At 66.4% G+C, this 45,080-nt stretch carries 43 protein-coding genes and 1 pseudogene; 22 read left to right on the forward strand and 22 right to left on the reverse strand.

Annotation, left to right across the window (positions count from 1 at the left end):
• Window positions 1–263: hypothetical protein (locus G579_RS17005; protein WP_038019407.1), on the reverse strand; the 263-nt coding region annotated here is incomplete at its 3' end.
• Window positions 264–496: 233 nt separating this feature from the next.
• On the opposite strand from G579_RS17005, the gene G579_RS0110190 reads away from it, so the two are divergent.
• Window positions 497–769 carry a hypothetical protein gene (locus G579_RS0110190; protein WP_028990097.1) on the forward strand — a complete coding sequence of 91 codons (273 nt, stop codon included), beginning with the start codon at window positions 497–499 and terminating at the stop codon, window positions 767–769.
• Window positions 770–957: 188 nt separating this feature from the next.
• On the opposite strand, the gene G579_RS0110195 is transcribed toward G579_RS0110190, so the two are convergent.
• The 6 genes from G579_RS0110195 to dnaA form a co-directional block, all read right to left on the reverse strand.
• Entirely contained in the window at window positions 958–1,344 is a 387-nt protein-coding gene (locus G579_RS0110195) for a HepT-like ribonuclease domain-containing protein (RefSeq protein WP_028990098.1), read from the reverse strand.
• Window positions 1,341–1,631 carry a nucleotidyltransferase family protein gene (locus G579_RS0110200; RefSeq protein ID WP_028990099.1) on the reverse strand — a complete coding sequence of 97 codons (291 nt, stop codon included), beginning with the start codon at window positions 1,629–1,631 and terminating at the stop codon, window positions 1,341–1,343. Before G579_RS0110200 ends, G579_RS0110195 begins: the two co-directional genes overlap by 4 nt.
• Before the next feature lie 206 nt (window positions 1,632–1,837).
• A complete protein-coding gene (gene gyrB / locus G579_RS0110205; RefSeq protein WP_028990100.1) occupies window positions 1,838–4,258 on the reverse strand; it encodes a DNA topoisomerase (ATP-hydrolyzing) subunit B in 2,421 nt (806 codons plus the stop codon).
• Window positions 4,255–5,340 carry a DNA replication/repair protein RecF gene (gene recF / locus G579_RS0110210; protein WP_028990101.1) on the reverse strand — a complete coding sequence of 362 codons (1,086 nt, stop codon included), beginning with the start codon at window positions 5,338–5,340 and terminating at the stop codon, window positions 4,255–4,257. The genes gyrB and recF overlap by 4 nt, the downstream gene beginning before the upstream one ends.
• A 9-nt stretch (window positions 5,341–5,349) precedes the next feature.
• Window positions 5,350–6,450, reverse strand: a complete 1,101-nt coding sequence (gene dnaN, locus G579_RS0110215) for a DNA polymerase III subunit beta (protein WP_028990102.1) — start codon at window positions 6,448–6,450, stop codon at window positions 5,350–5,352.
• Between the two features lie 257 nt (window positions 6,451–6,707).
• Window positions 6,708–8,111, reverse strand: a complete 1,404-nt coding sequence (gene dnaA / locus G579_RS0110220) for a chromosomal replication initiator protein DnaA (RefSeq protein ID WP_081662723.1) — start codon at window positions 8,109–8,111, stop codon at window positions 6,708–6,710.
• A 183-nt stretch (window positions 8,112–8,294) separates the two neighbouring features.
• On the opposite strand from dnaA, the gene rpmH reads away from it, so the two are divergent.
• From rpmH to mnmE, 5 genes are all read left to right on the forward strand, one after another.
• Complete coding sequence (gene rpmH, locus G579_RS0110225) at window positions 8,295–8,429, forward strand: 50S ribosomal protein L34 (protein ID WP_028990104.1); 135 nt, start codon at window positions 8,295–8,297, stop codon at window positions 8,427–8,429.
• 96 nt (window positions 8,430–8,525) lie between these two features.
• Entirely contained in the window at window positions 8,526–8,900 is a 375-nt protein-coding gene (rnpA, locus tag G579_RS0110230; protein WP_028990105.1) for a ribonuclease P protein component, read from the forward strand.
• A 90-nt stretch (window positions 8,901–8,990) separates the two neighbouring features.
• Window positions 8,991–9,200: a membrane protein insertion efficiency factor YidD gene (yidD, locus tag G579_RS0110235; protein WP_028990106.1), complete on the forward strand. Its 210-nt coding sequence runs from the start codon at window positions 8,991–8,993 to the stop codon at window positions 9,198–9,200.
• 26 nt (window positions 9,201–9,226) lie between these two features.
• Complete coding sequence (gene yidC / locus G579_RS0110240) at window positions 9,227–10,837, forward strand: membrane protein insertase YidC (protein WP_028990107.1); 1,611 nt, start codon at window positions 9,227–9,229, stop codon at window positions 10,835–10,837.
• A gap of 488 nt (window positions 10,838–11,325) precedes the next feature.
• A complete protein-coding gene (gene mnmE / locus G579_RS0110245) occupies window positions 11,326–12,714 on the forward strand; it encodes a tRNA uridine-5-carboxymethylaminomethyl(34) synthesis GTPase MnmE (RefSeq protein ID WP_230973834.1) in 1,389 nt (462 codons plus the stop codon).
• A gap of 13 nt (window positions 12,715–12,727) precedes the next feature.
• Here mnmE and G579_RS18335 read toward each other — a convergent pair whose 3' ends face one another.
• Window positions 12,728–14,575, reverse strand: coding sequence for a sensor domain-containing diguanylate cyclase (locus G579_RS18335; RefSeq protein ID WP_211218714.1), 1,848 nt, complete (start codon window positions 14,573–14,575; stop codon window positions 12,728–12,730).
• Between the two features lie 179 nt (window positions 14,576–14,754).
• A complete protein-coding gene (locus tag G579_RS17015) occupies window positions 14,755–15,792 on the reverse strand; it encodes a molybdate ABC transporter substrate-binding protein (RefSeq protein WP_051181388.1) in 1,038 nt (345 codons plus the stop codon).
• A 288-nt stretch (window positions 15,793–16,080) separates the two neighbouring features.
• Here G579_RS17015 and mnmG point away from each other — a divergent pair, with 288 nt between their 5' ends.
• The gene (gene mnmG, locus G579_RS0110260) at window positions 16,081–17,946 is read left to right on the forward strand and encodes a tRNA uridine-5-carboxymethylaminomethyl(34) synthesis enzyme MnmG (RefSeq protein ID WP_028990110.1); all 1,866 of its coding nucleotides are present in this window, start codon (window positions 16,081–16,083) and stop codon (window positions 17,944–17,946) included.
• Window positions 17,947–18,007: 61 nt separating this feature from the next.
• Here mnmG and G579_RS17020 read toward each other — a convergent pair whose 3' ends face one another.
• Window positions 18,008–18,283: a glycine zipper domain-containing protein gene (locus tag G579_RS17020; protein WP_051181390.1), complete on the reverse strand. Its 276-nt coding sequence runs from the start codon at window positions 18,281–18,283 to the stop codon at window positions 18,008–18,010.
• A 250-nt stretch (window positions 18,284–18,533) separates the two neighbouring features.
• Here G579_RS17020 and rsmG point away from each other — a divergent pair, with 250 nt between their 5' ends.
• The 14 genes from rsmG to glmS all read left to right on the forward strand — a co-directional run bounded on the left by rsmG (window position 18,534) and on the right by glmS (window position 31,481).
• The gene (gene rsmG / locus G579_RS17025) at window positions 18,534–19,184 is read left to right on the forward strand and encodes a 16S rRNA (guanine(527)-N(7))-methyltransferase RsmG (protein WP_038019410.1); all 651 of its coding nucleotides are present in this window, start codon (window positions 18,534–18,536) and stop codon (window positions 19,182–19,184) included.
• A gap of 91 nt (window positions 19,185–19,275) precedes the next feature.
• The gene (locus tag G579_RS0110275) at window positions 19,276–20,115 is read left to right on the forward strand and encodes a ParA family protein (RefSeq protein ID WP_408033221.1); all 840 of its coding nucleotides are present in this window, start codon (window positions 19,276–19,278) and stop codon (window positions 20,113–20,115) included.
• Window positions 20,112–20,957 carry a ParB/RepB/Spo0J family partition protein gene (locus tag G579_RS0110280; protein ID WP_038019413.1) on the forward strand — a complete coding sequence of 282 codons (846 nt, stop codon included), beginning with the start codon at window positions 20,112–20,114 and terminating at the stop codon, window positions 20,955–20,957. Before G579_RS0110275 ends, G579_RS0110280 begins: the two co-directional genes overlap by 4 nt.
• Before the next feature lie 96 nt (window positions 20,958–21,053).
• On the forward strand, window positions 21,054–21,437 hold the full coding sequence (locus G579_RS0110285) for an ATP synthase subunit I (protein WP_162142994.1): 384 nt from the start codon (window positions 21,054–21,056) through the stop codon (window positions 21,435–21,437).
• Window positions 21,437–22,228 carry a F0F1 ATP synthase subunit A gene (gene atpB / locus G579_RS0110290; RefSeq protein ID WP_028990114.1) on the forward strand — a complete coding sequence of 264 codons (792 nt, stop codon included), beginning with the start codon at window positions 21,437–21,439 and terminating at the stop codon, window positions 22,226–22,228. The genes G579_RS0110285 and atpB overlap by 1 nt, the downstream gene beginning before the upstream one ends.
• Window positions 22,229–22,273: 45 nt before the next feature.
• Entirely contained in the window at window positions 22,274–22,540 is a 267-nt protein-coding gene (gene atpE / locus G579_RS0110295) for a F0F1 ATP synthase subunit C (RefSeq protein WP_028990115.1), read from the forward strand.
• Window positions 22,541–22,614: 74 nt separating this feature from the next.
• Complete coding sequence (locus G579_RS0110300) at window positions 22,615–23,085, forward strand: F0F1 ATP synthase subunit B (RefSeq protein WP_028990116.1); 471 nt, start codon at window positions 22,615–22,617, stop codon at window positions 23,083–23,085.
• Window positions 23,086–23,097: 12 nt separating this feature from the next.
• Window positions 23,098–23,634, forward strand: a complete 537-nt coding sequence (locus G579_RS0110305; RefSeq protein ID WP_028990117.1) for a F0F1 ATP synthase subunit delta — start codon at window positions 23,098–23,100, stop codon at window positions 23,632–23,634.
• 14 nt (window positions 23,635–23,648) lie between these two features.
• Entirely contained in the window at window positions 23,649–25,193 is a 1,545-nt protein-coding gene (atpA, locus tag G579_RS0110310) for a F0F1 ATP synthase subunit alpha (protein ID WP_028990118.1), read from the forward strand.
• An 11-nt stretch (window positions 25,194–25,204) separates the two neighbouring features.
• Entirely contained in the window at window positions 25,205–26,065 is an 861-nt protein-coding gene (gene atpG / locus G579_RS0110315; RefSeq protein WP_028990119.1) for a F0F1 ATP synthase subunit gamma, read from the forward strand.
• Between the two features lie 35 nt (window positions 26,066–26,100).
• A complete protein-coding gene (atpD, locus tag G579_RS0110320; protein ID WP_028990120.1) occupies window positions 26,101–27,513 on the forward strand; it encodes a F0F1 ATP synthase subunit beta in 1,413 nt (470 codons plus the stop codon).
• 9 nt (window positions 27,514–27,522) lie between these two features.
• Window positions 27,523–27,948: a F0F1 ATP synthase subunit epsilon gene (locus G579_RS0110325; protein WP_028990121.1), complete on the forward strand. Its 426-nt coding sequence runs from the start codon at window positions 27,523–27,525 to the stop codon at window positions 27,946–27,948.
• 70 nt (window positions 27,949–28,018) lie between these two features.
• A complete protein-coding gene (gene glmU, locus G579_RS0110330; RefSeq protein ID WP_028990122.1) occupies window positions 28,019–29,407 on the forward strand; it encodes a bifunctional UDP-N-acetylglucosamine diphosphorylase/glucosamine-1-phosphate N-acetyltransferase GlmU in 1,389 nt (462 codons plus the stop codon).
• A 265-nt stretch (window positions 29,408–29,672) separates the two neighbouring features.
• A complete protein-coding gene (gene glmS, locus G579_RS0110335) occupies window positions 29,673–31,481 on the forward strand; it encodes a glutamine--fructose-6-phosphate transaminase (isomerizing) (protein ID WP_028990123.1) in 1,809 nt (602 codons plus the stop codon).
• A gap of 194 nt (window positions 31,482–31,675) precedes the next feature.
• On the opposite strand, the gene G579_RS0110340 is transcribed toward glmS, so the two are convergent.
• From G579_RS0110340 to G579_RS0110395, 12 genes are all read right to left on the reverse strand, one after another.
• The gene (locus G579_RS0110340) at window positions 31,676–32,038 is read right to left on the reverse strand and encodes a sirohydrochlorin chelatase (RefSeq protein WP_028990124.1); all 363 of its coding nucleotides are present in this window, start codon (window positions 32,036–32,038) and stop codon (window positions 31,676–31,678) included.
• The gene (locus G579_RS0110345; RefSeq protein WP_028990125.1) at window positions 32,035–32,763 is read right to left on the reverse strand and encodes a type 1 glutamine amidotransferase; all 729 of its coding nucleotides are present in this window, start codon (window positions 32,761–32,763) and stop codon (window positions 32,035–32,037) included. The genes G579_RS0110340 and G579_RS0110345 overlap by 4 nt, the downstream gene beginning before the upstream one ends.
• A complete protein-coding gene (locus tag G579_RS19355; protein WP_028990126.1) occupies window positions 32,756–33,022 on the reverse strand; it encodes an HAD hydrolase-like protein in 267 nt (88 codons plus the stop codon). Before G579_RS19355 ends, G579_RS0110345 begins: the two co-directional genes overlap by 8 nt.
• The gene (locus G579_RS17030; protein WP_211218715.1) at window positions 32,944–33,516 is read right to left on the reverse strand and encodes an HAD family hydrolase; all 573 of its coding nucleotides are present in this window, start codon (window positions 33,514–33,516) and stop codon (window positions 32,944–32,946) included. The genes G579_RS19355 and G579_RS17030 overlap by 79 nt, the downstream gene beginning before the upstream one ends.
• 44 nt (window positions 33,517–33,560) lie before the next feature.
• Complete coding sequence (cobA, locus tag G579_RS0110360) at window positions 33,561–34,337, reverse strand: uroporphyrinogen-III C-methyltransferase (protein WP_028990127.1); 777 nt, start codon at window positions 34,335–34,337, stop codon at window positions 33,561–33,563.
• Complete coding sequence (ybiB, locus tag G579_RS0110365) at window positions 34,337–35,365, reverse strand: DNA-binding protein YbiB (RefSeq protein ID WP_028990128.1); 1,029 nt, start codon at window positions 35,363–35,365, stop codon at window positions 34,337–34,339. Before ybiB ends, cobA begins: the two co-directional genes overlap by 1 nt.
• A complete protein-coding gene (locus tag G579_RS0110370; RefSeq protein ID WP_028990129.1) occupies window positions 35,362–38,157 on the reverse strand; it encodes a nitrate reductase in 2,796 nt (931 codons plus the stop codon). Before G579_RS0110370 ends, ybiB begins: the two co-directional genes overlap by 4 nt.
• A 23-nt stretch (window positions 38,158–38,180) precedes the next feature.
• Complete coding sequence (gene nirD, locus G579_RS0110375; RefSeq protein WP_230973835.1) at window positions 38,181–38,522, reverse strand: nitrite reductase small subunit NirD; 342 nt, start codon at window positions 38,520–38,522, stop codon at window positions 38,181–38,183.
• 20 nt (window positions 38,523–38,542) lie between these two features.
• The gene (nirB, locus tag G579_RS0110380) at window positions 38,543–40,975 is read right to left on the reverse strand and encodes a nitrite reductase large subunit NirB (RefSeq protein ID WP_028990131.1); all 2,433 of its coding nucleotides are present in this window, start codon (window positions 40,973–40,975) and stop codon (window positions 38,543–38,545) included.
• A gap of 220 nt (window positions 40,976–41,195) precedes the next feature.
• Window positions 41,196–42,149: a PDC sensor domain-containing protein gene (locus G579_RS0110385; protein ID WP_028990132.1), complete on the reverse strand. Its 954-nt coding sequence runs from the start codon at window positions 42,147–42,149 to the stop codon at window positions 41,196–41,198.
• A gap of 234 nt (window positions 42,150–42,383) precedes the next feature.
• Complete coding sequence (locus G579_RS0110390; protein WP_028990133.1) at window positions 42,384–43,589, reverse strand: nitrate/nitrite transporter; 1,206 nt, start codon at window positions 43,587–43,589, stop codon at window positions 42,384–42,386.
• A gap of 123 nt (window positions 43,590–43,712) precedes the next feature.
• Window positions 43,713–44,288 (reverse strand): ANTAR domain-containing response regulator, encoded by a 576-nt coding sequence (locus G579_RS0110395; RefSeq protein ID WP_028990134.1) that lies wholly within the window; start codon window positions 44,286–44,288, stop codon window positions 43,713–43,715.
• Between the two features lie 493 nt (window positions 44,289–44,781).
• Here G579_RS0110395 and G579_RS0110400 point away from each other — a divergent pair.
• A pseudogene (locus G579_RS0110400) lies at window positions 44,782–45,080 on the forward strand (ISL3 family transposase); the annotation flags it as partial.

Genomic DNA, 45,080 nt, shown 5'->3' on the forward strand with positions numbered 1-45,080 from the left:
GTCTCCAGTTGGCTGCGCAGCAGCTTCACGTAGGCGTCGTCCGGCAGCACGTGGGAGGACTTGTCGGTGGGCTTGGTGATGTCCAGGTACACCCGCCCCAGGGTGAAGGCGCGGCCCTGCAGCTCGTTCTGCACCGTGGCCTGGTCGGGCAGCACGGCACCGCGCCCGCCGTCCACCAGCGCGGTGGTGGCGCAGCCGCCGAGGGACAGCAGGGCGGCGAGGCTGCCGGCCAGCACGAGGGTCTTGTGGATCTGCTTCATCATGGGATCTCCCTTCTTTGGACTTGGTTCTGCCCAGACCGTTATCTGAGCCTGAAGCTACTGTACCGCAGAAGCTAGCTGCCGCAAGAAAATTTTCAACCCCTACGAACCACCCCCAAAGAATCCGCAAAATCCGCTTCAAACCCCACCCTTCTATATAGGGAGGGGCGAATACCGTCCCGCCCGCGGGCCGGAGAGCCGGCCCCTTGGACAAGCGAAACCATAAAGGAGAAACCATGGATAGCATCAAGACACTGCGTGCCCGAGCCGTGCTGCTGGCCCAGGAAGCGGCCGATCTGGCCAACTGCAAGGAGGTGGTCTGGGCGCGGATCGCCTTCACCTTCCTGTTCTCTCTCACCCTCTTGGTAGGCGCGATCGAGCCGGCCTGGGCGGCGGGCGACGCCGGCGCCACGCTGGCGCAGGGCTTTCGGAACCTGTTCTACGGGGTTTGGGGGTTTGGGGTTTTGTCATCGGCATTATTTTGGTTGTCGCCGCTTGTGGCTTCATGAAAATGGCAGCCGGCATTACGCTGTTAATCCGCGTGAAATGCAGAATGAAAGTAATTTTGCGGCCTTAACTGGATCTAAATGCTACAAATGGGCGAATTTTGGTGTTTGAGGTGTCCGCAACCCGTGAGGGGTTGCGGTGAGAGAGTTCCGCTTTCGATCAGCCACGCCAGAGTCGATAGGTCACCCATTCAGGAGGAAGGCAACGCATTGCCGTGGCCGAGTGCTTGCATCACGTTGCCAACCTGAGCTCCGAGCAGCGGCAGATCACGCGCCACGGTTCGCCAGACGACGTCCAGATCCACCTTGAAGTAGCCGTGCGCCAGCGCATTGCGCGTGCCGTAAGCGGCTTTGAGCGGGAAGTCCGGATAGCGCGTAGCGAAATCCGGGAAGTGGCGCTGGATGTTGCCGGCCGCCTCGCCGATGATCTCCAGGTTGCGGATCACCGCGTCCTGCTTCTCTTCGTTGGCCAGGAATGCGGCGCGGTCGATACCGGCCAAATATCGCTGAATACGGCCGATGGCCTGCTGGATATGCTCCAGGTAGTCTCGCAGGGCCAGTTCGTCCCGCCGGCTCACACCGCCCGCGCCTCATTCAGCACGTCCATTTTCCACCTGTCCGGCAGCGCTCCGGGTGTCAGCACGTCGACCTCCACCCCCAGGAGTTCCGTCAGTTCGACCCGGATGGCGCCAATGTCGAAAAGCGAGGTTTCCTCAGTAGTGTCGACGAGGATGTCCAGATCACTGCCATCGGTGTCCTGCCCGTGGAGCACGGAGCCGAAGACGCGAGGGTTCCTGGCGTGATGACGCTCGACGATCTGCCGAATGGCCTCGCGGTGCCGTTGAAGAGCAACAGACGGTTTCATGCGCGGAACCTCATTCTTGCTCGAATACCCCGACTGTAGGCACAACGCCGGTGCCCGTCAATCGGGTAGCGCAGTCAGGTATTCGCCGAACATGTCGATACGCGCAACCACACAATGCGGGTGTCCGATCTTCGTTTCCGTTCATGAAAAATCCCCTCATTGCAGCGCAGTGAGGGGATCATCGAGTTCAAAATGAACCACCAGCCTCACACATCCAATCGCGACACCTGCAGCGCATTCTGCTCGATGAACGCCCGCCGCGGCTCCACGGCATCGCCCATGAGGGTGCTGAAGATCTCGTCGGCGGAGATGGCGTCTTCGATGGTGACCTTGAGCAGGCGGCGGTTGGCGGCGTCCATGGTGGTCTCCCAGAGCTGCTCGGGATTCATCTCGCCGAGGCCCTTGTAGCGCTGGATGGTCTGGCCGCGCTTGGCTTCCTCGATCAGCCAGGTGATGGCTTCGCGGAAGCTCTGCACCTCGCGGCTGCGCTCGCCGCGCTGCACGTAGGCGCCGCTGCCCAGGAGACCCTCCACCTGGGCACCGAACTGGTGCAGCTTGCGGTATTCGCCGCTTTGCAGGAACTCGGTGTCGAAGATGGCCCGCTGCTGGGCGCCGTGGATGCGGCGGGTGACGAAGATGCGGCCCTCGCCGTCGGCCTCGTCCTGCCGCCACTCGCCGCTGAACTGCTCGTCGGCGGTGCGCCGGGCGTTCAGGCGCGCCACCAGTTCCTCGACGAAGGGCTTGGCCTGCGCGGCATCCTGCAGGGCGGCCGGGGTGAACTCGGGCAGATAGGCCATCTGCCACAGCACCGCCGGCGGATAGCGCCGCGCCAGGCGGTTGACCAGCGCTTCGACGATCTGGTACTGGCGGGCCATGTTCTCCAGGGTCTTGCCCTTGAGCGGCGCCTGGCCTTCGGCCGGGATGAACTGGGCGTTGTCCAGGGCGCTTTCCAGCAGGTAGGCGCCGAGCTCGCCGTCGTCCTTGATGTAGCGCTCGCTCTTGCCGCGCTTGATCTTGTAGAGCGGCGGCTGGGCGATGTAGACGTAGCCGTTCTCGATCAGCGCCGGCATCTGCCGGTAGAAGAAGGTCAGCAGCAGGGTGCGGATGTGGCTGCCGTCCACGTCGGCATCGGTCATGATGATGATGCGGTGGTAGCGCAGCTTGGCCGGATCGAAGTCGTCCTTGCCGATGCCGGTGCCGAGCGCGGTGATCAGCGTGCCGATCTCCTCCGAGGAGAGCATGCGATCGAAGCGCGCGCGCTCCACGTTCAGGATCTTGCCCTTCAGGGGCAGGATGGCCTGAAAGCGGCGGTCGCGGCCCTGCTTGGCCGAGCCGCCGGCGGAGTCGCCCTCCACCAGGTAGATCTCGGACTGGGCCGGGTCGCGCTCCTGGCAGTCGGCCAGCTTGCCGGGCAGGTTGGCCACGTCCAGCGCGCCCTTGCGCCGGGTCAGCTCGCGCGCCTTGCGCGCCGCCTCGCGGGCGCGGGCCGCCTCGATGATCTTGTCGACGATGGCGCGGGCGTCGCGCGGGTTCTCGTCCAGGAAGGTGGCGAAGGCGTCGCTCACCAGCGATTCCACCACCGGCCGCACTTCGCTGGAAACCAGCTTTTCCTTGGTCTGCGAGGAGAACTTGGGATCCGGCACCTTGACCGACAGCACCGCGGTCAGGCCCTCGCGGGCGTCGTCGCCGGTGGGGCTCACCTTGCTCTTGGCCAGGATGCCCTCGCGTTCCATGTAGGCGTTCAAGGTGCGGGTCAGCGCGCCGCGGAAGCCGGCTAGGTGGGTGCCGCCGTCGGACTGCGGGATGTTGTTGGTGTAGCAGTAGACGGCCTCCTGGTAGGAGTCGTTCCACTGCATCGCCACTTCCACCTGCACGCCGTCCTTCTGGCTGTTGACCGAGATGACGTGGTGGTGGATGGGCGTCTTGTTGCGGTTCAGGTGCTCCACGAAGGCCTTGATGCCGCCTTCGTAGGCGAAGGTTTCCTGCTTGCCGCTGCGCTCGTCCTTGAGCTCGATCTTCACGCCCGAGTTCAGGAAGGCCAGCTCGCGCAGGCGCTTGGCCAGGATCTCGTAGTGGAAGACCGTGTCGGAGAAGGTCTCGGACGACGGCTTGAACTGCACCGTGGTGCCGGTGTGCTTGCTGGTGCCGGTCACCGCCAGCGGGGCGACCGGGTCGCCGTGGCGGTATTCCTGGGTGTAGAGATTGCCGTTGCGGCGGATGGAGAGCTGCAGCCACTCGGACAGGGCGTTGACCACCGACACGCCGACGCCGTGCAGGCCGCCGGAAACCTTGTAGGCGTTGTCGTCGAATTTGCCGCCGGCATGCAGCACGGTCATGATCACCTCGGCGGCGGAACGGCCTTCCTCCGGGTGGATGTCCACCGGGATGCCGCGGCCGTTGTCGCTCACGCTCACCGAATCGTCGGCGTGGATGGTGACGGTCACCAGGTTGGCGTAGCCGGCCAGCGCCTCGTCGATGGCGTTGTCCACCACCTCGAAGACCATGTGGTGCAGGCCGGTGCCGTCATCGGTGTCGCCGATGTACATGCCGGGGCGCTTGCGCACCGCGTCCAGGCCGCGCAGAACCTTGATGCTGGAGGAATCGTAAGCTTGTGCTTGCTGCTTCATGCCGCTTTTCCTTCAATCAATTGAATTTCGCCCGCTTCCAGCCGGAAGTACGCCGCCTCGGGCGGGCTGCCGGCCGGAATCTGGGTTTTGTGGGTCACCGTCGCGAACACTTGCAAATCCAGGTCCAGGAGCACCTGCAGGAGTTGCTCCCGGGCGCGGGGATCCAGTTCCGCGCCGAAATCGTCGAGCAGCACCACCGCCTGCAGGCCGCGTTGCGCGTGCAGGTAACGCAGCTGCGCCAGGCGGAAGGCGTGGGACCAGAGCTTGATCTGGCCGCGCGACAGGATGGTGCTGGCCGGCAGGTCCTTCCAGGCGAAGCGCAGGTCCGCCCGGTGCGGGCCGCTGTGGGTGAAGCCGGCGGCCAGATCGCGCCCGTGGTCCTGCTGCAGCGCCTCCGCCAGGCTGCGCTGCCGCGCCCAGCCGGACGCCAGCCCGAGGCTCGCCTCGTCCATGGGCTGGCCGGTCAGGGTGTCCAGCATGGCGACGAAATCGGGCAGCAGCGCCTCCACATAGTGGCTGCGCAGGGCCTGGATCTCGGTGGCGTAGTCCAGGAAGGGCCGGTCCCAGGGATTGGGACCGCGCTCCTGGGCTTTGAGCCAGGCGTTGCGCTGCTTCAGGGCGCGCCGGAAGCCGCGCAGCAGTTCGCCGTAGCGCGGTTCCACGTGAAACAGGCCCCAGTCCAGCAGGCGCCGGCGCATCTGCGGCGAGTCGGCCAGCAACTGGCTGTTTTCCGCCGTGATCGCCAGCATGGGCAGGATCTCCAGCAAGGGCCAGGCGCTGTCGGCATAGTCGCCATCGATCTTGATGACGCGCTGCTGCTTGTCGCGCATGACGCCGATGCGATGCTGCTCGTGGGCGTTGCTCACTTCGCCGAAGACCAGCAGCTGGGTTTCGCCCAGGCGGATGAGGTTTTCGCCGCGGTCACGGAAGCTGTTGCCGGTGGCGAGGATGAAGAGGCCTTCCAGGAGGCTGGTCTTGCCCTGGCCGTTGTCGCCGATCAACCAGTTCAACCGGCGATTGGGCTGGAAGCGTATGTCTTTCAGACATCGCAGGTTCTGGATGTGGACGAGCTCCAAGTGCATTAACGGGCTTTACAGCCGCATGGGCATGACGACGTACAAGGGCTGCTCTTTGTCCAGCGCCCGGACCAGCCCGCTGCTGCTCGGGTCCTTAAGCAGTATTTGGACCATAGTATCCGATAAAGAGTTCACTGCATCAATCAAATAGTGGATGTTGAAGCCGATTTCCATCTCCGCGCCCTGATACTGGGCGGCGAGGTACTCCTCGGCTTCCTCCTGCTCCACGTTGTGGGCGCTGACGCAGAGCTGGTCCGGCAAGAGGTGCAGGCGGGCGGCGCGGAACTTCTCGCTGGACAGGATGGCCACGCGCTGCAGGGCGCCGCGCAGGGCTTCGCGCTCGACCACCAGCTGCTGGTCGTGGGTGCGCGGGATGACGCGCTCGTAGTCGGGGAAGCGGCCGTCCACCAGCTTGGAGGTGAAGACGAGATCGCTGCGGCTGACGCGCAGGAAGTTGTCGCCGATGGCGAACTGCACCTCCTCGTCGTTGTTCTCCAGCAGGCGCTGCAGTTCCAGCACGCCCTTGCGCGGCACGATGACCTGCAGGGGCTGCGCGGCGTTGCTCGCGGCGTCGGCTTCGGCCAGGGCCAGGCGGTGGCCGTCGGTGGCCACGCAGCGGATGCGTTCGGGATGGCATTCCAGCAGCAGGCCGTTCAGGTAGTAGCGCACATCCTGCTGGGCCATGGCCATGGCGGTGCGGTCCAGGGCGAATTTGAGGGCCTGCTGCTCGATGCGGCCGCTGAGTTTTTCGCCCTTGCGGTCCATGGCCGGGAAGTCGGCCGCCGGCAGGCTCTGCAGGGTGAAGCGCGAGCGGCCGGAGCGCACCACGCCCTTGTCGCCGTCGATGCTGACCTGGATCTCGGCGTCCTCGGGCAGGCTGCGGCAGATGTCGAAGAACTTGCGCGCCGGAATGGTGCTGGTGCCCGGCTTGTTGACCGTCACGGTCAGGGTGCTCTGCATTTCCAGCTCCAGGTCCGTGCCCGTGAGCTGCAGGGTGTCGCTTTGGGCGGACAGCAGGAGGTTGCCGAGAATGGGCAGGGTCTGGCGTTTCTCCACGACGCCGACCACGGCCTGGAGGGGTTTGAGCAAGGCGCTGCGCTTGGTCTGGAACTCCATGTTTGCCCTCAATAGGTTTAATGGTTTTGTTTTTTTGTTTTTCTGTGTCTTAAAGCTGTTAGTCGGCGCCCGTCCTGTGGACAAGTTGCCTTTTCATCGTTTATTCAATCCGTTGTCCATCCGTTTACTTTGTGAGCAAGTACGCCCGGCCCATCTGGAGCGATTGTGCGTGGAATGTGGATAAGTGTAGCCCGTCGGCGGGCGGCCGGCTTATCCACAATTCCTGCCCAGGGTTGCGGCGGCCTTGTCGACAGCTTTCATGAGCTCAGCGTCCGCAGGAGGTTCTGGTAGTCCTCGTTGATGCGCGGGTCCTGCTTGCGCAGGCTGCCCACCTGCCGGCAGGCGTGCAGCACCGTGGTGTGGTCGCGGCCGCCGAAGGCCTCGCCGATCTCCGGCAGGCTGTGGTTGGTGAGCTCCTTGGCCAGGGCCATGGCGATCTGCCGCGGTCGCGCCACCTGGCGGTTGCGCCGCTTGGACTGCATGTCGGAGGCGCGGATCTTGAAGTACTCGGCCACCGTCTTCTGGATGTTGTCGATGCTGATCAGGCGGTTCTGGATGTCGATGAGGTCGCGCAGGGCATCCTTGGCCAGGTTCAGATCGATGGGCCGGTTGGTGAAGCGGGCATGGGCCAGCACCCGGCGCAGGGCGCCTTCCAGCTCGCGCACGTTGGAGCGGATCTTCTGGGCAATGAAGAAGCCCACCTCCTCGGGCAGATCGATGCCGTCCAGCTCGGCCTTGCGCAGCAGGATGGCCATGCGCGTCTCCAGCTCGTGCGGTTCGATGGCGACGGTCAGGCCCCAGCCGAAGCGGGACTGCAGGCGCTCCTCCAGGCCGTCGATCTCCTTCGGGTAGCGGTCGCAGGTGATGACGATCTGGCGCTGGCCCTCGAACAGGGCGTTGAAGGTATGGAAAAATTCCTCCTGGGTGCGGTCCTTGCCGGCGAAGAACTGGATGTCGTCGATGAGCAGGGCGTCCAGGTTGCGGTAGCGCTTCTTGAAGTCGTTGATGCTGTTGTGCTGGAGGGCGCGCACCATGTCGCTGACGAAGCGCTCGGAATGCAGGTAGAGGATCTGCGCGTTGGGGTTGTTGGCCAGCATCTGGTTGCCCACCGCGTGCATCAGGTGGGTCTTGCCCAGGCCGACGCCGCCGTAGATGTAGAGCGGATTGTAGGACAGCGCCGGATTGGCGCCGACCTGCTTGGCGGCGGCGATGGCGAGCTGGTTGGACTTGCCTTCCACGTAGGTGTCGAAGGTGAAGGCCGGATTCAGGTTGGGCTGGAAGCCGCCGGCGGCCGGCGCGGCCTTGGGGCTGTCCTCGGCGGCGGGTGCGGGAGTGGCGGCGCTGCGTCGTGCCGCGGCGGGCGCGCGCGGGGCCGGCGCGGCCTTGATGACCGGACCGCCGTTGACGCCCTCGTCGATGATCAACTCCACGCCGACGCTGCCCTGGCTGAGGCCGTCGACGATGGCGCGGATGCGCTCCAGGAAGCGGTCGCGCACCCAGTTGCGCACGAAGGCATTGGGGGCGACCAGCAGAAGCCGTCCGGGCTCCGCCTGGCCCTGCAGCGGCCGGATCCAGGTGTTGTACTGCTGGACGGACAGTTCCGTCTGCAGCTGATTCAGACACTGAACCCAAAGATCAGTATCGGACAGGATGGTAGACATCGTTTCTCGGTCGTTCGAGCGCTGGAAGCGGATCACTAAGTCTATCCCAGGCGGGCCCCGCTCGCCAGTCTCGTCCCGGCCCGCGCGGGTTGACTTTATGTCGGTGGCTGCGTAACTTATCCGCCCTTTCGGAGCAATCGTCCGCTTTCCGAAGGCCCACTGGATCAACTAGGATAATTCGACATGAAACGCACTTTTCAGCCCAGCGTCCTGCACCGCAAGCGTACCCACGGTTTCCGCGCCCGCATGGCGACCCGCGCCGGTCGTCTGGTGCTCAAGCGTCGCCGCGCCAAGGGCCGCGCCCGGCTGGCCGTCTAAGGTTCGCGCAGTGGTGTCGCTGCCCGTGCATGCGGGTCGCAGCGCTTGACGGCCTGCACGGCGGCGCTGCGCCCGCCCGGTGCGGCAGGCGGCGACATGGCAGACGCTCCGGCCCAGGCTCGCGCGGGACAGGGATTCCCGAAATCCCGGCGCCTGCTCAAGAGCGCCGACTTCCAGCGGGTCTTCGCCCAGGGGCGCAAAACCTACAGTCCCGAATTCGTCATCTACGTCCTGCCCAACGCCGAGGCTGGGCCGCGCCTGGGCATGGCCGTCAGCCGCAAGGTCGGCAAGGCGGTGCTGCGCGGCCGCATCAAGCGCCTGCTGCGCGAGGCCTTCCGCCTGGAGCAGGCGCGCTGGCCGGCGGTGGACGTGGTGGTGGTGGCGCGGGCCGGGGCGCGGGCGTTGACCCTCGACTTGGCCCGGCAGCGCCTGGAAGAGGCCCTGCTGCCGCAGCCCCCGAAGCCACGTTGAGCCGGCCGACCGCCACGGCCCGCGGGAAAGTTTCTAAAAAAACGCAAAGCGTGGCAGAATTCCCGCTGGTCGCTTGAGCAGGCTCCGTGTATGCGGCATCTTTTGATTCTCCTGATCCGTTTTTACCAGATCGTGGTGAGCCCGTACCTGGCGCCCCGCTGCCGCTTCCATCCGACCTGTTCCCACTATGCCCTGACGGCCTTGCAGCGTCATGGCGCACTCAAGGGCGGCTGGCTGGCGCTGCGGCGCATCGGCCGTTGCCATCCCTGGCATCCGGGTGGCGTTGATCCCGTACCTTAATTTCATGTTCGCTCGATAGGCTATCCATGGATCCGCAAAAAACCCTGCTTGCCGTCGCCCTGTCCATCATCGTCCTGCTGCTGTTCCAGTCCTGGAACGCACAGCGGCAGCCGGCACCCGTGGCGCAGACCAGCGCACCCGCCGCGAGCGCGCCGGCGAGCCCGGTGCCGGCACCGGCAGCGCCGCAGGTCGGGTTGCCGCCCGCGGGCACGGCACCGCAGCTGACGGCCTCGGGCGGCCGCATCCAGGTGGAAACGGATCTGTACCGCATCGAGATCGACAAGCTTGGCGGCGACATCCGCCGGCTGGCCCTGAAAGCCTATCCCGAGCGGGTGGGCTCCGAGCAGCCGGTGCAGCTCCTGGCGGCCAAATCCAACCGGCTGTGGCTGCAGCAAAGCGGCCTGCTGAGCCCGGGCGCCGCGGCCGCGCCGGTCATGTTCAGCAGTGACGCCGCCAGCTACCGCCTGCAGCCCGGCCAGAACGCCGTCGAAGTGCGCCTGCGCGGCCGCGCAGGCGATCTGCAGGTGGACAAGGTGCTGACCTTCCGGCGCGGCAGCTATCTCATCGATCAGCGCTACGAGCTGGTCAACCAGGGCAGCCAGCCCTGGCAGGGGCAGGTCTACAACCAGTTCATGCGCGACGGCAGCACCCAGGGTTCCATGTTCCTGCCCGTCTTCACCGGCGCCGTGCTCTACCGCGACGGCGACTTCATCAAGGAAAAGTTCGAAGCGCTGAACGAAAAGCCCGCCCAGATGCAGATCCGCAACGGCTGGGCCGGCCTCATGGACCACTATTTCCTGTCCGCGGTGCTGCCGCCCCAGAACCAGCCGAGCCAGATCTACGCGCGCGCCACCGGCGACGGCTACTACGTCAGCGGCGCGATGCAGCCCCTGCCGCTGCTCGGCCCGGGCCAGCAGGTGAGCGTGGCCCAGCAGCTCTTCATCGGGCCCAAGGAGCAGGACGTCCTCGGCGCCCTGGATCGCGGCCTCAACCGCTCGGTGGACTACGGCTGGCTGACGGTGATCGGCCAACCCCTGTTCCAGCTGCTGTCCTGGTTCCACAAGATCTTCGGCAACTGGGGCATCGCCATCATCCTGCTGACCGTGGTGGTCAAGCTGCTGTTCTTCCCCCTGTCCGGCGCCAGCTACAAGTCCATGGCCAACATGCGCAAGCTGCAGCCCAAGATGACCAAGCTGCGCGAGCGCTACAAGGACGACCGGCAGAAGTTGGGCGAGGCCATGATGGAGCTCTACAAGACGGAGAAGATCAACCCGCTGGCCGGCTGCCTGCCCATCGTGGTGCAGATCCCCGTTTTCATCGCCCTGTACTGGGTGCTGCTGGAGAGCGTGGAGCTGCGCCAGGCGCCCTTCATGCTGTGGATCCAGGACTTGTCGGCCAAGGACCCCTTCTTCGTGCTGCCCATTCTCATGGGCATCAGCATGATCCTGCAGCAGCGCCTCAATCCGGCGCCCATGGACCCCATCCAGCAGAAAGTCATGTACCTGCTGCCGGTGATCTTCACCGTGTTCTTCGCCTTCTTCCCGGCTGGTCTGGTGCTGTATTGGCTGGTCAACAACCTCATCTCCATCGGCCAGCAGTGGTACATCACGCACAAGGTGGTGGAACAGGCGGCGTAGTCGGCGCCGCCGACAATGTAGGAGCGAGCCGGCTCTCGATCCGCCGGGTCGGTTAGCGAGCCATGTGGGCCAGTCCGCTCCTGCGAGCCAAGCTGCCGGCCCGGATACCGCTCCCTTTGAGGACGTGCGGGGTGAGGGGCTAGCGTGGGCGATGCCCGTCGGTTCGCGCGGCCGTGACGCTGCCCCTGCTGGTAGGAGCGGGCTTGCCCGCGATCGGGTTGGTCGAGCGGCACCGTTATCGCGGGCAAGCCCGCTCCTACCCTGCTGTGCACGCGCCACACACCCTTTCCCTCCGAGAGAGGGCGAGGGCCCGCCCTGCGCGATCCCGCGCTTTCCTCCTGGATCCCTTGCATGAATCAACCGTAAGCGCCGCCTGGCTGGCGGCATGCCGTCCCGCTTGTCGGGTTGCGGAGCGGCGCGTCCACACCCACACCCACACCCACACCCACACCCACACCCTTGACACCGCCCGACACGCACCCCACCCTATGGGACCCATCACTCGTCATTCTCCACCCATCATGTACCGCGCCGCCGACACCATCGCCGCCATTGCCACCCCGCCCGGTCGCGGCGGGGTGGGGGTGATCCGCGTTTCCGGGCCGGCGGCCCTGGCCATCGCCCGTGCCTTGAGCGGGCGCAAGCGCATCGAGCCGCGCCGCGCCTATTTCGCCACTTTCCGGGACGAGGCCGGCCAGATCCTCGACAGCGGCATCCTGCTCTATTTCCAGGGACCCCGGAGCTTCACCGGCGAGGATGTGATCGAGGTGCAGGGCCACGGCGGGCCGGTGGTCATGGAGCTGCTGCTGGCCCGCATCCTGGCGCTGGGGGCGCGCGCCGCCCGCGCCGGCGAGTTCAGCGAGCGCGCCTTTTTGAACGGCAAGCTGGACCTGGCCCAGGCCGAGGCGGTGGCCGATCTCATCGATGCCCAGAGCGCGGTCCAGGCCCGCGCCGCCAGCCGCAGCCTGGAGGGGCAGTTTTCCCGGGCGGTCGAGCGTCTCCACGGCGCGCTGCTGGAACTGCGCGCCTATGTGGAGGCGGCCATCGATTTTCCCGACGAGGAATTGGATCTGCTGGGCGCCGGGCAGGTGGCCGAACGCTTGCGGGGCCTTGCGGAGCAGATTCAGGCGCTGCAGGCGGCGGCGGGGCAGGGCGCCTTGCTGCGCGAGGGGGCGCGCGTGGTGCTGGCGGGCCGGCCCAATGCCGGCAAGTCGAGCCTGCTCAACGCCCTGGCCGGCCTGGAAGCGGCCATCGTCACCGACATCCCCGGCACCACCCGCGACCTCTTGCGCGAGCACATCCAGATCGACGGCCTGCCGCTGCACATCATCGACACCGCCGGCATCCGCGCGGACGCCGACCGGGTGGAGCAGTTGGGCATCGAGCGCGCCTGGCGGGCGGCGCGGGAAGCGGATCTCTGCTTGCTGGTGGTCGACGCCGGCCAGGGCTTCGGCCCCGAGGACGCCGCCATCCGCGACGCCCTGGCGCAGCCCGATGGCGCCGCGCCGCCGGTGCTGATGCTTTTCAACAAGATCGACCTGCTCGCCGCGCCGCCGGCGTTGCCGACGGATGCGCTGGCCGTCTCCGCCCGCACCGGCGCCGGCCTCGATGCGTTGCGCGCCCGCATCAAGGCGCTGCTGGGCTACGGCGGCGAAAGCGACGGCCTCTTCAGCGCCCGCGCCCGTCATCAGGACGCCCTGCGCCGCTGCCAGGCCGCCCTGCATAGCGCCACCGTCAATCTCGGTGCCCGCAGCGGCCTGGAACTGGTGGCCGAGGATTTGCGCGAGGGCGGCGAGGCCCTGGGGGAGATCACCGGACAGGTCAGCGCCGATGAACTGCTCGGCGAGATCTTCAGCCGGTTCTGCATCGGCAAGTAACGGACCGGCCGCGCTAGACGGTTTCCGCGTAATCGCCCGGCAATGGCACCGCGGCCGTGGTGAAGAACTGGAATTTGTTGCGGCCCTGCCGCTTGGCGCGGTACATGGCGCTGTCGGCGTGCTTGAGCAGGGCCGGCGCGTTCTCGCCATCGCGCGGGTAGAGGGTGATGCCGATGCTGCTGGTGACCTGGACCTCGCGGCCCATCAGAGTGATCGGCTCGGCCAAAGCCGCCAGCAGGCGCTGCGCGATCTCGGCGGCTTCGGCCTCGTGCATGACCTCTTCCAGGAGGATCACGAATTCATCGCCGCCCAGGCGCGCCACCGTATCGTCCTCCCGCGCCGCTTCCCGCAAGCGCTCGGCGATCTGCCTGAGCAACTCGTCGCCCGCCGCGTGGCCCAGTACATCGTTCACCTGCTTGAAACCGTCCAGGTCCAGGAAGAGCACGGCGGCTTGGCGGCCGTGGCGCTTGGCGTGGGCCAGCGCGTGCTCCAGACGGTCCTGGAGCAGGGCCCGGTTGGGCAAGCCGGTCAGGGTGTCGCAATGGGCCAGGTGGGCCAGGCGCCGCTCGGTTTCCTTGCGGTCGGTGACGTCTTCCGCCGTGCCCACGATGTGAATGACGCGCCCATCTTCGTAGAGCGGCGAGGCGCTCACGGAGATGAGCCGCTGGGTGCCGTCCTTGCGGGTGAGCATCACCTCATGATCGGTGACGGTCACGGCCTGCTGAATGATTTGCTCGAAGAGGGCGCTCAAGGGGGCTGCTGTCGCGGGCGAGAAGAGCGCGGCGAAGGGCCGGCCGAGCAGTTCCTCGACGGCGTAGCCGGCGATGGCGGCTCCGGCCCGGTTGAGCAGCACGAAGCGGCCCTCGAGATCGAGCGCGAAAATGGAGTGTCTGGCGCTTTCCATCACCTGCTCACGGAAGGCGTAGGCACGGCGCAGGGCCCGCTCGCTGTCGCGCAGGGCGTTCTCCGCCTCGCGGGCCTGGCGGTACAGGAGGGCGTTGTCGACCGCCAGCGCCGCCCGCCGGGCCAACTCCTCGGCCAGAATGACGTCGCGCTGGCCGAAGCGGCGCTGCGCCGTGGACAGGCCGAAGGCGATGGAGCCGAGGATCCGGCCGCGCGCCAGCATCGGCACGGTCAGGTAGGAGTGATTTTGCATGCGCTTGAACAGCGCGAACTGCTCGGGGTCCGGCGCCAGGATCGCCAGGTGCTCGTCGGTGAAGTGCTCGATCAGGATCGGCTTGCCCGTGGCGATGGCCTTGCCGCTGCCGTAGCGCCCTTGCGCATCGATGCGGAAAGTCTGTTCCAGGCGCTGCGTCCAGGCTTCATGTCCGGGCTCCTTGCCGGCGATGGCCAGGACCGGCTGGCTGCGGTCCGGCTCCACCACGGTCACCAGGCACCAGTCGGAAAAGTGGGTGACTGCCAGGCGGGCGAGTTGCCGCAGGGCGGTTTCGAAGTCCAGGGAGGCCACCAGCACGGCCCCGGCCTCGGCCAGGAAGCTTTCCGCCGACCGCTGCGCCTGCTTCTCCTGGAGTGTCCAACGCAGGCGATGCATCAGGACAATGCAAAAGACGCTGAGCAGGACATAGGTACCCAGGCGCAGCAGAAGGGCGGTGTTCCAGTCCGCGGGATCCCGCGGCAGGCTGGTCTGCATCAGCAGCGGCAGGCTCAGCGCCAGCGCCAGCGCGCCGGGGCCGCGGCCGCCCAGCAAGGCGCTCAACAGGGTGCCGGACAGGAAGAGGAGGAGGGGGGCGCTGGGCAGCCAAAGCCACACAGCCAGCGCAGCCGCGGCAGTCAGGAGCACGGCGCAGGCATAAGGCCAGCCGCAGGTATGGAGCACTTGTCGGGGGAGGAATCCAAGCATGTCTGTGCGCAACACGAGAGCGGCGCTTGGTCGCTCTAGGCGTGCGAGCCGCCGAATTATTATTGGGATTGAGGTGCAAAATAGATGCTGATCGGGAAAAAGCAAGCTGAGCAGCACCGCGCCGGGCATCAGGGCCCGGCGCGGTGGCATGGGAAAATCTCGCAGCTGGCGCGGTGCCGTCAGCCGGAAATCGGCTTGAGCTTCAGCTCCTCGGGTGAAGCGTTGACGAAGCCGTACTTGGCATAGGCGGCCTGACCCGCGGGAGTGGCCAGGAAGCTCAGGTACTTCATCGCCGCATCCTGGTGCTTGCTGTTGCTCAGCATGCCGATGGCGTAGGATACCTCGTTGCGCAGGCTGTCCTCGGGCGGTAGGGTGACGCCCTCGATGGCGTGACCCTCGCGCATGGCTTCCAGCACTTCGGTCTTCCAGACGATGCCGGCGTCGGAGGTGCCAGCGCGGATGCGCTCCGGCGTCTCGCGGTGATGGACCGCGGTGAAGTAGTGGTTCGGCGTGGTCTGGCAGGCGACGCACTCCTTGCCGGCGGCGAGCTGGTCGTAGATGCCGTGGCGCTGCAGCACCTTCTTGGCGTAGAACTGCATGATGCCTTCGTTCACCGGATTGGGATTGGACACGCGCACGTCGGCACGGGCCAGGTCCTTGATGCTCTTGATGTTCTTCGGGTTGCCCTTGGCCGTCATGATCTGCAGCTCGTTGTGCATGTAGATCTTGTACTGATCCATCAGGCCGGCCTGCTTGAGTGTCTTCAGATGGCCCAGGTTGACGGAGGCGTAGACGTCCGGCTGGCCGGGGTAGTCCTTGCCGCCGTAGGTCCAGCCGCCCGCTTGAATGGCCTTGAGGATCAACCCCGGTGGCAGGGTGATCACGCCCACGTCGATGCCGGGGTGCTGCTTCTGGAAGGCGCGGACCACCTCCTCCATGGCGAAGAACTGGTTGCCCGCCAGCCACAGGACCACGTCGGCATCCGTGTTCATCCTGGCCAGGGCGTCGGCGCCCTTGACCAGCCGCCCGTCGGCATAAAACAGACGCAGATCGTTGTCCTTGTTTTTGGGAATGGCGACGTACTTGGACGCGGCGGCCTGCGCGGCCGCTGCCTGGGGATTGGAGCCCGGGTTCTTGGCGGTCTCGGTGCTGGCGCAGCCGGTCACGAGACCGCCGGCCAGTGCCAGGAAAACGACTTTCAGCAAAAGCTTGGACATTTCTCCTCCCGCTGTTATGGATGGCGCCGAATTTCGATTCGGTTGTTGGCCCGGGATTTCAGCAATATGCATGCCATGGCCCAGCGGCTGATGGCACCTGAATGATTTGATCAATTCGGATCGCTGGCGGCTGCACTTTGCAATCGACTTGGTTGCAAAATGCAGTCGCCGGTCTGCGCGTGCGTCGCGCGCGGGCTGGCGGGCCGGGAGACTTGGCTAAGTGCCCGCCACTTGAGGTAAAATGCGGCGATTTGGTGGTCTCCGCCCACGGGGCGGGGAGGTGAGCTTGTGAAGGAAAATTACGACGTCATCGTGGTCGGCGGCGGGCATGCCGGCGTGGAGGCGGCCCTGGCCGCCGCGCGTCTGGGCGTGCGCACGCTGCTTCTGACCCAGAATCTGGATACCATCGGCCAAATGTCCTGCAATCCCGCCATCGGCGGCATCGGCAAGGGGCATCTCGTCAAGGAGATCGATGCCCTGGGCGGCATCATGGGACTCGCCACCGACCGCGGCGGCATTCAGTTTCGCATCCTGAACGCCAGCAAGGGCCCGGCGGTGCGCGCCACCCGCGCTCAGGCCGACCGCGTGCTCTACAAGCGCGCAGTGCGCAGCCTGGTGGAGGCGGAGCGCCGGCTGGACCTCTTCCAGGGCAGCGTGGGCGACCTGCTGATGGATGGCGACGCGCTGGCCGGCGTGGTACTGGAGACCGGCATTCCCATCCGCGCCCGGCAGGTGGTGCTGACCACCGGCACCTTCCTCGGCGGGGTGATCCACATCGGCGACGTGCAGCATCCCGGCGGCCGCGCTGGCGACGCGCCCAGCAATGCCCTGTCCCGGCGCCTGCGCGACCTGGGCTTTCCGGTCGGCCGCCTGAAGACCGGCACGCCGCCGCGCATCGACGGCCGCAGCATCGATTACGGCCGGCTGGAGCTGCAGCCCGGCGACGCGCCGCCTCCGCCGTTCTCCTTCCTGACCGAGCGGATCGAGGTGCCGCAGGTGCCCTGCCATATCACCTACACCAATGCCCGCACCCATGCCATCATCCAGGACAACCTGCACCGCTCGGCCATGTACGGCGGCCACATCGAGGGCGTCGGCCCGCGCTACTGTCCGTCCATCGAGGACAAGATCGTGCGCTTTGCCGACAAGGCCGCGCACCAGATCTTCCTGGAACCCGAGGGCCTGGACACCTTCGAGGTCTACCCCAACGGCATCTCCACCAGCCTGCCCTTCGACGTGCAGGTGGCGCTGGTGCGCTCCATCGCGGGTCTGGAAAATGCCCGGATCCTGCGCGCCGGCTATGCCATCGAGTACGACTACCTCGACCCGCGCGACCTGCACCTGACCCTGGAGAGCAAGCGCCTGCCGGGGCTCTTCTGCGCCGGACAGATCAACGGCACCACCGGCTACGAGGAGGCCGCCGCCCAGGGGCTCCTGGCCGGCCTCAACGCCGCGCGCCGCGCCCGGGACCTGCCGGGCTGGTATCCGCGCCGGGACGAGGCCTATCTTGGCGTCCTGGTGGATGATCTGGTGAGCAAGGGCACCGACGAGCCCTACCGCATGTTCACCAGCCGCGCCGAATACCGGCTGCAGCTGCGCGAGGACAACGCCGACCTGCGTCTGACCCCGGTCGGCCGCGAGCTGGGGCTGGTGGATGACGCCCGCTTCGCCCGCTTCGAGGCCAAGCGCAACGCCATCGCCGCCGAGCAGGCGCGGCTGGCCGCCACCCGCCTGCGCCCGGAGCAGGTGCTGGCGGCCCAGGCCGAGGCAGTGCTCGGCCAGCCGCTGAGCCGGGATTTCAGTCTGATGGAGCTGCTGCGCCGTCCGGGGGTGAGCTACGCGGCGCTCATGAGTCTGCCCGGCGCCGGGGCGGCCGTGGCGGACGCCAAAGTGGCCGAGCAGGTGGAGATCCAGGCCAAGTATGCCGGCTACATCGATCGCCAGCAGGAGGAGATCGCGCGCAGCCGCCGCTGGGAGGATCTGCCCCTGCCCCCGGACCTGGATTTCCGGGCGCTGTCGGGCCTGTCCACCGAGATCGTGCAGAAGCTGGAAAAGCATCGCCCCGACACCCTGGGGCAGGCCAGCCGCATCAGCGGCGTGACTCCGGCGGCAATCTCCCTGCTGCTGGTGCATCTGAAGAAACGCAGCGCCTGAGCGGCAAAAAAACGCCCGGCTGCGGGCGGCAGCCGGGCGCCGGGCTTCAAGCGGGAAGGGACTACTTCTTCTGGTCCTTCTCGCGCCCATGGATGTAGCCGCCCGCGCCGCCGATGGCTGCGCCGGTCACGGCGCCCGTGGTGGCGTTGCCGCCCACGGCTTCGCCGATCACCGCGCCGGCCACGCCGCCGATGGCCGCGCCGGTGGCCGCCTCACCATAGGCATGGCTGCCGCTGATGGTGGGGTTGCGCCAATCGTAGCCGTTGCTGGCGCAGCCGCCCAAAGCGGCCACGGCGACCACGGCCAGCAGGGAGTGCTTTACGTTGTTCCGGTTCATGACGAGGTCCTCCTGGTTCCGATGCTTGGCCTGCTCTGCTCTTTTCGCCAATGACAATCATTCAACGAGGCGCAGCGCGGACGGTTGACGTGCCAAAGACGAGCTGCGCATCTGGTATAATTTTTGGATGTTCGCGCCGGCCGTTGGTTCCCGGCGGCCCGTCGGGCAACGCACGCGGGGCGTGCACGGACCCGTTCTTTCCCAGGAATCCGGCCGCGCCCGTCGTTTACTGTTTACAAGGATCACGCCCATGTCCAGGGATCTCCTTCCCGATCTGGATGCCGGGCTGGCCGCGCTCGGCCAGGCCGATCTCACGCCGACGCAGCGACTGCAACTGCTGGATTATCTGCAACTGCTCGCCCGCTGGAACCGCGCCTACAATCTGACCGCGGTTCGCGCACCGGCGGAGATGGTCGGCCGCCATCTGCTCGACAGCCTCAGCATCCGACCCCATCTCCGCGGTGCGCGGATCCTCGACGTGGGCACCGGCGCCGGCCTGCCGGGCATTCCCTTGGCCATCGCCGAGCCGGCGCGCCGCTTCGTCCTGCTGGACAGCCTGGGCAAGCGCATCACCTTCCTGCGCCAGGTGCTGCTGGACCTGCGGCTGGACAACGTCACCCTGGTGCAGGCGCGGGTGGAGGACTACCGGCCGGCGGCGCCCGTCGACTGCATCGTGTCGCGCGCCTTCGCCAGCCTGGCGGATTTCGCCGCGGCCGTGGCGCATCTGCTCGGTCCGGGCACTTGCGCGCTGGCCATGAAAGGGCGGGCGGCGGAAGCGGAGCTGGCGCAATGGCGGCAAACGGCGCAGGGCCGGAGGGCGCAGGCGGAAATCGTGCCCCTGGCCGTGCCGGGCGGCGAGGAGGCCCGCTATGCGGTGCGCTGGTTCTACCCGGACCGCTGACTTGCGCGTGCGGCTGGCCCTGCCGGCATTTATCCGCTATTTTAGAGAGCTTTAGAGACGCTCCCGGGCCAATCCCGGGCGCTTTCATCCCGTGCCTGCGGCAGCCGGCACGACTTGCCGAGCCAAGCACAGACATGACGATTCCGGAGCAGGTTTCCTCCCCATGCGCATCGTAGCCATTGCCAACCAGAAGGGCGGCGTCGGCAAGACCACCAGCGCCGTCAATCTGGCCGCCGCCCTGGCCCTGGCGGGCCGGCGCGTGCTGCTCGTCGATCTCGACCCGCAGGGCAATGCCACCATGGGGCTCGGGATCAACAAGCAGGCCCTGGCGCGCACGATCTACCATGTGCTCGTGGAGCAGGCGCCTTTGGGCGAGGTGCTGCACGACGTGTCTCCGGCCGGGCTCAGTTTGGCGCCCGCCAACGCCGACCTGTCCGGCGCCGAGGTGGAGCTGGTGGATCTGGAGGCCCGCGAGCGGCGCCTGAAAGCCGCCCTCGATGCGCTGGAGACGCCATTCGATTACGTCATCATCGACTGCCCGCCGGCGCTGAACATGCTCACCGTCAACGCCCTGGTGGCGGCTCAGTCGGTGGTGATTCCCATGCAGTGCGAATACTATGCCCTGGAGGGCCTGACCCAGCTGCTCGCCACCATCCGGCGCGTGCGCAGCCAGGCCAATCCCGATCTGCAGGTGGACGGCCTGCTGCGCACCATGTTCGATCCCCGCAACCGCCTCGCCAACGAAGTGGCGGCGGAGCTGGAAAAGCATTTCCCCGACAAGCTCTATCGAACCGTCATCCCGCGCAACGTGCGCCTGGCCGAGGCCCCCAGCTATGGGCGCGCCATCATGGAGTACGATCGCCAGTGCAGCGGCGCCCAGGCCTACCTGGGCTTGGCGCGGGAATTCCTGCAGCGGGAGGAAAGCCGATGAAAAAGCCGGGTTTGGGGCGCGGCCTGGACGCCCTGCTGGGCGGCGGCCAAGCCGAGCACGGCCGCGAGGAGCTGCGCCAGATTCCCGTCGATCTCCTGAGCCGCGGCCGCTATCAGCCGCGCAGCCACATGGATGCGGAGGCGCTGGCCGAGCTGGCCGCCTCCATTCGCGCCCAGGGCATCATGCAGCCCATCGTGGTGCGGCCCATCGGCCAGGGCCGCTACGAGATCATCGCCGGGGAGCGGCGCTGGCGCGCGGCGCAGATGGCCGCCCTGGAGCGGGTGCCGGCCATCGTGCGCGAGGTGCCCGACGAGCAGGCTCTGGCGCTGGCCCTGATCGAGAACATCCAGCGCGAGGACCTCAACCCCATCGAGGAGGCGCAGGCCCTGCAGCGCCTGCTGGACGAGTTCGGCCTGACTCATCAGGTCCTGGCCGAGCAGGTGGGCCGCGCCCGCGCCAGCGTCACCAACCTGCTGCGCCTGCTCAAGCTGCCGGCGGCCGTGCGCGGCTGGATCGAAGAGGGCCGGCTCGGCATGGGCCACGCCCGCGCTCTTTTGAACTTGCCGGAAGCCCAGCAGCAGCAAGTGGCGCAGCAGGTCGTGGCGCGCGACCTGTCGGTGCGGGAAACGGAGCGTCTGGTGCAGCGCCTGCGGCAGGCGCAGGACCAGAAACCCGCGCCGCGCCGCGATCCCAACCTGCAGGCTTTGGAGGAGGCTTTGGCCAATCACTTCGGCGCCCGGGTGCAGATCACCCAGCGCGGCCAGAAAGGCCGGATCAGCATTGAGTACCACTCCCTCGACCAGCTCGACGGCCTGCTGGCCAAGCTGCGCTACGACGTTTGACTTTGCTGGTAGGCAACTTTATACTCGCCGCCGTTGCCAGCCCATGGGGGCGCCTCCCTGCGCCCACAAGATCCGAAAACATGCGGTGTGGCGGAATTGGAAAGCTCGAATTTTGACGCTCGTCTGGCGCAGCTGATCGCCCAGGAAATCCTGCTGCTGGGTGTGCTGGCCGGCCTCGCCTGGTATCTCTGGACCCCCCCGCAGGCCTACGCCGTTTTGTATGGCGGTGCCGTCGTGGTCATCAATGCCTTGCTCCTGGGTGCCCGGGTCAAGGGCATCCAGGAAGATACGGCCAGGGCGCAGGCCCGATTGCTGGGCGGAGCGGTGCAACGGTTCATCTTCACGCTGGCCAGCATGGCTGCGGCCTTCGGCTGGTTCAAGCTGCCCGTCGGCGGCGTCCTGGTGGGGCTGCTGACGGGGCACCTGGTTTTCTTGTTACACGCGGCGCAGTTCAAACGGCGCTTTGGGGAGGAAAGGTAGTGAGTACTGAGGCCGGCGGTCTGACTTCATCGGAATACATCTCGCATCACATTACCAACTGGGCCGTCAGCCTCGATGGCAGCAAGGGCGGCTTCATGACCGTGAACGTGGACAGCATCGTCATGGGCTGGATCACGGCCGCCATCCTGGTAGTCCTTGGCATGTGGCTGGGTCGCCGCCTTACCGCCGGTGCGCCTTCCGGCGTGCAGAACTTCATGGAATCCGTGGTCGAGTTCGTCGAGAACTCGGTCAAGGACAGCTTCCCGGGCCGCAACAGCCTGGTGGCCCCGCTGGCCCTGACGGTGTTCGCCTGGATCTTCCTGATGAACATCACCAAGCTGCTGCCCATCGACCTCATTCCCAAGATCGCGCACATGCTGGGCGCCCCGTACTGGCGCACCACCGCCACCACTGACCTGAACACCACTCTCGGCATTGCCCTGACCATCTTCATCCTGGTCATCTACACCAACATCAAGGTCAAGGGTGTCGGCTTCTTCAAGGAATTCCTCTATCACCCGTTCGGCAAGTACCTGATGCCCTTCAACATCATCATGAAGGCCATCGAGGAAATCGCCAAGCCCCTGAGCCTCGCCCTGCGACTTTTCGGCAACATGTTCGCCGGCGAGCTGGTCTTCCTGCTCATTGCCCTCTTCCCGTTCTACATGCAGTTCATCCCTGGTGTGCTGTGGTCCGGTTTTGAACTCCTGGTCGTCGTGCTGCAGGCCTTCGTGTTCATGATCCTGACCATCGTATACCTGGCCATGGCCAGCACCGAGGAAGAGCACTGATTTTCTTTTCACCCTTGATTTGACTTAGCTACGAAGGAGACTCTCATGGAAGGACAAGTCACCATTATCGCCGCCACCGCCATCGCCGTCGGCCTGATCCTGGCCGCCGCCGGTCTGGGCTCCGCCCTCGGTTGGGGTCTGATCACCTCCAAGACCATCGAAGGCATCACCCGCCAGCCCGAAATGCGCGCCCAGCTCATGACCAACACCTTCATTTTCGCCGGTCTGATGGAATCCTTCCCCTTCATCGTGCTGGCGTTGGCCATGTGGTTCGTGTTCGCCAACCCCTTCCTGGCCGGCATCACTGGCTAAACAGCCAAGCGTGTGACCGATGACAGGCCGGCGCCCGGGGCGCCGGCTTGCCGCTAAGAAACTGGGAGCCAGGAATGAACATTAATATCAGCTTGATCGGCCAGATGATCACCTTCATCCTGCTGGTCATCCTGCTGCGCAAGTACCTCTACGGACCCCTGAGCGCCGTGATGGCGGAGCGCCGCCGCAAGATTGCCGAGGGCCTGGAAGCGGCGGAGCGCGGCAAGAACGAGCAGAACCTTGCGGAGAAGCGTGCCGCGGAACTGCTGCACGATGCCAAGCAGCGTGCCGCCGAGATCGTTGCCGCCGCCGAGAAGCGCAGCAACGAGATTCGCGAGGAAGCGAAGGGCGTTGCCCGGCAGGAGGCTGAGCAGATCATTGCTGCCGCCCGCGCCGAGGTCGAGCAGGAAGTGAATCGCGCCAAGACCGAGCTGCGCGCCAAGGTGGCGCAGCTGGCCGTGGAAGGTGCGGAACGCATTCTCGCCAAGGAAATCGACGAAAAAGCCCATGCGCAGCTGCTGGAGCGCATGGTGGCGCAACTCTAACAGGGGGCTGTCATGGCAGAATTGACCACCCTGGCGCGCCCGTACGCCGACGCGGCGTTTCAATATGCCAGCGAGGCGGGGCAGATGGAGTCTTGGGATAAAGCGCTGCGTTTTCTGGCCGCCGTGGTGCGCGACCAGGAGGCACAGGTGCTGCTGTCCAACCCGGAGATCGACAAGGGGGCCAAGCTCGGCTTCCTGCGCGATTTGGCCAAGGACCTGCTGAATCCGCAGATGCAGAACTTCCTGGCCCTGCTCCTGGAAAACGACCGTCTGGAGCTGATGCCCGAGATCCAGGCGCTCTTCGAGGCCCGCAAGCGTGGTCTGGAAGGCCAGATCGAGGCGGTGGTGAGCAGCGCCGTAGCCCTGAACGAATCCCAGCTGGGCAATGTCAAAAGCGCACTGAAGCGCCGCTTCGGGCGTGAAGTGATTCTGGAGACGCGGGTCGAACCCGACCTGATCGGCGGCATGATCATCCGCGCCGGCGATCTGGTGATCGACGGCTCCGTCCGCGGCCAGCTCGAACAGCTGGGCAACACCTTACGCAGCTAATTGAGGGAAGCGCAATGCAGCAATTGAACCCTTCGGAAATCAGTGAACTCATTCGGGCTCGCATCGCCTCCTTCGAGGCCAAGACCGAAGCCCGTACCCAGGGCACCGTCATCAGCCTGAACGACGGCATCATTCGTGTCCATGGCCTGAGCGACGTCATGCAGGGCGAAATGCTCGAGCTGCCCGGCGGCCTCTACGCCCTGGCCCTGAACCTGGAGCGCGACAACGTCGGCGCCGTGGTGCTGGGCGACTACAGCGGCGTCAACGAGGGCGACCCGGTCAAGACCACCGGCAAGGTCATGGAAGTGCCGGTCGGCGAAGCCCTGGTCGGCCGCGTGGTCAACGCCTTGGGCCAGCCCATCGACGGCAAGGGCCCCATCAACACCCCCTACAGCTCGCCGCTGGAGAAGATCGCGCCCGGCGTGATCTCCCGCAAGAGCGTGGACCAGCCGCTGCAGACCGGCGTGAAGGCCATCGACGCCATGGTGCCGGTCGGCCGCGGCCAGCGTGAGCTGATCATCGGCGACCGCCAGACCGGCAAGACCGCGGTGGCCGTGGACGCCATCATCAACCAGAAGGGCACGGGCGTTATCTGCGTCTATGTGGCCATCGGCCAGAAGGCCTCCTCGGTGGCCAACGTGGTGCGCAAGCTCGAGGAGCACGGCGCCATGGAGCACACCATCGTGGTGAACGCCAGCGCCTCCGAATCCGCCGCCCTGCAGTACCTGGCGGCCTACTCCGGCTGCAGCATGGGCGAGTACTTCCGCGACCGCGGCCAGGACGCCCTGATCGTCTATGACGACCTCACCAAGCAGGCCTGGGCCTACCGCCAGATCTCCCTGCTGCTGCGCCGTCCCCCGGGCCGCGAAGCGTACCCCGGCGACGTGTTCTACCTGCACTCGCGCCTGCTGGAGCGCGCCGCGCGCGTGAACGCCGAGTACGTGGAGCGCTTGACCAACGGCGAAGTGAAGGGCAAGACCGGCTCGCTGACCGCGCTGCCCATCATCGAAACCCAGGCCGGCGACGTGTCCGCCTTCGTGCCCACCAACGTGATTTCCATCACCGACGGCCAGATCTATCTGGAAACGGACCTCTTCAACGCCGGCATCCGTCCGGCCATCAACGCCGGCCTGTCCGTGTCGCGCGTGGGTGGCGCCGCCCAGACCAAGATCATCAAGAAGCTCGGTGGCGGCATCCGTCTCGACCTGGCCCAGTACCGCGAGCTGGCTGCCTTCGCGCAGTTCGCCTCCGATCTGGACGAGGCGACCCGCAAGCAGATCGAGCGCGGCAAGCGCGTGACCGAACTGCTGAAGCAGGACCAGTACGCGCCGATGAGCGTGGCGGAAATGGCCGTGTCGCTCTTCGCCGCCAACAGCGGCGCGCTGGATGACGTGGAAGTGAGCAAGATCCGCGATTTCGAGAAGGCCCTGCAGGGCTACATGAAGTCCAGCCAGGCGGCTCTGATGAGCGAGATCAACGAGAAGAAGGATCTCACCGACGACATCAAGAGCAAGCTGGAAGCCGCGATCAAGAACTTCAAGGCGAGCAGCGCCTACTAAGGGGGATTGCCGTGGCCGGAAGCAAGGAAATCCGCAATCAGATCCGAAGCATCAAGAATACGCAGAAGATCACGCGGGCAATGGAAATGGTGGCCGCCAGCAAGATGCGCCGCGCGCAGGAACGCATGCGCGCGGCCCGTCCCTACGCGGAGAAGATCCGCCAGGTGATCGGTCACCTGGCGGCAGCCCACCCCGAGTACCGGCATCCCTTCATGGAAGAGCGGGAAGTCAAGCGGGCCGGCTTCATCATCATCACCTCCGACAAGGGTTTGGCCGGTGCCTTGAACACCAACGTGCTGAAGGCGGCGGTGACCGAGATCCGGCAGTTGAACGACGCCGGGGTCGAGGTGGATCTGGCGGTGATCGGCAACAAGGGCCTGGGCTTCTTCCGCCGCGTCGGCGGGCGCCTGGTGGCCGAGCTGAACGGCGTGGGCGACGCCCCGCACCTGTCCCAGCTCATCGGGCCGGTCAAGGTCATGCTGGACGCCTATGCGGAAGGCCGCATCGACCGGCTCTACCTGATCTACGCCAAGTTCATCAACACCATGAGCCAGCGCGCCACGGTGGAGCAGCTGCTGCCCATCCAGGCGGAGAGCATGCCGGAGCGCAGCGCGCCCTGGGACTACCTGTACGAGCCCGATCCGCGGCCCGTGCTGGAAACCCTGCTGACCCGCTACGTGGAGTCGGTGGTGTTCCAGGGGATGACCGAGCACGCGGCCAGCGAGCAGAGCGCCCGCATGGTGGCCATGAAGAGCGCCTCGGACAATGCCAAGAAGCTGATCGGGGAGTTGCAACTGGTCTACAACAAGGCCCGCCAGGCTGCCATTACCCAGGAAATTTCCGAGATCAGCGCCGGCGCCGCCGCCGTCTAGGCCTGCCGATTTAAGATAGTAATGAGGATGACCCCATGAACGAAGCCGTAAACACCGCAAGCAAGTCGGGACACATCGTTCAGATCATTGGTCCGGTTATCGACGTGGCTTTCCCGCGCGAGAACGTGCCGAATGTGATGGACGCCCTGAAGATCAACGAGAGTGGCCTGACCCTGGAAGTGCAGCAGCAGTTGGGTGATGGCGTGGTGCGCGCCATTGCCATGGGCCCGACCGAGGGCATGAAGCGCGGCCTTGAGGTGACCAACACCGGCGCCCCCATCTCCGTGCCGGTCGGCAAGGGCACCCTGGGCCGCATCATGGACGTGCTGGGTGATCCGGTGGACGAAGCCGGCCCGGTGCAGACCGAGCAGCGCGCCTCCATTCACCGCAAGGCGCCGGCCTATGACGAACTGGCCGCCAGCACCGAGCTGCTGGAAACCGGCATCAAGGTGATCGACCTGATCTGCCCCTTCGCCAAGGGCGGCAAGGTGGGCCTCTTCGGCGGCGCCGGCGTGGGCAAGACCGTGAACATGATGGAGCTGATCCGCAACATCGCCATCGAGCACAGCGGCTACTCCGTGTTCGCCGGCGTGGGCGAGCGTACCCGCGAGGGCAACGACTTCTACCACGAGATGAAGGACTCCAACGTGCTGGACAAGGTGGCCCTGGTCTACGGCCAGATGAACGAGCCGCCCGGCAACCGTCTGCGCGTGGCGCTGACCGGCCTGACCATGGCCGAGTTCTTCCGCGACGAAGGCCGCGACGTGCTGCTCTTCATCGACAACATTTACCGCTACACCCTGGCCGGCACCGAAGTGTCCGCGCTGCTGGGCCGCATGCCGTCCGCCGTGGGCTACCAGCCGACCCTGGCCGAGGAAATGGGCCAGCTGCAGGAGCGCATCACCTCCACCAAGACCGGCTCCATCACCTCCATCCAGGCGGTGTACGTGCCCGCCGACGACTTGACCGATCCGTCCCCGGCGACCACCTTCGCCCACTTGGACGCCACCGTGGTGTTGAGCCGCCAGATCGCCGAGCTGGGCATCTACCCGGCCGTGGATCCGCTGGATTCCAACAGCCGTCAGCTGGATCCGCTGGTGGTCGGCCAGGAGCACTACGACGTGGCCCGCAGCGTGCAGAAGGTGCTGCAGCGCTACAAGGAGCTGCAGGACATCATCGCCATCCTGGGCATGGACGAGCTGTCCGAGGACGACAAGCTGACCGTGGCCCGCGCCCGCAAGATCCAGCGCTTCCTGTCGCAGCCCTTCTTCGTGGCCGAAGTCTTCACCGGCTCGCCCGGCAAGTTCGTGTCCCTGAAGGAGACCATCCGCGGCTTCAAGGGCATCGTCGCCGGCGAGTACGACCACCTGCCCGAGCAGGCCTTCTACATGGTCGGCACCATCGACGAGGCGGTCGAGAAGGCCAAGAAGATCCAGGGCGCGGCATAAGGAGTAGCTATGGCCATGACTATCCGGGTGGAAGTCGTCAGCGCGGAGCGGAGCATTTTCGAGGGCACGGCCGAGATGGTGGTCGTGCCGGCGGAGATGGGCGAAATCGGCGTGCTGCCCCGCCACGCGCCGCTCCTGTCCCGGCTGCGGCCGGGCGAGGTGCGGGTCAAGAACGGCGAAGACACGGAGTATCTCTTCGTCAACGGCGGCATCGTCGAGGTGCAGCCGCATCTGGTCACCATCCTGTCGGACACGGCGGAGCGGGCGACGGATCTTGACGAGGCCAAGGCGCTGGAAGCCAAGCGGCTGGCCGAGGAGCGCATGGCCGGCAACACCAGCGACATCGACTACGCCAGGGCCCAGGCCGATCTGCTCGAGCAGATCGCGCGCCTGCGCACCATCACCAAGATGCGGGAACGCGGCCTGCTGAAGTAGGCCGCCGATGCGTTGCCGATGAGATTCCGGGCTCCCTCACAGGAGCCCGTTTTTGTTTCGAGGTCAGTCCATGCACGAAGAATCCCCCGTCCAGATCGTCGTCCTGGCCGCCGGCCAAGGGACCCGCATGCGCTCGCAGCTGCCCAAGGTGCTGCATCGCATCGCCGGCCAGCCGCTGCTGCAGCACGTCCTGAATAGCGCCCGGGCCTTGCAGCCCAGCGCCATCCACGTGGTCTACGGCCACGGTGGCGAGCAGGTGCGCGCGGCCATCGCCGATCCCGCCATCCACTGGGTGCTGCAGGACCGCCAGCTGGGCACCGGCCATGCGGTGCAGATGGCCGCGCCACACTGCGCGCCCGACGGCCGGGTCCTGGTGCTCTACGGCGACGTGCCGCTGCTGCGTCCGGAGACCCTGCGGGCCTTTCTGGACGCGGTACCGGCGGGTTCGCTGGGGCTCATGACCGTGGTGCTGGCGGAGCCGAGCGGCTACGGCCGCATCGTGCGCGATGCCCAGGACAGCGTGGAGCGCATCGTCGAGGAAAAGGACGCCGATGCCGAGATCCGCGCCATCCGCGAGGTGAACACGGGCATCATGGTGCTGCCGGCGGCCCGCTTGGGCGACTGGCTGGCACGGCTGGAGAACGACAATGCCCAAGGCGAGTACTATCTGACCGACGTGGTGGCGTTGGCGCGCCGGGAGGGCCTCGGCATCGCCGCCTACATGGTGGCCGATCCCCTGGAGGTGGCCGGCGTCAACAATAAGGCGCAGCTGGCGGAGCTGGAGCGCGAGTATCAGCGCCGCCGGGCCCAGGCCCTGATGCTCGACGGCGTGCTGATCGCCGATCCGGCGCGGGTGGACATCCGCGGCGAGGTGGAGATCGCCCCGGACGTGCGCCTGGAGCCCAACGTGATTCTGGAGGGCCGGGTGCGCATCGGCGCCGGCAGCGTGATCGGCATGGGCGTGCTGCTGCGCGACGTGGAGATCGGCGAGAACGTGCAGGTGCTGCCCTACTCGGTGGTCGAGGAGGCGCGGATCGGCGACGGTGCCCGCGTCGGCCCCTTCGCCCGCGTCCGCCCTGGCACCGCGCTCGATAGCGGGGTGCACGTGGGCAACTTCGTGGAGGTCAAGGCGAGCCGCATCGGCCAGGGCAGCAAGGCCAACCACCTGAGCTACATCGGCGATGCCGAGATCGGCGCCGGGGTGAACATCGGCGCCGGCACCATCACCTGCAACTACGACGGCGCCAACAAGCACAAAACCATCATCGAGGACGACGCCTTCATCGGCTCGGACACTCAATTGGTGGCGCCGGTGCGCGTCGGCCGCGGCGCCACCATCGGCGCCGGCAGCACCATCACCCGCGAAGCCCCGGCGGGCGAGCTCACCCTGAGCCGCGTGCCGCAGCGCACGCGCACGGGATGGCAGCGCCCGAAGAAGAAAGCCCTGGGCGACAACTGAGGCCCGCGTGGCTCAGCGAGCGGGGAAGGGGTTCCATGCTGCGCTGCGTCGGCCTTGGCGCAATCGCGAGCAAGCTCGCTCCTACAACATAGCTGGATCCGCGCCGATGTCGGCCGGCACGGGGCGTAGGAGCGAGCTTGCTCGCGATGCGCTGTTCAGGGAAGATGTGAGAGGCAGAGGCGGGATGTGGCTTTGCTGCGCGGTGGGTATTTGAAATGCCCGGCACCCATCGCAAATCGTTCGTCACCGGCATCGAGGAAAACACATGTGCGGCATCATCGGCGCGGTCGCCAAGCGTAACGTCGTTCCCATCCTGATCGAGGGCCTGCACCGGCTGGAGTACCGCGGCTATGACTCGGCCGGCCTGGCCGTGCTGGACGGGCAGGGGCTCACGCGCCTGCGCCGCCTGGGCAAGGTGGCGGTGCTGGAGGAGGCGGTGCTGGAGGCGGACCTGGCCGGCCACACCGGCATCGCGCATACCCGCTGGGCCACCCACGGCGTGCCGAGCGAGCGCAACGCCCACCCGCACCTGGCCGCGGCGCGCATCGCCGTGGTGCACAACGGCATCATCGAAAACCACAAGCAGCTGCGCGAGATGCTGGAAGGCGAGGGGGTGGTCTTCGAGTCGCAGACCGACACCGAGGTGATCCCGCACCTGATCGAGCGCGGCTTGCGCCAGGGCCTGTCCCTGTGGGAGGCCTTCCGCACGGCGGTCAACCATCTGGAAGGGGCCTACGCCCTGGCCGTGCTGGACCGCGAGGCGCCCGGGCGCCTGCTGGCCGCCCGCCAGGGCAGCCCGCTGCTGCTCGGCGTCGGCGTCGGCGAGCGCTTCGTCGCTTCCGATCCCTCCGCCCTGATCCCGGTCACCAGCCAGTTGGTGGACCTGCACAACGGCGATCTCCTCGACATTCAGGCGGACCGGCACGAGATCTTCACCCGCGACGGCGAGCCCGTACACCGGCCCATGCGCATCAGCCAGCTGGACGCCAGCAGCGTGGACCGCGGCGAATACCGCCATTTCATGCAGAAGGAGATCTTCGAGCAGCCGGTGGCCATCAGCCGCACCCTGCACGAGCGCCTGCCGCTGGACGGCGCGCCGCTGGCGCTGGGCCGGGAGGTGCTGGATCTGCTGCAGGCGGCCCGCGCCATCCGCATTCTGGCCTGCGGCACCAGCTACCACGCCGGCCTGACCGCCGCCTACTGGTTCGAGGCCATGGCCGGCCTGCCGTGCCGGGTCGAGGTCGCGAGCGAGTTCCGCTACCGGACGACGCAGCCTCTGCCGGGAGAGCTGGTCATCGCCATCTCGCAGAGCGGCGAGACCGCCGATACCCTGGCTGCCGTCCATGATGCCCGGGAACGCGGTTTTGCCGGGATCCTGGCCATCTGCAACGTGGATGAAAGCAGCCTGGTGCGCAGCGCCGATGCCAGCCTGCTGACCCATGCCGGCCCGGAGATCGGCGTGGCCAGCACCAAGGCCTTCACCACCCAGCTGGTGGCCCTGGCCCTGCTGGTGCTGGCCCTGGCCGAGCGGCAGGGCCCGCGCCCGGAGCTGCGCCAGGCGTTGCGCAGCCTGCCGGCGCAGGTGGAGCAGATCCTGGCCGCCGACCAGGCCATCGAGGCCCTGTCCGCCCTCTTCGCCGACAAGCAGCATGCCCTCTTCCTGGGGCGCGGCATTCATTACCCCATCGCCCTGGAAGGGGCGCTGAAGCTGAAGGAAATCAGCTACATCCACGCCGAGGGCTATCCCGCCGGCGAACTCAAGCACGGGCCCCTGGCGCTGGTGAACGAGGAGATGCCGGTCATCGCCGTGGCCCCCAACGACGCCCTCTTGGAGAAGCTGCGCTCCAACCTGGAGGAGGTGCGCGCGCGCGGCGGCCAGCTCATCGTCTTCGGCGAGGAGGGGGCGGTGGACGGAGACGGCATCCGCGTTCACAGCATGCCGCCCTGCCATGCCTTTATCTCGCCCATGCTCTATATTGTTCCCTTGCAGCTGCTGTCCTATCACGTGGCGGTGCTGAAGGGCACCGACGTGGACCGGCCGCGCAACCTGGCCAAGAGCGTGACGGTGGAGTAGGCCGGCCGCTGAGGCTCAAGTCTTCGAGTAACTGCTCCCCGGCTTGGGAGTCGAGCACGTTTCGAGCTTTGCGCCACATGCTTGTGGCATGCTGATGATCGTGCATCCGGTGGTTCCACCAAGTGTGCCGCGGCGTCGAGAACGTTGCTCGCCCGGAAACCGCCGGTTGAACGGCCTGTTGAAATCTGGCGACACTAATCCAGGGAAGCGAGTATCGCTGCCCGCACGGCGGCGTGTTCGCCCAAAGCTGGGTCCAGGCGGATGCGGAGATCGGGAAAGGCGCTTTCGGCCTCGGCCAAGCGCATCGGAATGTCGCGTGCCAGATGCTCGCCCACGGCCAGGAAGAGTGGCGTCACGCGGACATCGCAAAGGCCGCGGGCAGCCGCCTCGCCAAGGCAATCGAGCAGAGTCGGCGTGGCGAGTTCGAGATAGGCCAGCCAGATCCGGCGCCCCGGGCTTCGCTGGCGCAACGCCTCGGCAAGGCGTTCGAAGCTGGCGCACCAGCGCGGGTCGCGCGAGCCGTGGGCGAGCAGGATGTGGGCACGGGCGGCGGTCATGGCGCAATCCGGCCTTGCCGTGCCCGTGCCAGCCAGGGAGCATAGAGCCGGCGGGCGATCTCATGCAGATGGCCGGCGCGGGTCTCCAGGTCCTGCTGCATGGTCGCCGGGCTCTGCACGGCGGGGTCGCGACTGGCGAGGTCCGCTGCCATTTCGCCGCACCAGTCGCGCACCATCTCAGCCGTGATTTCGGGGTGGCATTGGAAAGCAAGCACGTGCTCGCCGATGCTGAAGGCCTGGCGTTCGCAGTTTTCGTTACGCAACAGATGCACGGCGCCAGGGGGCAGACTGAAGGCCTCGCCATGCCAGTGAAACAGTTCGAAGCGCCGGGGCAGCTCCCGTAGAAAGGGGCTGTCGGCGCCGGCCGGGGTCCGTTCCACTGCATGCCAGCCGATTTCCTTGACCGGATTCGGACCCACCGTGCCGCCCAAGGCCTTGCTGATGAGCTGGCCGCCGAGGCAATGGCCGAGCGTGGGCAGGCCGGCCGCCACCGCTTGGCGGATCAACGCCATTTCCGGCGCGAGCCAAGGATACGCCTGTTCATCGTTGACGCTCATCGGTCCGCCCATCATGACCAGGGCGCGGATGCCATCCAGGTCGGTCGGCAACGCTTCGCCGAGATCCAGCCGCAGAATGCGAAAGGGCAGATCGTGTTCGCGCAGCAGCTCACCGAAAAAGCCCGGACTTTCATGCTCGGCATGTTGCAGGATCAGAATTTCAGACACCGGTACTTTCCCTCTGAGTCAGAAGCCAGTCGACCGCCGTGGCGAAGTCGTCGGCGATTTGAGCGGGCCGGATACGCGGATCTTCGGCATCGGCCGGACGGAACTTGCCGGTGCGTACCAGGATGGCGGAAATGCCGGCCTCCTGCGCGCCTTGAATATCGGCCACGAGATCATCGCCGATCATGATGGCTTGTGTCGGCTCGGCGTGCAGCTGCCCGAGCACGCTGTCGAAAAAAGCCTTGGCGGGCTTGCCGAGCACCTCGGCCTCGACCCCGGCGGCCTCCTCCAGGGCGCGAAGGGTCCCTGGTCGAGGGAGAGGCCATCCACATCCTGAAAATAGCGGTTGCGCCCCATGGCGAGCAGGGGTGCGCCCTGCAGCAGCAGGCGAAAGGCACTGTTCAGCCGCCCATAGCTGAAGCTGCCGCCGGCATCGCCGACCACCACGGTATTGGGTTTTTCCTTTGGAATGCCGTCGAACTCGGGCAGGAGATGGGGATGCACCAGCAGCATGGGCCGCAGACTGCCGGCCAGCAGCCGCGCGCGCGTGGCAAGCGGGGCACTGGCAATGGTGTTCTCGGCAATCGCGAAACCCATCTGCTGTAGCTGCGCTGCGACTTGAGCGCGGGTGCTACGCGTGGTGTCGGTGAGAAAGCGGCAGGACAGGCCCGCCGCCTGGAGACGCGCCAGAGCTTCCCGCGCACCCGGGAGTGGCTGAGCGCCACTATAGAGCACGCCTGCCAGATCGATGAGCACGTGCCGTATGATCCTCATGACTCTCCATGGGCCGGTGCCGGGCTTCAGGCTTGGGCCTGCATGGCCGCCGGGATCGCGTCCGGATCGAACCAAGCCAAGTGGTCGGCGAGCGCCGTGACCGCGCCGACCACGAGAATGGCGGGGCTGCCCAGCCCGGCGGCGCCCAGGGCCTCGGGCAGATCGGCCAGCGTGGCGCTCACCTGACGCTGGGCACGAGTGCTGCCCCACTGCACGGCCATGGCCGGAGTGTCCGGTGCACGCCCTCCCATGATGAGCCCGGCGACGATTTCAGGCAAGTGGCTTACCCCCATGTAAATGACCAGAGTATCGGCGCCTTGGGCCATCCTGCCCCAATCGACTTTGGGCGCGTTCGGCGCCTCGTGGCCGGTGACGAAGGCCACCGATTGGCTCAGGCCGCGGTAAGTCAGCGGCACGCCGGCATAGGCGGCCGCCGCCATGCCGCTGGTGATGCCCGGCACCACCTCGAAGGTGATGCCGGCGGCGCGCAGGGCCATGCACTCCTCGCCGCCGCGCCCGAAGATGAAGGGGTCCCCGCCTTTGAGCCGCACCACCGCCAAACCCTGACTTGCCGCGCGGACGAGTTGCGCCTGGATCGAGATCTGCGGCGTGGAAGCCTGGCCGCCGCGTTTGCCGACATCCACCAGCCGAACGCCGGGCCGCGCGTGGGCCAGAATTTCCGGGTTCACCAGGGCATCGTAAAAGATGATGTCGGCTGCCTGGATCCGGCGCAGGGCCTTCAGGGTCAGGAGTTCGGGATCGCCGGGTCCGGCACCGATGAGAGAAACCGTGCCTGCGTGCATCACGAAACTCCTTGGGCGACGGGTGCCGCCGGCAACAGCGAGTAGGCGGCCTGCGGACTGGAAGCCCGACCGCTCAGACAAAGGATGGCGGCGGCCTGATCCGCCAGCGGCACGGGCAGGGGCAGGCGGCCGGCCAGTACCGCTTCGGTAAAACGGCAGGTGGCGCCGAGGCTGGCGTCGGCGGGCAGGGCGGACAGTGCTTTCAGCGGCGCGCTGTCCTTGTCGAAGAGCAGCTCGGCGCGCCCGGCGCGCACGGCGATCAGCGCCGGACGACGTTGGGGATGGGCCACCGGTTCGCCCTCCGTGCCGCGAAACAGGAGTGCGTTGCGCCTGCTGGCCTCGAATACGGCTTTCAGCCGGTTCAGATAGGGCGGATGGGTGACGGCCGCCACCTGCAAGGCCGGGCCGGCGAAAGGGTTGAAGAGCTTGGCCACGGTATGAGCGCTGGAGCGCACCCCGAGGCGCTGACGCAGGGCCAGCATGCGCGCAAGGCCGGGATACAGTGCATCGATCGGTGCATAGGCCAAGCCTCGGCTTTCGAGTTGCTCGGAAATGTCGCCGCGGCTCTCGGACGGTGCGTGGCCCAGGGCCGTCAGGATGGTGCCGGCGCTCAGGCGCCCGGCTGGGCTGTGATCGGTAAGCCGCGCGGCAGCGGGATCGCTGATGCCGCCATAGCTGCCGTGCAGCAGCACCGGCGCGCCCGCGCGGGCCAGGACCAAGGCCAGCAGAGGCAGGAGGTTGGCAGCGCGCCGGGCGCCGTTGTAGGCGGGCAGCAGCACGGGCAGGGCAGCGCTTCCGGGCCGGGGCAGAGCGGGCGCGCTGGCCTCCAGGGCCGCGACAAAGCCCAGCAGTTCGTCCGTGCTTTCACCTTTGATGCGGTAAGCGGTCCACAGCGCGCCCTGCTCCAGTGCCGGCAGTTCGTCCGCCAGCCAGGCGGCAAAGAGGGCTTCGGCTTCTTCAAACGGCAGGTCGCGGGCGGCATTGGCGCCACGCGCCACATCGCCAAGCATTTGCGTCCAGGTCCTCATGAGGCCACCCGCATCTGCAGCAGTTGGCTGATTTCTGGCCGGCAGGAACCGCACTGGGTGCCGGCGCCGCAGGCCTTGCCCACCGCCTCGAGCGTGTTCGCGCCCGCGGCGATGGCCCGCAGGATGACGTCTTCCGAGATGCCCAGGCAGTTGCATACGGCGCGGCCCCCGGGCGCACCCCGCCAGTTTTGCGGCACCTGCGGGGCGAAAAGCAGGTGCCGGAAGCGGCGCACGTCCTCACCCGAGCGCATCAGCGATTGCAGCCAGTCGAGCGTAGCGTCCTCGCCGATCAGGCGCGCGCCTTTCAGGCGGCCCCCTTCCAGCAGCACGCGCTTGAACACCCCGCGACGCGGGTCCTGATAGTCGAGGCTTTCCGGGTGGTCGAGCCCGGCCGCGGCATCCAGGGCGGCCAGCAGGCTGCCATCGGGCAGGGCATCGTCGGCCAGGCGCAGCAGCAGTGCCGGATCAGCCTCATCATCAGCAAGGCGGCTCAGGGTGGCGAAGGGAAGGGCCCTGGCGAGCTGCTGCAAGCGACGCAGGCGGGCCGGTTCGTCCAGCCGGCACAGCAGCGCGCCGGTCCAGGCAAAGACCGCCGGTTCCACGCGCACCGCCGCATGCTTGAGCTCGGGCTGCTTGGATACCGGATCGAGGGCCGGCAGGGTCAGGACGTTGGCCATGCCGCTTGGGGCGAAGCGGCTGCCAAAGTGCATGGGCAGAAACACCGTGCCGGGCTGCTGAAGCGTGCTGTGCCGAATCCGGACGACCACGCTGCCGCGCCGGCTCGTTATCCGGGCGAGGCTGCCCTCGGGCAGGCGGCCGGCATCCGATGGATGGATATCGAGCAGGGGTTCCGGGACGTGCCGGAAGAGGCTCGCTACCTGCCCCGAGCGCGACAGGGTGTGCCACTGGTCGCGCAGCCGCCCGGTCGTGAGACGCAGGGGATAGCGGGCGTCGATCTCCTCGGCTACCGGGGCATAATCCGGCGCGAGAAAGCGTGCCCGGCCCGAAGGGGTGGGAAAGATGCCGTCCGTGTAAAGGCGCGCCTGGCCGCGTGTCGCGCCCGCGGGAAAGGGCCATTGCTGCGGTCCCTCGCGATCGAGCAGCGCCAGGCTCAGGCCGCTGATGTCGAGATCGCGCCCGCGCGTGGTCTCGCGGTACTCCTGGAAGACGCTTTCGGCATCCGGAAATTCGAACAGCCGCTGAGCGAGCTCAGCGTGGGAGCGAGCTTGCTCGCGAGCTGGATCCAAGTCTTGGCCGCGCGCTTCGCGAGCAGGCTCGCCCCCGGCTGCGTCCAAGGCCTTTCCGAGCGCCAATGCAAAATCGCGGAAGATCTGCCAATCCGGCCGCGCCTGGCCGGGCGGCGGCACGGCTTGACGCAGATGGCTGATGCGCCGCTCGGAGTTGGTGACGATGGCCTCGCGCTCGCCCCAGCTCGCGGCGGGCAGGATCAGATCGGCATATTCGCCGGTCTCGGTCGGATGGTAGGCGTCCTGCACCACCACGAACTCGGCGGCCTGAAGCGCGCGGACCACCTGCTGCTGATCCGGCAGGCTCACCACCGGATTGGTGCAGGCGATCCACACCGCTTTGATCTCGCCGCGCTCGATGGCCTCGAAGAGTGGCACGGCGGTCAGGCCCGGCTCGGGATGGATGGCCTCGATGCCCCACAGGCGGGCGATCTCGGCGCGGTGCTCGGGATTGGTGATTTCGCGATGGCCCGGCAGCAGGTTCGGCATGCCGCCGACCTCGCGCCCGCCCATGGCGTTGGGCTGGCCGGTGAGGCTGAAGGGGCCGGCGCCGGGACGGCCGATCTGGCCGGTGGCCAGATGCAGGTTGATGAGCGCGGTGTTCTTGTCCGTGCCGTGGGCAGACTGGTTGAGGCCCTGGCACCAGAGCGACAGCGCCGCGCGCGCGCGCCCAAAGCACAGGGCCGCTTCGCGGATCAGGGCCTCGGGCAGTTCGCACAGCTCCGCGACCTGCTTCGGGGTGTATTCCTGCACTCGCTGCTTGAGCGCCGCCCAGCCCTCGGTATGGGTCCGAATGAAGTCGCGGTCGATCAGATCGTCCCAGACGAGGATATGCAACAGGCCATGCAGCAGGGCGACGTCGGTGCCCGGCTTCAGGGGCAGATGGAGGTCGGCGATGCTCGTGGTGGCTGTTTTCCGCGGATCAGCGACGATGATCCTGAGATCGGGGTTTTGGACTTTGGCGTCCTCGATGCGGCGGAACATGACGGGATGGGCGTAGGCCGGGTTGGCGCCGATGATGAAAATGCAATCGGCGTGCGCGATGTCCTCGTAGCAGGCCGGCACGCTGTCCATGCCGAGGCTGGCCTTGTAGCCGGCCACCGCCGACGCCATGCACAGGCGCGAGTTGGTGTCGATGTGATTGGTGCCGATCAGGCCCTTGGCGAGCTTGTTGACCACGTAGTAGTCCTCGGTGCTGAGCTGGCCCGAGACATAGAAGGCCACGGCCCGCGGGCCATGCGCGCGCATGATCTCAGCAAAGCGCTTGGCCGCCAGCCCGAGGGCTGCGTCCCAATGCAGCGGCCGTTCCTTGCCTTGGCGGTCACGCCGCAGGGGCCGGGTCGCGCGGTCGGGCGCGTGCACGGTCTGGTGCAGGGTGCGGCCCTTGGTGCAGAGCCGGCCGAAGTTGGCCGGGTGGTCGGGATCGCCGCGCACGCCGAGGATGCGCCGGCCGTCGTGCTGGATGATCACCCCGCAGCCGGTGCCGCAGTAGGGACAGATCGATTTGGTTTCCTGCGGGATCGTGGATTGCGGCGCCGCGTTCATCGTTTTGCCTCTCCGGAATCCGCTCAACTCTTGGCGTCCAGCGACAGGAAGATCCGCCCAGCCTCCACCTTCACCGGATAGGTCTTGACGCAACCCACATCGGGCGGCAGGGCCTCGCCCTTGCTCAAATCGATCTGCCAGTTGTGCAGCGGGCAGAAGACGATCCGGCCGGATACATAGCCCTCCGACAGTGGCCCGCCGCGATGCGGGCAGCGGTTTTCCACCGCGAAGAGTTCGTCGGCCTCGTTGCGCAGCAGCGCGATCTGGCCCCGCGGGGTCTCCACGTAGCGCCCGCCCAGCGGCGGAATTTCCGCCAGGACGCCGATTTCCATCCAATTCATGCAGTCATTCGGTGTTGCCGTCATGGCGTGCTCCTCCTGTTCCGTTACGGCGCCACGCGCGCCAGCGGCTCGGCATGCACGTCCAGGTGGCCCTCGATCGCCGCGGCCCAGGGGTCCCGTTCCTGAGCCAAGGCAAAATCCAGTGCCTCGGCCAGCCGCCGACGGTTGGTGGGATCATCCACCACCCGCACCTTGATGTGCTCGAGGCCGACCCGCTCCACCCAGGGGGCGGTACGCTCCAGGTAGTGTGCCTCCTGCCGATAGAGCTGCAGAAAGGCCTTGGTGATCTCGATGGCCTCGGCGTTGGTCTTCACCTTGCACAGCAGATCCGCGGCCCGAACCTTCATGCCGCCGTTGCCGCCGATATAGATCTCCCAGCCCGAGTCCACGCCGATCACCCCGACGTCCTTCACCGTGCTCTCGGCACAGTTGCGCGGGCAGCCCGAGGCGGCGAGCTTGACCTTGTGCGGCGCCCACATGCCCTCCAGGGCGCGTTCGAGTTCGATGCCCATGCGCGTGCTGTCCTGGGTGCCGAAGCGACAGAACTCGGTGCCGACGCAGGTCTTGACCGTACGCAGCGACTTGCCGTAGGCGTGGCCCGAGGGCATGCCGAGTGTCGCCCAGATGGCGGGCAGGTCTTCCTTTTTGACGCCCAGCAGATCCAGGCGTTGGCCGCCGGTGAATTTCACCATCGGCACCTGGAACCGTTCGGCCACCTCGGCGATGCGCCTGAGCTCGGCGGGACTGGTCACGCCGCCGTAGATGCGCGGGACCACGGAATAGGTGCCGTCCTTCTGGATGTTGGCGTGGGCGCGCTCGTTGATGAAGTGCATCTGCGGGTCGTCCAATCCCTCGGCGGGCCAGGCGGTGCGTACGTAATAGTTGACCGCCGGGCGGCAGGTGGCGCAGCCGCCGGGATGATTCCAGTTGAGATATTCGAAGACTTGGCGCGCCGACAGCAGCTTCTCCGCCACAATGGCCTCGCGCACCTCGTCGTGGGTCAAGTCGGTGCAGCCGCACAGCGGTTTTTTCTTCGGCGACTGGTCGTAGACGCCACCGAGTGTGGAGGCCAGCAGCTGCTCCACCAGTCCGGTGCAGGAACCGCAGGAGGAGCTGGCCTTGGTCTGCTGGCGGACTTCTTCGAGGGTAAAGAGACCCTGTTCGCGGATAGCCTGCACGATCGTACCCTTGCACACCCCGTTGCAGCCGCAGATCTCGGCACTGTCGGGCAGGCTCGCCGCCTGATCGTGCCCGGCATGGCCGGCATCGCCCAGATGGGTCTCGCCGAACAACAGATGAGCACGAATTTCACCGATATCATGATTTTCGCGCAGCAACTGAAACAGCCAGGGGCCGATGCTGGTGTCGCCATAGAGCACGCTGCCGACTACCTTGTTGTCTTTGAGGACCACCTTTTTATAGACGCCGTAGGTGCCATCGAGCAGAGTGATTTCCTCGACTTCCGGGCCGCCCGTGAAGTCGCCGGCGGAGAAGAGATCGATGCCCGTCACCTTGAGCTTGGTGCTGGTGATCGATCCCTCGTAGCGCATGCGCCCGTATGCGGCGAGGTGATTGGCCGCCACCTTGGCCTGCTCGAAGAGCGGGGCCACCAGGCCGTAGGTTTGGCCGCGGTGCTGCACGCACTCGCCCACGGCGTAGATCCTGGGATCGTAGGTCTGCATGGTGTCGTTGACGACAATGCCGCGCTCGCAGTGGATGCCGGCGGCCTTGGCCAGCTCGATGTTGGGCCGGATGCCCACCGCCATGACCACCAGATCCGCCGGGATTTCCTCGCCATCCCGGAAACGCAGGCCGGTGACATGCGTCTCCCCCAGCACCGCCTCGGTCTGTTTGGGCAGGTAAAAGCGCATGCCGCGCTGCGCCAGGGCTTTTTGCAGCAGCGCGCCGCCGACTTGATCCAGCTGGCGCTCCATGAGCCAGGGATGCAGATGCACCACACTCACGTCCATGCCGCGACTGAGCAGGCCATTGGCCGCTTCCAGGCCCAAGAGGCCGCCGCCGATCACCACCGCGCGTCCGCCCTTCGCCGACGCCGCGAGCATCTGCTCCACATCCGAGATATCGCGGTAGGCCACCACACCCGGCAGGTCCCGACCCGGAATGGGCAGCAGGAAAGGATTGGAGCCGGTCGCGATCAGGAGACGGTCATAGGCAGCCTCGATGCCATCGGCGGCGATCACGCGGCGCCGTGCCCGGTCGATCTGTACGATTTTTCTGCCCGCCTGCAGGTTGATGCCATGGTCGTGATACCAGTCCCAGTCGTTGAGAATGGTATCCTCCAGCCGCATCTCGCCAGAGAGCACCGGCGAGAGCAGGATGCGGTTGTAGTTGGGATGGGGCTCGGCACCGAAGACGGTGATCTCGAAAGCCCCGGGCGCCATCTTCAGCAGTTCTTCCAGGGTGCGGATGCCGGCCATGCCGTTGCCGATGAGCACCAGTTTCGCTTTGCTTGCCATGATCCTCTCCAGAATAAAAAGGCGCCGGCCGATTGGAGCAATCAGCGCGACGCCTTTGTCGAGTTCATTCGGCTTACCCGCCCGCCGTTGGGTTGGGGTATGGTCCGGTTGCCAAGGGTTTTGCAATCCTCATGCCAAAAGAAAGGGCCGAAACAGGGAGTTCCGGCCCGCCGATTCGCCTTATTTGGGTGCAGTTGCGCAAACTTGGTGCAGCTTTCGCTCAATCCTGCCGATTCCTGCGACGCAGGGAGTCACGTTGGTGCAGCAGCATGATTTCCGCGCGCGCGCCCAGATAGACGTAGACACCCAGGCCGAGCAGCAATCCGACGACAGCGAAGATCAGCCAAGCCGCTTCGTGCAGGTGATCCGGCTTGTCGATGGCGAACTTGAAGACCAGCATCAACGCTTCGATGGAGATGGCGATCAGGATGGCGGCAATGAAGCGGGTCAAGGTGCGCCGTGTGGTGCTGTGGCGATGTACATCCTTGTGGATCAGCACCTCTTCTTCGAAGATGGTCTTGGCCAAATCGAAGATGGCCAGGGCCAAAGTCAGGAGAATCGTGGCCTGAAAAGGGGCCACGTAGCTTGTGACCATGCTGTTGTTGCTCCAGAGCAGGCCGAGCGTCATGAAACCGTGGTATCCCAGACTCAGGCTGATGATGAACAGGCCGAGAAAAATGGTAGCGTACACGGCCTTGAAGAGCGGCTCAGCCCGCCGCCGGCCTTGATCACCTTCCAACAGTGCGAGCGCCCGCTTGAAATCCACGTCCGCCACCAGGATGCCCAGGAGATGGTTGTCCCGGTCGCGTACCGGCACAGCGGCGGTAAGGCAGATTTCGCCGGTGGCCGAGGACAGGTAGGGGGCGGTCAGGGTGCCGCCATTGTCCGGCAAATGCCGGAAGTAGCCACGATAACTGCGGTCCGTACCCTTGCCCGCGGTGTTGAGCCGCTTGCCGTGTCGGGGATTGACCACATTGTCGCAGATCTGCCGGCCCTCGCCGTCGAGGGCGTAGCACAGATCGAAGAAGGGGTACTTGTGGATCAGGCATTTCAGCGTGCGTTCAAGCACGGCGTCGTCAGCAAAAAGTTCGGGTCGCCCGACGCCTTCCAGCAGAGCCACCAGGAAGGCCGAGAGATCCGGTCGGACCTCGTAATAGCGTTCAAAGGAATTCATAATGCATAGCGCCTCCGGATGAAAATGGAAAACCCCTTTCAGGGAACGCGCCCGAGGCGTTTGGTTCCGTGCCCGTCGATGTATGAAAGTGGCCCGCACATCTCCAACACGCAGGTGCCCGCCGTCGCTCAGCAGCGGATTTTCGGGTTGGAGTCCCGGCGCAGCAATTCCGGTCGATGCAGGGCGTCGACCCCGCTCAGGAGCTGCTTGGCGATGCCTGGCACCTCCAGGCTGTCAAACCCGGGCGACTGTCACCGCGCCCCAGGTGGTGCGCCAGCGCTGCTTGATCGCGGACAAGCCGATCAGGGCCACCGCGGCCAGGACGGCGAACACCAGAAAACCGGCCTGGTAAGTGCCGGTCCACTGTTTGGACAGGCCTAGACTGGAAGCCAAGTAAAAGCCGCCCACGCCGCCGGCCATGCCCACCAGGCCCGTCATCACGCCGATCTCGCGTTCGAAGCGCTGCGGCACCAGCTGGAATACCGAACCGTTGCCCATGCCGAGCGCCAACATGGCGACCACGAAAGCCGCCAGCGCCAGCCAGCGGCTGGGCAGGCCGATGCTGACCAGGGCCAGCATCAATCCCGCGATGATGTACACGAAGCTCAGGGTACGCACGCCGCCGATGCGATCGGCCAGCGCGCCACCCACGGGCCGCACCAGGGAACCGGCGAAAACGCAAGCGGCGGTGAAATAGCCGGCCGTCACCGGGTCCAGCCCGTACTGGTCGTTGAAGTAGATGACCAAGCTGGATGCAAGCCCTACGAAGCCGCCGAAAGTCACGCTGTAAAAGAGCATGAACCACCAGGCGTCCGTGTCCCTGAGCACCGAGAGATACCGCCCCAGGCGTTGCGGCGCGGGCTTGTTGGGGCTGTCTTGAGCGAGGAGGCTGAACACCAGCAAGGTGATGATCAAGGGGATGGCCGCCAGCCCGAACACGGCATTCCAGCCGAAAGCTTTGGCCAAGCCCGGCGCGAACAGGCTGGCCAGCACCGTGCCCGAATTGCCCGCCCCGGCGATGCCCAGGGCCGTACCCTGGTACTGCGGCGGATACCAGCGCGAGGCCAGGGGCAGGGCCACGGCAAAGCTCGCCCCGGCCACGCCGAGCATGACTCCCAGGGCCAGCACCTGGCTGAAGGTGTGCACGCCCAGGCCCAAGGCCGCGAGCAATGCCGCAATCACCACCAGTTGCCCGAGCTGGCCGGTACGCTTGGGGCCGATGTGGTCCACCATCAGACCCAGTACCACCCGCAGCAGTGCGCCGGCCAACACCGGCGTGGCCACCATGAAGCCCTTTTGCGCGGGGCTCAGGCCGAGGTCCCCGGCGATCTGCACCGCCAGGGGCCCGAGCAGCACCCAGACCATGAAGCTCAGGTCAAAATACAAAAAAGCGGAAAACAGCGTCGGTGCGTGTCCTGCCTTGAAAAATTCGCGGTTCATGGTCCTTTCTCCCGAACAAAAAAACGCCAATCCGCGCTTGTCGGATTGGCGTCATTGCCTGTGTGCCCGCACACCATTGCGCAGGCCGCCTGCGGCAGGCCGTCCTGACCTGCCGCTCGAAATTCAGTTTTTCAATTCCTGGGCGAGGATGACAAGCTCCGCCACCTCCACCAGTCGCTTGCCGCGATCCATGGCCATCCTGCGCATGCGCTGATAGGCCTCGGACTCGCTGAAACCGTACTCCTGCATCAGGATGCCCTTGGCGCGATCGATGGTTTTGCGTTCGGCGAGTTGATTCTTCGCTTCTTTGAGCTCGTCGCGCAGGCGCTTGTACTCGGCGAAGCGCGCCGTGGCCACGCGCAGGATCGGCGCCAGATCCTCCGCCTGGATGGCATGGCTGACATAGGCGCTCACCCCGGCGCGCATGGCCTCGCGGATGCTGTCTTGGTCATCCTGGCCGCCCAGCACCACCACCGGCAGCTCCAGCGCCGCGGACATGGCGCTGATTTGCTCCAGCATGGCGCGACCCGGGGCATTGCCATCGACGATAACGACATCCGGGTGCAGACGTTGCAGCCGCACGGCATCGATGTCCACCCAGGTGAGCACATCCATGACCTCGTAGCCCGCCAGATCCAGACTGGCCTTGAGCCCAGCCGCTCGTTCACGCGCGTCGTCAATGATGAGAATGCGATTCACCCAAGCTCCCTTACAGTTGTCGGTCTCCTGTAGCAAGGAGCGGGCCAGTCTGTTTTTGCAAGCGGCTAAAGGGTGCGTGCACCGGCAAGGTGCGTAAAATGGGATGCTCAGGGCGTCGGCGGGCTGGGCGCACCAGCATGGGGCAGCGTACATGCCTCAGAGAAGTCCACATACCCCCGTGTTTTGAAGAACCTGGAGCAGCGGGTGTGGCGGAGTACATGGCTTCACGGGCTGTGCAGCCGTTCTGGCCCGGAGTTCGCCGGGCATGACGCCCGGTTCGGGAACGCTGAGGGTCCCAGATTGTCACGCGGTACGAGCCGTGTGGCCGCTCTTGCATTGGCCTGCGCCTGTCGGGGTATCCGTGGGCGATCGACACGGAAGGGGAGAGGGTTGGGTGACCCGGAAAAGGGCGGCCGCTTGTGCTATATCTTTATTTAAGCCTCTTTTCAATTTCGAGTGGGTAAGCTGGACCTGAGCAGGTACGGGATCGGGTATGACTGACAAGCTGTTTGAGGCTGCCTTGGGGGTCTCTCCGCCGTGGCAGGTGACGGGCGCGGACTTCGATTTGGCGGCCAAGACGCTCACCATCCGGGTGGACTTCATCGCCGGCAGCCGCTTCGCGCTGGCTGGCGTGGAGGGCCAGCATCCGGTTCACGACACCGTCGCCAAGCGTTACCGGCACCTGAACTTCTTCCAGCACGAGTGCTTCCTGGAAGTGCGTGTCCCCCGGGTAAAGCTGCCCGATGGCAGCGTCCGCCAGGTCGATCCGCCGTGGGCCGGCAAGCTCTCGGG

Origin of the sequence: Thermithiobacillus tepidarius DSM 3134 (assembly GCF_000423825.1) — a bacterium.
In the GTDB taxonomy this organism is placed as follows: domain Bacteria; phylum Pseudomonadota; class Gammaproteobacteria; order Acidithiobacillales; family Thermithiobacillaceae; genus Thermithiobacillus; species Thermithiobacillus tepidarius.

What these genes read in the sequence shown, in the direction of transcription:
- G579_RS0110370 (WP_028990129.1), bottom strand. Translation starts at nt 38,157, where the DNA reads ATGAACGCGGCGCCGCAATCCACGATCCCGCAGGAAACCAAATCGATC.
- rnpA (WP_028990105.1), top strand. Translation starts at nt 8,526, where the DNA reads ATGGCAGACGCTCCGGCCCAGGCTCGCGCGGGACAGGGATTCCCGAAA.
- G579_RS0110305 (WP_028990117.1), top strand. Translation starts at nt 23,098, where the DNA reads ATGGCAGAATTGACCACCCTGGCGCGCCCGTACGCCGACGCGGCGTTT.
- G579_RS0110190 (WP_028990097.1), top strand. Translation starts at nt 497, where the DNA reads ATGGATAGCATCAAGACACTGCGTGCCCGAGCCGTGCTGCTGGCCCAG.
- G579_RS0110200 (WP_028990099.1), bottom strand. Translation starts at nt 1,631, where the DNA reads ATGAAACCGTCTGTTGCTCTTCAACGGCACCGCGAGGCCATTCGGCAG.
- yidD (WP_028990106.1), top strand. Translation starts at nt 8,991, where the DNA reads ATGCGGCATCTTTTGATTCTCCTGATCCGTTTTTACCAGATCGTGGTG.
- nirD (WP_230973835.1), bottom strand. Translation starts at nt 38,522, where the DNA reads ATGACGGCAACACCGAATGACTGCATGAATTGGATGGAAATCGGCGTC.
- rsmG (WP_038019410.1), top strand. Translation starts at nt 18,534, where the DNA reads ATGTCCAGGGATCTCCTTCCCGATCTGGATGCCGGGCTGGCCGCGCTC.
- G579_RS0110390 (WP_028990133.1), bottom strand. Translation starts at nt 43,589, where the DNA reads ATGAACCGCGAATTTTTCAAGGCAGGACACGCACCGACGCTGTTTTCC.
- atpD (WP_028990120.1), top strand. Translation starts at nt 26,101, where the DNA reads ATGAACGAAGCCGTAAACACCGCAAGCAAGTCGGGACACATCGTTCAG.
- atpA (WP_028990118.1), top strand. Translation starts at nt 23,649, where the DNA reads ATGCAGCAATTGAACCCTTCGGAAATCAGTGAACTCATTCGGGCTCGC.
- ybiB (WP_028990128.1), bottom strand. Translation starts at nt 35,365, where the DNA reads ATGAGGACCTGGACGCAAATGCTTGGCGATGTGGCGCGTGGCGCCAAT.
- G579_RS18335 (WP_211218714.1), bottom strand. Translation starts at nt 14,575, where the DNA reads ATGCTTGGATTCCTCCCCCGACAAGTGCTCCATACCTGCGGCTGGCCT.
- dnaA (WP_081662723.1), bottom strand. Translation starts at nt 8,111, where the DNA reads ATGTCTACCATCCTGTCCGATACTGATCTTTGGGTTCAGTGTCTGAAT.
- yidC (WP_028990107.1), top strand. Translation starts at nt 9,227, where the DNA reads ATGGATCCGCAAAAAACCCTGCTTGCCGTCGCCCTGTCCATCATCGTC.
- G579_RS0110340 (WP_028990124.1), bottom strand. Translation starts at nt 32,038, where the DNA reads ATGACCGCCGCCCGTGCCCACATCCTGCTCGCCCACGGCTCGCGCGAC.
- G579_RS0110280 (WP_038019413.1), top strand. Translation starts at nt 20,112, where the DNA reads ATGAAAAAGCCGGGTTTGGGGCGCGGCCTGGACGCCCTGCTGGGCGGC.
- rpmH (WP_028990104.1), top strand. Translation starts at nt 8,295, where the DNA reads ATGAAACGCACTTTTCAGCCCAGCGTCCTGCACCGCAAGCGTACCCAC.
- cobA (WP_028990127.1), bottom strand. Translation starts at nt 34,337, where the DNA reads ATGCACGCAGGCACGGTTTCTCTCATCGGTGCCGGACCCGGCGATCCC.
- nirB (WP_028990131.1), bottom strand. Translation starts at nt 40,975, where the DNA reads ATGGCAAGCAAAGCGAAACTGGTGCTCATCGGCAACGGCATGGCCGGC.
- G579_RS17020 (WP_051181390.1), bottom strand. Translation starts at nt 18,283, where the DNA reads ATGAACCGGAACAACGTAAAGCACTCCCTGCTGGCCGTGGTCGCCGTG.
- glmS (WP_028990123.1), top strand. Translation starts at nt 29,673, where the DNA reads ATGTGCGGCATCATCGGCGCGGTCGCCAAGCGTAACGTCGTTCCCATC.
- recF (WP_028990101.1), bottom strand. Translation starts at nt 5,340, where the DNA reads ATGCACTTGGAGCTCGTCCACATCCAGAACCTGCGATGTCTGAAAGAC.
- gyrB (WP_028990100.1), bottom strand. Translation starts at nt 4,258, where the DNA reads ATGAAGCAGCAAGCACAAGCTTACGATTCCTCCAGCATCAAGGTTCTG.
- G579_RS0110385 (WP_028990132.1), bottom strand. Translation starts at nt 42,149, where the DNA reads ATGAATTCCTTTGAACGCTATTACGAGGTCCGACCGGATCTCTCGGCC.
- atpE (WP_028990115.1), top strand. Translation starts at nt 22,274, where the DNA reads ATGGAAGGACAAGTCACCATTATCGCCGCCACCGCCATCGCCGTCGGC.
- mnmE (WP_230973834.1), top strand. Translation starts at nt 11,326, where the DNA reads ATGGGACCCATCACTCGTCATTCTCCACCCATCATGTACCGCGCCGCC.
- G579_RS17015 (WP_051181388.1), bottom strand. Translation starts at nt 15,792, where the DNA reads ATGTCCAAGCTTTTGCTGAAAGTCGTTTTCCTGGCACTGGCCGGCGGT.
- glmU (WP_028990122.1), top strand. Translation starts at nt 28,019, where the DNA reads ATGCACGAAGAATCCCCCGTCCAGATCGTCGTCCTGGCCGCCGGCCAA.
- dnaN (WP_028990102.1), bottom strand. Translation starts at nt 6,450, where the DNA reads ATGGAGTTCCAGACCAAGCGCAGCGCCTTGCTCAAACCCCTCCAGGCC.
- G579_RS0110300 (WP_028990116.1), top strand. Translation starts at nt 22,615, where the DNA reads ATGAACATTAATATCAGCTTGATCGGCCAGATGATCACCTTCATCCTG.
- G579_RS0110325 (WP_028990121.1), top strand. Translation starts at nt 27,523, where the DNA reads ATGGCCATGACTATCCGGGTGGAAGTCGTCAGCGCGGAGCGGAGCATT.